53 protein-coding genes and 1 tRNA gene (1 of these 54 only partly in view) are annotated in these 55431 nt (G+C 66.6%); 31 read left to right on the top strand and 23 right to left on the bottom strand.

Translation table 11 applies throughout. The annotated features are described in order from the left end of the window. Window positions 1-421: the 3' portion of an HNH endonuclease gene (locus M2282_RS25105; RefSeq protein WP_013539832.1), read on the top strand. 140 nt of this gene lie to the left of the window's left edge; the window shows 421 of its 561 coding nt (coding positions 141-561); its start codon lies off the left edge, out of view; it ends in the stop codon at window positions 419-421. A gap of 5 nt (window positions 422-426) precedes the next feature. On the opposite strand, the gene M2282_RS25100 is transcribed toward M2282_RS25105, so the two are convergent. From M2282_RS25100 to M2282_RS25085, 4 genes are all read right to left on the bottom strand, one after another. Continuing rightward, window positions 427-1215, bottom strand: coding sequence for an enoyl-CoA hydratase (locus M2282_RS25100; RefSeq protein WP_280811484.1), 789 nt, complete (start codon window positions 1213-1215; stop codon window positions 427-429). Window positions 1216-1226: 11 nt separating this feature from the next. Next, entirely contained in the window at window positions 1227-2588 is a 1362-nt protein-coding gene (locus M2282_RS25095) for an alpha/beta fold hydrolase (RefSeq protein ID WP_280811483.1), read from the bottom strand. An 82-nt stretch (window positions 2589-2670) separates the two neighbouring features. Next, entirely contained in the window at window positions 2671-3786 is a 1116-nt protein-coding gene (locus tag M2282_RS25090) for an acyl-CoA dehydrogenase family protein (RefSeq protein ID WP_280811482.1), read from the bottom strand. Window positions 3787-3798: 12 nt separating this feature from the next. Further along, entirely contained in the window at window positions 3799-4980 is a 1182-nt protein-coding gene (locus M2282_RS25085; protein ID WP_280811481.1) for an acyl-CoA dehydrogenase family protein, read from the bottom strand. A gap of 130 nt (window positions 4981-5110) precedes the next feature. Here M2282_RS25085 and purN point away from each other — a divergent pair, with 130 nt between their 5' ends. Further along, the gene (gene purN / locus M2282_RS25080) at window positions 5111-5707 is read left to right on the top strand and encodes a phosphoribosylglycinamide formyltransferase (protein ID WP_280811480.1); all 597 of its coding nucleotides are present in this window, start codon (window positions 5111-5113) and stop codon (window positions 5705-5707) included. Then, the gene (locus M2282_RS25075; protein ID WP_280811479.1) at window positions 5674-6075 is read left to right on the top strand and encodes an I78 family peptidase inhibitor; all 402 of its coding nucleotides are present in this window, start codon (window positions 5674-5676) and stop codon (window positions 6073-6075) included. Before purN ends, M2282_RS25075 begins: the two co-directional genes overlap by 34 nt. A gap of 20 nt (window positions 6076-6095) precedes the next feature. On the opposite strand, the gene M2282_RS25070 is transcribed toward M2282_RS25075, so the two are convergent. Then, window positions 6096-6329: a DUF1653 domain-containing protein gene (locus tag M2282_RS25070; protein ID WP_280811478.1), complete on the bottom strand. Its 234-nt coding sequence runs from the start codon at window positions 6327-6329 to the stop codon at window positions 6096-6098. A 51-nt stretch (window positions 6330-6380) separates the two neighbouring features. On the opposite strand from M2282_RS25070, the gene M2282_RS25065 reads away from it, so the two are divergent. The 3 genes from M2282_RS25065 (at window position 6381) to M2282_RS25055 (ending at window position 10881) form a co-directional block, all read left to right on the top strand. Then, entirely contained in the window at window positions 6381-8234 is a 1854-nt protein-coding gene (locus M2282_RS25065) for a M48 family metalloprotease (protein WP_280811477.1), read from the top strand. A 28-nt stretch (window positions 8235-8262) separates the two neighbouring features. Beyond that, window positions 8263-9534, top strand: coding sequence for an RsmB/NOP family class I SAM-dependent RNA methyltransferase (locus M2282_RS25060; protein WP_280811476.1), 1272 nt, complete (start codon window positions 8263-8265; stop codon window positions 9532-9534). Between the two features lie 132 nt (window positions 9535-9666). Then, window positions 9667-10881: a DesA family fatty acid desaturase gene (locus M2282_RS25055; RefSeq protein ID WP_280811475.1), complete on the top strand. Its 1215-nt coding sequence runs from the start codon at window positions 9667-9669 to the stop codon at window positions 10879-10881. A gap of 145 nt (window positions 10882-11026) precedes the next feature. Here the strand turns inward: M2282_RS25055 and rpmG are convergent, their stop codons facing one another. The 3 genes from rpmG to trxB form a co-directional block, all read right to left on the bottom strand. Next, a complete protein-coding gene (gene rpmG, locus M2282_RS25050; RefSeq protein WP_007830291.1) occupies window positions 11027-11200 on the bottom strand; it encodes a 50S ribosomal protein L33 in 174 nt (57 codons plus the stop codon). Between the two features lie 11 nt (window positions 11201-11211). Then, complete coding sequence (gene rpmB / locus M2282_RS25045) at window positions 11212-11445, bottom strand: 50S ribosomal protein L28 (RefSeq protein ID WP_007830293.1); 234 nt, start codon at window positions 11443-11445, stop codon at window positions 11212-11214. Window positions 11446-11625: 180 nt separating this feature from the next. Continuing rightward, window positions 11626-12585, bottom strand: coding sequence for a thioredoxin-disulfide reductase (gene trxB, locus M2282_RS25040; protein ID WP_280811498.1), 960 nt, complete (start codon window positions 12583-12585; stop codon window positions 11626-11628). Between the two features lie 181 nt (window positions 12586-12766). On the opposite strand from trxB, the gene M2282_RS25035 reads away from it, so the two are divergent. The 8 genes from M2282_RS25035 to M2282_RS25000 all read left to right on the top strand — a co-directional run bounded on the left by M2282_RS25035 (window position 12767) and on the right by M2282_RS25000 (window position 22043). Continuing rightward, the gene (locus tag M2282_RS25035; protein ID WP_280811473.1) at window positions 12767-13441 is read left to right on the top strand and encodes a Crp/Fnr family transcriptional regulator; all 675 of its coding nucleotides are present in this window, start codon (window positions 12767-12769) and stop codon (window positions 13439-13441) included. A gap of 94 nt (window positions 13442-13535) precedes the next feature. Then, on the top strand, window positions 13536-15956 hold the full coding sequence (locus M2282_RS25030) for a DNA translocase FtsK (RefSeq protein ID WP_280811472.1): 2421 nt from the start codon (window positions 13536-13538) through the stop codon (window positions 15954-15956). A 181-nt stretch (window positions 15957-16137) separates the two neighbouring features. Then, window positions 16138-16770, top strand: a complete 633-nt coding sequence (gene lolA, locus M2282_RS25025; protein ID WP_280811471.1) for an outer membrane lipoprotein chaperone LolA — start codon at window positions 16138-16140, stop codon at window positions 16768-16770. A 12-nt stretch (window positions 16771-16782) separates the two neighbouring features. Further along, on the top strand, window positions 16783-18075 hold the full coding sequence (locus M2282_RS25020; protein WP_280811470.1) for a replication-associated recombination protein A: 1293 nt from the start codon (window positions 16783-16785) through the stop codon (window positions 18073-18075). A 241-nt stretch (window positions 18076-18316) separates the two neighbouring features. Then, complete coding sequence (locus tag M2282_RS25015) at window positions 18317-19246, top strand: branched-chain amino acid ABC transporter permease (RefSeq protein ID WP_206177644.1); 930 nt, start codon at window positions 18317-18319, stop codon at window positions 19244-19246. Window positions 19247-19256: 10 nt separating this feature from the next. Then, a complete protein-coding gene (locus M2282_RS25010; RefSeq protein WP_280811469.1) occupies window positions 19257-20465 on the top strand; it encodes a branched-chain amino acid ABC transporter permease in 1209 nt (402 codons plus the stop codon). Window positions 20466-20482: 17 nt separating this feature from the next. After that, on the top strand, window positions 20483-21262 hold the full coding sequence (locus M2282_RS25005) for an ABC transporter ATP-binding protein (protein ID WP_280811468.1): 780 nt from the start codon (window positions 20483-20485) through the stop codon (window positions 21260-21262). A gap of 16 nt (window positions 21263-21278) precedes the next feature. Continuing rightward, window positions 21279-22043: an ABC transporter ATP-binding protein gene (locus M2282_RS25000; RefSeq protein ID WP_280811497.1), complete on the top strand. Its 765-nt coding sequence runs from the start codon at window positions 21279-21281 to the stop codon at window positions 22041-22043. Between the two features lie 118 nt (window positions 22044-22161). On the opposite strand, the gene M2282_RS24995 is transcribed toward M2282_RS25000, so the two are convergent. Then, window positions 22162-23136, bottom strand: coding sequence for a Bug family tripartite tricarboxylate transporter substrate binding protein (locus M2282_RS24995; protein ID WP_280811467.1), 975 nt, complete (start codon window positions 23134-23136; stop codon window positions 22162-22164). 24 nt (window positions 23137-23160) lie between these two features. Next, window positions 23161-24225: a CDP-6-deoxy-delta-3,4-glucoseen reductase gene (locus M2282_RS24990; RefSeq protein WP_280811465.1), complete on the bottom strand. Its 1065-nt coding sequence runs from the start codon at window positions 24223-24225 to the stop codon at window positions 23161-23163. 56 nt (window positions 24226-24281) lie between these two features. Between M2282_RS24990 and M2282_RS24985 the strand changes: the two genes are divergently transcribed. After that, window positions 24282-25214: an SDR family oxidoreductase gene (locus tag M2282_RS24985; RefSeq protein ID WP_280811463.1), complete on the top strand. Its 933-nt coding sequence runs from the start codon at window positions 24282-24284 to the stop codon at window positions 25212-25214. A 51-nt stretch (window positions 25215-25265) separates the two neighbouring features. On the opposite strand, the gene M2282_RS24980 is transcribed toward M2282_RS24985, so the two are convergent. Further along, window positions 25266-25913: an SGNH/GDSL hydrolase family protein gene (locus M2282_RS24980; RefSeq protein ID WP_280811462.1), complete on the bottom strand. Its 648-nt coding sequence runs from the start codon at window positions 25911-25913 to the stop codon at window positions 25266-25268. A 67-nt stretch (window positions 25914-25980) separates the two neighbouring features. Next, a tRNA-Leu gene (locus M2282_RS24975) sits at window positions 25981-26065 on the bottom strand. Window positions 26066-26107: 42 nt separating this feature from the next. Between M2282_RS24975 and cysM the strand changes: the two genes are divergently transcribed. The 3 genes from cysM to M2282_RS24960 all read left to right on the top strand — a co-directional run bounded on the left by cysM (window position 26108) and on the right by M2282_RS24960 (window position 27868). Further along, window positions 26108-27010, top strand: coding sequence for a cysteine synthase CysM (gene cysM, locus M2282_RS24970; protein ID WP_280811461.1), 903 nt, complete (start codon window positions 26108-26110; stop codon window positions 27008-27010). Window positions 27011-27072: 62 nt separating this feature from the next. Then, a complete protein-coding gene (locus M2282_RS24965) occupies window positions 27073-27651 on the top strand; it encodes an NUDIX domain-containing protein (protein ID WP_280811460.1) in 579 nt (192 codons plus the stop codon). Continuing rightward, a complete protein-coding gene (locus tag M2282_RS24960) occupies window positions 27641-27868 on the top strand; it encodes a sulfurtransferase TusA family protein (RefSeq protein ID WP_280811459.1) in 228 nt (75 codons plus the stop codon). Before M2282_RS24965 ends, M2282_RS24960 begins: the two co-directional genes overlap by 11 nt. 67 nt (window positions 27869-27935) lie before the next feature. Here the strand turns inward: M2282_RS24960 and galU are convergent, their stop codons facing one another. After that, window positions 27936-28826 carry a UTP--glucose-1-phosphate uridylyltransferase GalU gene (gene galU / locus M2282_RS24955; RefSeq protein WP_280811458.1) on the bottom strand — a complete coding sequence of 297 codons (891 nt, stop codon included), beginning with the start codon at window positions 28824-28826 and terminating at the stop codon, window positions 27936-27938. A 102-nt stretch (window positions 28827-28928) separates the two neighbouring features. Beyond that, window positions 28929-31808, bottom strand: coding sequence for a valine--tRNA ligase (locus tag M2282_RS24950; protein ID WP_280811457.1), 2880 nt, complete (start codon window positions 31806-31808; stop codon window positions 28929-28931). A gap of 107 nt (window positions 31809-31915) precedes the next feature. On the opposite strand from M2282_RS24950, the gene yaaA reads away from it, so the two are divergent. From yaaA to M2282_RS24920, 6 genes are all read left to right on the top strand, one after another. Next, window positions 31916-32698 (top strand): peroxide stress protein YaaA, encoded by a 783-nt coding sequence (gene yaaA, locus M2282_RS24945; protein ID WP_280811456.1) that lies wholly within the window; start codon window positions 31916-31918, stop codon window positions 32696-32698. After that, window positions 32698-33540 (top strand): 2OG-Fe(II) oxygenase, encoded by an 843-nt coding sequence (locus M2282_RS24940; protein ID WP_280811455.1) that lies wholly within the window; start codon window positions 32698-32700, stop codon window positions 33538-33540. Before yaaA ends, M2282_RS24940 begins: the two co-directional genes overlap by 1 nt. A 13-nt stretch (window positions 33541-33553) precedes the next feature. After that, complete coding sequence (locus M2282_RS24935; protein WP_280811454.1) at window positions 33554-34456, top strand: alpha/beta fold hydrolase; 903 nt, start codon at window positions 33554-33556, stop codon at window positions 34454-34456. Further along, window positions 34453-35328: an NADPH-dependent 7-cyano-7-deazaguanine reductase QueF gene (gene queF / locus M2282_RS24930; protein WP_280811453.1), complete on the top strand. Its 876-nt coding sequence runs from the start codon at window positions 34453-34455 to the stop codon at window positions 35326-35328. The genes M2282_RS24935 and queF overlap by 4 nt, the downstream gene beginning before the upstream one ends. A gap of 112 nt (window positions 35329-35440) precedes the next feature. Beyond that, window positions 35441-36346 carry an SDR family oxidoreductase gene (locus M2282_RS24925; protein ID WP_280811452.1) on the top strand — a complete coding sequence of 302 codons (906 nt, stop codon included), beginning with the start codon at window positions 35441-35443 and terminating at the stop codon, window positions 36344-36346. 87 nt (window positions 36347-36433) lie between these two features. Next, window positions 36434-37324, top strand: coding sequence for a LysR substrate-binding domain-containing protein (locus M2282_RS24920; protein WP_280811451.1), 891 nt, complete (start codon window positions 36434-36436; stop codon window positions 37322-37324). 241 nt (window positions 37325-37565) lie between these two features. On the opposite strand, the gene M2282_RS24915 is transcribed toward M2282_RS24920, so the two are convergent. Genes M2282_RS24915 through M2282_RS24905 form a run of 3 tightly spaced genes read right to left on the bottom strand, consistent with a single transcriptional unit; the run spans window position 37566 to window position 40894 of the window. Further along, window positions 37566-38927, bottom strand: coding sequence for an MmgE/PrpD family protein (locus M2282_RS24915; protein ID WP_280811450.1), 1362 nt, complete (start codon window positions 38925-38927; stop codon window positions 37566-37568). A 14-nt stretch (window positions 38928-38941) separates the two neighbouring features. Then, on the bottom strand, window positions 38942-40105 hold the full coding sequence (locus M2282_RS24910; protein WP_280811449.1) for an acyl-CoA dehydrogenase family protein: 1164 nt from the start codon (window positions 40103-40105) through the stop codon (window positions 38942-38944). Window positions 40106-40111: 6 nt separating this feature from the next. After that, entirely contained in the window at window positions 40112-40894 is a 783-nt protein-coding gene (locus tag M2282_RS24905; RefSeq protein ID WP_280811448.1) for a citryl-CoA lyase, read from the bottom strand. A 106-nt stretch (window positions 40895-41000) separates the two neighbouring features. Between M2282_RS24905 and M2282_RS24900 the strand changes: the two genes are divergently transcribed. From M2282_RS24900 to M2282_RS24880, 5 genes are all read left to right on the top strand, one after another. Next, window positions 41001-43319, top strand: a complete 2319-nt coding sequence (locus M2282_RS24900; RefSeq protein ID WP_280811447.1) for an acyl-CoA dehydrogenase — start codon at window positions 41001-41003, stop codon at window positions 43317-43319. A 44-nt stretch (window positions 43320-43363) separates the two neighbouring features. Next, entirely contained in the window at window positions 43364-44356 is a 993-nt protein-coding gene (locus tag M2282_RS24895) for a Bug family tripartite tricarboxylate transporter substrate binding protein (protein WP_280811446.1), read from the top strand. Window positions 44357-44359: 3 nt separating this feature from the next. Beyond that, a complete protein-coding gene (locus tag M2282_RS24890) occupies window positions 44360-45856 on the top strand; it encodes a class I adenylate-forming enzyme family protein (protein WP_280811445.1) in 1497 nt (498 codons plus the stop codon). A gap of 126 nt (window positions 45857-45982) precedes the next feature. After that, the gene (locus M2282_RS24885; RefSeq protein WP_280811444.1) at window positions 45983-46162 is read left to right on the top strand and encodes a DUF3606 domain-containing protein; all 180 of its coding nucleotides are present in this window, start codon (window positions 45983-45985) and stop codon (window positions 46160-46162) included. A 157-nt stretch (window positions 46163-46319) separates the two neighbouring features. Continuing rightward, entirely contained in the window at window positions 46320-46997 is a 678-nt protein-coding gene (locus M2282_RS24880; RefSeq protein ID WP_280811443.1) for a hypothetical protein, read from the top strand. Here the strand turns inward: M2282_RS24880 and M2282_RS24875 are convergent. Further along, window positions 46943-48217, bottom strand: a complete 1275-nt coding sequence (locus tag M2282_RS24875) for a DNA topoisomerase IB (protein ID WP_280811442.1) — start codon at window positions 48215-48217, stop codon at window positions 46943-46945. The genes M2282_RS24880 and M2282_RS24875 overlap by 55 nt on opposite strands. 112 nt (window positions 48218-48329) lie before the next feature. Here M2282_RS24875 and M2282_RS24870 point away from each other — a divergent pair, with 112 nt between their 5' ends. Then, window positions 48330-49385: a purine-nucleoside phosphorylase gene (locus M2282_RS24870; protein ID WP_280811441.1), complete on the top strand. Its 1056-nt coding sequence runs from the start codon at window positions 48330-48332 to the stop codon at window positions 49383-49385. Between the two features lie 87 nt (window positions 49386-49472). Then, window positions 49473-50753 (top strand): aspartate carbamoyltransferase, encoded by a 1281-nt coding sequence (locus M2282_RS24865; RefSeq protein ID WP_280811440.1) that lies wholly within the window; start codon window positions 49473-49475, stop codon window positions 50751-50753. A 12-nt stretch (window positions 50754-50765) separates the two neighbouring features. Here the strand turns inward: M2282_RS24865 and M2282_RS24860 are convergent, their stop codons facing one another. The 5 genes from M2282_RS24860 to M2282_RS24840 all read right to left on the bottom strand — a co-directional run bounded on the left by M2282_RS24860 (window position 50766) and on the right by M2282_RS24840 (window position 55408). Further along, window positions 50766-51446, bottom strand: a complete 681-nt coding sequence (locus M2282_RS24860; RefSeq protein WP_280811439.1) for a TIGR02117 family protein — start codon at window positions 51444-51446, stop codon at window positions 50766-50768. 4 nt (window positions 51447-51450) lie between these two features. After that, window positions 51451-52638 (bottom strand): Y-family DNA polymerase, encoded by a 1188-nt coding sequence (locus M2282_RS24855; protein ID WP_280811496.1) that lies wholly within the window; start codon window positions 52636-52638, stop codon window positions 51451-51453. 106 nt (window positions 52639-52744) lie between these two features. Further along, window positions 52745-53359 (bottom strand): YiiX family permuted papain-like enzyme, encoded by a 615-nt coding sequence (locus tag M2282_RS24850; protein WP_280811438.1) that lies wholly within the window; start codon window positions 53357-53359, stop codon window positions 52745-52747. A 30-nt stretch (window positions 53360-53389) separates the two neighbouring features. Then, on the bottom strand, window positions 53390-54892 hold the full coding sequence (locus M2282_RS24845) for a TRAP transporter large permease subunit (protein WP_280811437.1): 1503 nt from the start codon (window positions 54890-54892) through the stop codon (window positions 53390-53392). Continuing rightward, a complete protein-coding gene (locus tag M2282_RS24840; protein WP_280811436.1) occupies window positions 54893-55408 on the bottom strand; it encodes a C4-dicarboxylate ABC transporter substrate-binding protein in 516 nt (171 codons plus the stop codon). Window positions 55409-55431 lie beyond the last annotated feature (23 nt).

The following is a 55431-nucleotide window of genomic DNA, read 5'->3' as shown; positions in this document are numbered from 1 at the left end:
CGTCACGGGCGAGCAGTCGCAGATTGCGATCAACAGCATCATCGGCACCAAGGGCGTGCCGCGCATCAATCCCTTCACCCAGCGTCCGGGGCTCACCAACAGCAAGCTGTTCTCGCGAGACCGCAATGTTTGCGCCTATTGCGGCGGGCATTTCCACGAAGACGAGCTCACGCGCGAGCACATCATTCCCTTCGCCCAGAAGGGCATCGACACCTGGATGAACGTGGTCACGGCCTGCAAGCCGTGCAACCACCGCAAGAGCAGCCGAACGCCCGAGCAGGCAAACATGCCGCTCTTGTATGCGCCCTACGTGCCCAGCCTCTGGGAAGATTTCATTCTGCGAAACCGCCGCATCCTGGCGGACCAGATGGAATTCCTGATGGCGCACCTGCCGCAGAGCTCGCGGCTGCACGACACCTAGCTTCTTCAGCGCTTCCAGTCCGGCAGCCGCTTTTCGATGAAGGCCTGAACGCCTTCGAGCGCGCTCTCGTCCATCATGTTGCAGGCCATGGTCTGGCTGGCGTCGGCCAGCGCGGCTTCGATGCCGGTTTCCAGCTGACGATAGAAGAGTGCCTTGCCGAGCGCCAGCGCCGTGCGGGGCTTGGCAACGATGCTGGCGACCAGCGCTTCGACCGTGGCGTCGAGTTCGGCCGGCGCCGCCACCCGGTTGACCAGCCCCTTCTCGCGCGCTTCCTGCGCGCTGATGAATTCGCCGGTCACCAGCATCTCGAAGGCTTCCTTGCGGCCGAGGTTGCGCGACAGCGTGACGCTCGGGGTGGCACAGAACAGCCCCACATTGACGCCGCTGACCGCAAAGCGCGCCTCGCTCGACGCCACGGCCAGGTCGCACACCGCGACCAGCTGGCAGCCTGCGGCGGTCGCGATGCCGTGCACGCGAGCGATCACCGGCACGGGCAGCCGCTGGATCGACAGCATCATCGCGCCGCAGCGCTCGAAGAGCTGCTGGTAGTAGCCGAGCGACGGTTCCGCGCGCATTTCCTTGAGGTCATGCCCCGCGCAGAAAGCCTTGCCCTCGGCCGCGATGACGACTGCGCGAACGGTCTCGTCGGCGGCGATGTCGCCGAGCGCCTCCTCCAGCGCACCGAGCATGCCCTCCGACAGGGCGTTGCAGGAAGCCGGGCGGGTCAGCGTCAGCGTGACCACGCCGCGCGCATCTCGCGCCGTCCGCACGAAAGGGGAGGCCGTGTCGTTCATGCCGGCGATCCTCAATAGGTCAGTTCGAGCACGGTCACATGCTCCTTCACCGCCGGCCATGTCAGTCCGGTGATGCGCTCGCCGTTGAACTCCCCGGTGACCGCGCGCTGCGGTTCGCTCGCGGCGATGCGCAACCTGGAGCTCGATACGCCCGAGCCCTTTGGTGGCACGCCAGCCGGCGGGCTTTGGCCGTCGAAGCGCATGGTGTCGCGCTCTGCATCGAAGTACCCGCGCGGACGTGTGAACACCACGACCACGTTGGCACTGCCATCGGCCGGGGTGAGCCGCTCTGGGCGCAGGTGCACGACGCTGCTGCTGCGCGGGAACGGGCTGCGGTAGATGTGCGTGGTGCCGTAGCCGCTCGCACTCAGCACGAACTCGTACGCCGTGTCGCCGCGTGCATTGAACGGACCCCATCGGCCATCGGCACCGATGTTCTTGCTGTGCACCGCATCGCCGCGCCGCACGCCCGTGGTTGGATCGACGGCGTAGATGCGCAGTTGTCCGCCGTTCAGCGAAAGGTTTTCCGCACCGATCGCGCGGCCGTCGAGCACCACGTTCGCTTCGGCCGCCACTGCCGTGCTGCGCGGCGCCGCGCCGGTCAGGAACTGCCATGTCGCGGCAAACGCGGCGGGCGAGAACGAGGTCTCGCGGTGATCGACGCGCGGCAGCACGACGTTCGTCGCGCCCTTGAGCGCCGGCCCGTCGGGGCCGATGTTCGTCGGCTTCCCGGGTGCGCCGATCCAGACGCCGTCGGGCTGCGCGTACTTGTCGTTGTTGTCCGAGCGCAGCGTGAGCCACTTCACGCCGGGCGTGACCTCGTCGCCGTTCGCACCCTTGGGCGTATTGAGTTGCTGCATGAAGCCCGAGAGGCCCGAGAACTCGTTGTTCTCGCGGAAGCCTTTCACCGCCCAGATGCCGTGCGCCGGATTGCCGCCCAGCACCACATGGCTCACCACGGCCGCGCCGCCGCCGTTCTGCACGTAGTTGCGGATGGTGTTGCCGCCGCGCGAGTTGCCGATCAGCACCACCTTGCTCGCGCCCGTGGCTTTGAGCACCTTGTCGACCTCGGCCTTCAGGAAGACGGCCGAGTCGGTCGTGGAACTGCGACCGGGCTGGGCCACGGCATCGTCGTCGCGGGCCACCGGGTTCGGCTGGTCGACCGCAAAGAGCCGGTCGCGCGGCCAGCCGTTCGACTCGAAGCGCCAGATCGTGGTCTGCCACAGCGCCGCCGAATCGCCGTTGCCGTGCATGAAGACGATCGGCGGTCGTTCGGTGTAGGAGGGCGTTGGGGCTGTAGCGCAGGCGGTCAGCATGGCGGTGGATGCGAGCCCTGAAATGGCCATGGCAAGGATGGTGCGGCGTGATTGCATGTTTCGTTCCTGGCTGGGTTCCAAGTGAAAACGCCCACCGGCGCGAGGCGGGCGGGCGTTGGATGCTATGAGAAAAAGACTGTCAGGCGAAGACGCCGGCGGTGTCCTGCATCCGGGCCGACACTTCGCCCAGGTGGTGCAAGGTGTCGCCGAAGGTCAGCTCCAGCTGCGTGAGCTTGCGGAAGTAATGGCTGCCGATGTATTCGTCAGTCACCCCGATGCCGCCATGCAGCTGCACCGAGTTCGCGGCCACGTAGCGCATCGACGTGCCCAGCTGGTACTTGGCGCGCGCCAGCGCCTGGCGTCGTTCCTCGGCCGGGGCGTTGAGCTTGAGCGTCGCGTAGTAGCTCATCGAGCGTGCGAGTTCCAGCTGCATCTTCATGTCGGCGACGCGGTGACGCAGCGCCTGAAAGGTAGAGATGGTCACGCCGAATTGCTTGCGCTGGTTCATGTAGTCGACGGTGAGGGCGACGGTCTTGTCCATCACGCCGACGGCTTCGGCGCAGGTGGCGGCAATGCCGACGTCGACCGCGTATTCCAGCGCGGCCAGGCCATCGGCCGTGACCAGCGTGGCATCGGCCTTGTCGAACACGACCTCGGCCGCGCGGCCGCCGTCCTGCGTGCCGTAGCCGCGGGCTTCCACGCCGCTGGCGCTGCGCTCGACCAGGAAGAGGGCGATCTTGCCGTCGACCTTGGCCGGAACGAGGTACGCATCGGCTTCGTCGCCCACGGGCACCACGCTCTTGGCGCCGGTCAGGGAATAGCCGTCGCCGGACTTCGCGGCATGGGCGTCGCACACGTCCAGGCGATACCGCGCCTTACGCTCCTGGTAGGCCAGTACCACGATGGCCTGGCCGCCCGCAATGCGCGGCAGCCAGTTGTCCTTGGTGCCTGCGTCGGCATAGCCACTGAGCACGGCGCCGGCGATCAGCGTCTGCGCGAAGGGCTCCAGCACGATGCCGCGGCCCAGTTCTTCCATCACGACCATGCCGGCCACCGGGCCCATGCCCAGGCCGCCGTCGTCTTCGGCGATGTAGAGGCCGCCCAGGCCGAGTTCGGCCAGTTCGTCCCACGCCTCGCGCGAGAAGCCGCCCTTGGCCTCGATGCCGCGGCGGCGCTCGAAGTCATAGCCCTTGTCGACCCACTTGCGAACGGCGTCGCGCAGCTGTTCCTGGTCGTCGGTGAAATTGAAATCCATGTTCTTGTCTCCTCAGCCCAGCACCGTCTGGGCGACGATGTTGCGCTGTACTTCGTTCGAACCGCCATAGATGGTGGTCTTGCGCATGTTGAAGAAGGTCGATGTCAGCGGCGCGAGCGCCGGGTTGCCGCCCGGGAAGTTGCCCTGCCAGCCGGCTTCCATGGCTTCGCGGATCAGCGGCAGCGAGTAGGGGCCGCCGGCCAGCATCATCAGTTCGCTGTAGCGCTGCTGGATCTCGCTGCCGCGGATCTTGAGCAGGCCCGCGACGTCCAGCGAGTTCTTGCCCGAGGTGGCGGCCGAGAGCACGCGCAGCACCATCATTTCGAGGGCGACGATGTCGACTTCGAGCTTGGCGATCTCGTCGCGGAAGCGCTGGTCGTCGTAGACGCCTTCGCTCCTGGCGATGCGCTTGAGGCGCTCGAGCTCGCGCTTGGCGCGGTTCACGTCGGCGATGTTGGTGCGTTCGTGCGAGAGCAGGTGCTTGGCGTAGGTCCAGCCCTTGTTCTCTTCGCCGATGAGGTTCTCGGCGGGCACTTCGACGTTGTCGAAGAACACTTCATTCACTTCATGGCCGCCATCGAGCAGCTTGATCGGGCGCACGGTGACGCCGGGCGATTTCATGTCGAGCAGCAGGAAGCTGATGCCGGTCTGCGGCTTGCCTTCGTTGCTGGTGCGCACGAGGTTGAACATCCAGTCGCCATATTGGCCGAGCGTGGTCCAGGTCTTCTGACCGTTGACGATGTACTTGTCGCCCTTGCGCTCGGCCTTGGTCTTGACGGAAGCCAGGTCGGAGCCCGAGCCCGGTTCACTGTAGCCCTGGCTCCACCAGACTTCGCCGCTGGCGATGCCGGGGAGAAAGCGCTTTTGCTGCTCTGCGTTGCCGAAGGCCATGATCACCGGGGCGACCATCACGGGGCCGAAGGGAATGATGCGGGGCGCGCCGGCGAGGGCGGTTTCTTCCTCGAAGAGGTGGCGCTGGATGGCTGTCCAGCCCGGGCCGCCGAATTCGGTGGGCCATCCGTAGCCCAGCCAGCCCTTCTTGCCCAGGATCTTGGCCCAGCTCTGCAGGTCGTCGCGCGTGAGTTCGAGCGCGTTGTGCACCTTGTGCGAAATCTCCTGGGGGAGGTTTTCCTTGACCCATGCGCGAATCTCTTCGCGGAACTTCTGTTCTTCGGGTGTGAAGCTCAAATCCATGCGTGCCTCGCTGTGTTGATCGGTTCACCGCAGACGCGGTGTGTCTCCGGAACGCCGAGTTTTAGCACGGTCGTGCTGCGATCCGGTGTCCGCGCGGCGACAAGCCGTCCACGGATAATCCCGCCCTCCCATGAAGAACATCGTGATCCTGATTTCCGGCGGCGGCTCCAACATGGCCGCCATCGTGCGTGCCGCCGAGCGCGACCGCTGGGCCGAGCGCTTTGGCGCGCGCATCGCGGCTGTCGTGAGCAACAAGGCGGAAGCCGGCGGGCTTGAACTTGCCAGGTCGCACGGCATTGCCACCGAAGTCGTTCCGCACAGGGAGTTTCCGACGCGCGAGGCCTTCGACGAGGCGCTGGCGAAAGTCGTCGACGCCTATTCGCCGGCGCTGGTGGTGCTGGCGGGGTTCATGCGCATCCTGACGCCGGGCTTCGTGGAGCGCTATGCGGGCCGGCTGGTGAACATCCATCCCTCGCTGCTGCCGGCTTTTCCGGGGCTTCATACCCACCAGCGTGCCATCGATGCAGGTTGCAAGGTGGCCGGCGTGACCGTGCACCAGGTGACCACCGAACTCGACCACGGGCCGATCCTCGCGCAGGCGGTGGTGCCCGTGCTGCCCGACGACACCGCCGCCACGCTGGCGGGCAGGGTGCTGGCGCAGGAACATCAGTTGTATCCACGCGCCATTGCCGGATGGCTGTCAGATACATCAAGTCACATTCGTTAATTTTGTTTATATTGGCGGGTTTTCGGGAGTACGAAGTGAGGAAGAAAACCCTATCCCTGCTGCTGACCGTCGCTGGAGCCGCCCTCGTGGCGGGCTGTGCGGCGTCGGCACCGGCATCTGCGCCTGCCCAGGCTCCAGCGAGCACCGCGCGGTCGGAGCCTGTCTACCAATGCAATGCGGACGGCGCCAGGTTTGCCGTCGGGCAGCCGCTGACGCCGCAGCTCGAAGCCGCGGCCCGGGTCCGGTCCGGTGCGGGGACCGTCCGTCTGCGCAAGCCGGGCGAGGCCGTCACGATGGAACTCAACGGCGCGCGGCTCAACCTTCATGTCGATGCACGCAACCGTGTGACCGATGTCGGCTGCGGTTGACCCGTGCCCCGCCGGCCCGGCTAGATCGGCGTGAACCTGCGCCGCATCGCGCCGTCGATCTCGATCGTTTCGCCGAACATCGCGGCGGGGCGGACCCAGAGGCCTTGGGCCCCGTAAAGCGCGCGGTACAGCGTCATGGGCTCCAGGGTTTCGCTGTGGCGCACGGTGCCCAGGACTTCGTATTCGCCGCCCTTGTAGTGGCGGTAGCGGCCTGGAGGCGTTTCGATCAGGGGTGGCAGGTCGTCATCGTTCAACGGGAGCTTCTTTCTTCAAAAACGGTCGGTGCTTGATTTGACGGGAGTCGAATGGATCGCGCGGATTTTGTTCACCTGGTTCGACTGAGCGAGCATGCCAGTGCCGAGAACAGCGCGCGCTACCGGCGCGGCGTCGCGGCGTTTGCCGCGCTAGGCTACCTCTGGGTGCTCGGCTGCCTCGGACTCTCGGTGGGCATCATCGCCTGGGTGGTTTCATCGCTGGGGCGCGAACGCTTCAGCGTGTCGCGCGGCTGGCTGCTGGTCTTTGCGCTGGGGCTGCTCTGGGCCACGGTGCGCGCACTCTGGGTGCGCTTCGACGAGCCGGAGGGCAAGGAGCTGTCCCGCACCGACGCGCCGGCGCTCTTCGAGGCACTGGACCGCATCCGCGGAAAGATCAAGGGTCCGCCGGTCCACCGCGTCTACCTCGACGACGACTTCAACGCCAGCATCCGCCAGGTGCCGCGCTTCGGCCTGTTCGGCGGCGCGGTCAATTCCCTCAACATCGGCCTGCCGCTCCTGATGATGCTGGACCGGCAGCGGCTGCTGTCGGTGCTGGCGCACGAGTACGGCCATCTGCGCGGCAATCACGGCAAGTTGAGCGCCTGGATCTACCGCACGCGGCTGTCCTGGCTGAAGCTGGACGCGAGCCTGCAGCGCGACGAAGGCGTGATGGCGCTGTTCTCGCAGGCCTTCTTTCGCTGGTACTTCCCGCGCTTCGCGGCCAGGACCTTCGCGCTGGCCCGGCAGGACGAATACGAGGCCGACCGCATTTCGGGCCGGCTGCTCGGCACGACGGTGGCTGCGGCCGCGCTGACCGAGATCGCGATCAAGGGCGACTGGTATGCCAACGAGTTCTGGCCCTCGCACTGGGCGCGCGCCGAACTGGAGCCGCAACCCCCCGGGCCGTTCGCAGCCCTGCGCAAGCTCGCCCAATTGCCGCCGAGCGACGATTTCGCCCGCCAGGCGCTGCGCGAGGCGATGCGCCGGGTGAGCGACCTTGACGACACCCATCCGGTGCTGCGCGACCGGCTGGAGGCGCTGGGCCAGAAGGCGGCTGTGCCGCCCTGGTCGGAGCGGCCGGCGCTCGACCTGCTGGCCGACAGCGCGGCGTGGATCGGCCATTTCGACAACCAGTGGCGCCGCGCCCACGCCGGCGACTGGAAGCAGCACCATGCGCACCGCTCGCGCATCCGCGAGCGCATCGCGGTACTCGCCGCGCGTGGCGAGCGCAACACGCCCGACGAGATGGTGGAGTGGGCCGATTCGGAGCGCCGGCTCGATCCGGCCGCGCCGGTGCGTCTGCGCTACGAAAGCGCGCTCTGCATCGCGCCGGAGCATCCTGGTGCGCTGCGGGGCTTGGTCCAGATGCTGCCCGAGAACGACCGCGCCGCCCGGCTCGCGGTGCTCGAGCGGCTGCATCAGTCCGGGGCCGCCAGCCGCTGGTGGGCCGCCAGGAGTGCCGTTTCTTCGCTGGAAGACGCCTATGCCGGGGCGCACGACGAGGAGGCGCTGAAGCTGTGGCGCGGCCGCCTCAAGGAGGCGGAGGAGGCCGAGGCGCGCGCTTGGGAGGAAATCACCGGGACGCCGGTCTTCAGCCAGATCGGGCAGCATGACCTGAACGACCATGAACTGGGCGAGTTGAGGGCGGATTTTGTTCGCTGCCTCCCCATGTCGCGGGCCTGGCTGGTGCGCAAGAACCTGCGCGAATTCCCGTGGCGGCGAGCCTACATCGTGTTCGTCGAACTGCCGGCGCTCGACGACGACGACCGCTGGCAGCTGTGCCGCCAGCTTGAGCAGACGCTGACCCTGCCGGGCGCGACGCTGGTGCTGTGGGCCGGCCATTCGCCGACGCTGGCGGATATAGAGCAGCATGCTTTCGGGGCGGTCTGGACGCGCGAGGCCTAGCCCGGCGGGCGCCTGAGACAATCGGGGGATGCACCCCAAAGCCCTGTTGGAGGCCACCGCCGATCTGGTGGGCCTTGTCCTGAAATTCGATCACCCGGCCGACCAGGTCGTTTCCCGCTTCTTTCGCGACCACCGCGAGTTCGGCCCGCGCGAGCGCGCCACGCTGGCCGAGACCGTCTACACCGTCCTGCGCAAGAAGCTTTTGTTCGACCATCTCTCGCCTTCGGGCAGCGGGTCGAAGGAGCGCCGCATGGCGATCCTCGGCTTCCACGGTCCCCGCGACTTCCTGAAGAGCGCGCTCAACGACACCGAGAAGCGCTGGCTCGACAACTGCGATGCCGTGAAGCCGGACGACCTGCTGGAGCGCCATCGCCACAATCTGCCGGAATGGCTGGTCGCGCCGCTCAAGGCGCAACTCGGCGACGGATTCTGGCCGCTGGTCGAAAGCCTGCAGCAGCCCGCGCCGCTCGATCTGCGTGTCAATGCGCTGACCGACAAGCGGGCGGAGGTGAAGGCGGAGCTTGCGAAAGCTGCTATCAAATCTGAAGTGACGCCGTTCTCGCCCTGGGGCTTGCGCATCGAAGGCAAGCCGGCGTTGACCAAGCTGGACGCGTTCGCCCGCGGCGCCGTCGAGGTGCAGGACGAGGGCTCCCAACTGCTCGCGCTGCTGCTGGACGCCAAGCGCGGCGAGATGGTGGTCGATTTCTGTGCCGGCGCGGGTGGCAAGACCCTGGCCATCGGCGCCACGATGCGGAATACCGGTCGTCTTTACGCCTTCGACACCTCGGCACACCGGCTCGACGCGCTCAAGCCACGGCTGGCGCGCAGCAAGCTGTCGAACGTTCATCCGGCCGCGATTGCGCATGAGCGGGACGACCGTATCAAGCGGCTCGCGGGCAAGATCGACCGGGTGCTGGTCGACGCGCCCTGCTCGGGGCTCGGAACGCTGCGGCGCAATCCGGACCTGAAGTGGCGGCAGTCGCCCAAATCGGTGGAGGAGTTGACGGTCAAGCAGGCCGCGATCCTGCAAAGTGCGGCCAGGCTCGTGAAATCGGGCGGCCGGCTGGTTTACGCCACCTGCAGCGTGCTGCCGGAAGAAAACGAGGCCATTGCCGAGGCTTTCGGTGCCGCCAACCCCGATTTCGAGCCCCAGGACGCTGCGGAACTGCTGCAAGGTCTCAAAGTGGAGGGGTTCGAGGCGCTTTGCGCCGGTGGGACAGACGGCAAGCGCTATTTACGCCTGTGGCCGCACCGTCATTCGACAGATGGTTTCTTTGCGGCGGTGTGGAACCGCAAATAGAGGCCGGACTCCAAAGTAGGGTTAATCAGCGCTTTTCTTGAAGGGTAAACGGCCTCGTTTTGACCCTGTCGCCTTAAAATCGCCGGTTAGCTTAAGGCTGCACCTTCGTGTGGCTATGGAGTACCTGACTCAATGTTGCTTCCTGACTCGGTCGTTTTCAACGCGGCCATCCAATGGCTCGGACACGGCTTGTGGGACATCGCATGGTGGCAAGTCGTGCTGTACACGCTTGTCACCACACACATCACGATTGCTGCGGTCACGATTTTCCTGCACCGCACGCAAACGCACCGGGCCATGGATCTGGGTCCGATCCCTTCGCATTTCTTCCGCTTGTGGCTGTGGCTAGGCACCGGCATGGTGACCAAGGAATGGGTTGCCATTCACCGCAAGCACCACGCCAAGTGCGAAACCCAGGAAGACCCGCACAGTCCGCAGGTCAAGGGCATCGACGAAGTGTTCTGGCGCGGCGCGGAGCTCTACCGCAAGGAGTCGAAGAACAAGGACACGATCGATCGCTACGGCCACGGCACGCCCGATGACTGGATCGAACGCAACCTGTATTCGCGCTACAGCTGGCAAGGCGTGGGGCTGATGCTGGTGATCAACCTGGCGCTGTTCGGCACGCTGGGCATGGCCGTGTGGGCTGTCCAGATGCTCTGGATTCCGATCACCGCCGCTGGCATCATCAACGGCATCGGCCACTACTGGGGTTACCGCAACTTCGAGGCACCCGATGCCAGCCGCAACATCATGCCCTGGGGCCTGATCATCGGCGGCGAAGAGCTGCACAACAACCACCATACCTACCCGACGTCGGCCAAGTTCTCGGTCAAGAAGTACGAATTCGACATCGGCTGGCTCTACATCCAGGCGATGCAGGCCATCGGCTGGGCCAAGGTCAAGAAGGTGCCGCCGAAGATGCAGATGGGCGACATCCAGCCTGTGGCCAACGAGAAGACGCTCGAAGCCGTCATTGCCAACCGCTACGAAGTCATGGCCGGCTATGCCCGTGAAATGCGTCGTGCAACCAGTGAAGAGCTGGCGCTGCTGAAGACCAGGGGCGCCGACATCTCGGTGCTCAAGGCTGCCAAGCGCTGGCTGCACCGTGACGACGACAAGGTGCCTGCATCGGCCCGCACGCATCTTGTGCAGGCGCGTGCCGCCCACCCGGTGCTGGACAAGATGGTGACGATGCGCGAAGAACTGCGCCAGCTCTGGCTGAACACTTCGCAGTCGCGCGAGCAACTGGCGGCCGATCTGGCGGCCTGGTGCCACCGTGCAGAAGCCAGTGGCATTGCCGGCTTGCGCGAGTTCTCGAAGCGTCTGCGTGCGGCTCGCGCCTGAGCGAATCAAGGCGAGTCCACCTCGCTTCCGGAAAACCGGCCAGATGGCCGGTTTTTTTATGCCTGATTTCTGAGCTCCAAGAACGCCGGGCAACAAAAAACCCGCTGGGTAAGCAGCGGGTTTTCGTTGGGAAACCAGGGCCGAATTACTTCAGCTTGATTTCCTTGTATTCGACGTGCTTGCGCGCCTTCGGGTCGAACTTCATGATCGACATCTTTTCAGGCATCGTCTTCTTGTTCTTGCTGGTCGTGTAGAAGTGGCCGGTACCCGCGGTGGATTCCAGCTTGATCTTTTCGCGTCCGCCTTTGCTCGTTGCCATGATTCAGCTCCTTAAGCTTGGCCGCGTGCGCGCAGGTCTGCGAGCACGGCGTCGATACCGTTCTTGTCGATCAGGCGCAGTGCAGCGCTCGAAACGCGCAGGCGAACCCAGCGGTTTTCAGTCTCGACCCAGAAACGGCGGTATTGCAGGTTCGGCAGGAACCGGCGCTTGGTTTTGTTGTTGGCGTGGGAAACGTTGTTTCCGACCATCGGGCCTTTGCCCGTTACGTCGCATACGCGTGCCATGTGGACACTCTTTCTTGAACAGCTGGCACCGGCGCAATCGTGATGATTGCAGGTGTTTTGCAGCTTGACCTCGCCAGAAACGGGTGGCGGTACCCCGGTTTGCCTGAATATCAGGCGCCCCCTGAGAGGGCCCTGTTTCGGCAAAGCCTCGGATTATAGCCCTTTTGGGCCGCAGCCGGCTTAGAGCGTGCCGTCCTGCTCCAGGAAGCGCTGGGCATCCAGCGCGGCCATGCAACCCGTACCGGCGCTGGTAATGGCTTGGCGGTACACGTTGTCCTGCACATCGCCGGCGGCGAAGACGCCGGGGATGCTGGTCATCGTTGCAAAGCCCTGCAGGCCGGAACGGGTCAGGATGTAGTTGTCCTTCATTTCCAGTTGGCCCTGGAAGATGTCGGTGTTCGGGTGGTGCCCGATGGCAATGAAGCAGCCCTTGAGGTCGATCTGCTCGGTCTCGCCGGTCTGCGTGTTCTTGATGCGGATGCCCGTCACGCCCGTGCCGTCGCCGAGCACCTCGTCGAGTTCGTTGTGCAGCTTCAGCACGATCTTGCCTTCGGCAACCTTCTCCTTGACCTTGTCGATCAGGATCGGCTCAGCGCGGAATTTGTCGCGGCGATGCACCAGCGTGACCTTGTTCGCGATGTTGGCCAGGTACAGCGCTTCTTCGACGGCCGTGTTGCCGCCGCCGATCACGCAGACCTCCTGCTCGCGATAGAAGAAGCCGTCGCAGGTTGCGCATGCGGAGACGCCGCGGCCCATGAACTTCTCTTCGGAATCAAGGCCCAGGTATTTGGCAGAAGCGCCCGTCGCAATGATCAGCGAATCGCAGGTGTAGGTGCCACTGTCGCCGGTCAGGGTGAAGGGGCGCTTGCTCAGGTCGACCTTGTTGATGTGGTCGAAAACGATCTGCGTCTTGAAGCGTTCGGCGTGTTCGAGAAAACGCTGCATCAGCTCCGGCCCCTGCACGCCATGCACGTCGGCTGGCCAGTTGTCGACTTCGGTGGTGGTCATCAATTGCCCGCCCTGGGCAATGCCAGTGATGAGCAAAGGCTGGAGGTTTGCACGGGCTGCGTAGACCGCTGCGGTATAGCCGGCAGGGCCGGAGCCGAGAATCAAAACCTTGGCGTGTTGGGTAGCGGACATGAGTAGAAAACCTAGGATATGCGCTGCTTCAGCGTGTACATTTTCAGGGTGGTAGCGATATATGCGGAGTATCACCGCCCGGTTCAACACCGGGTGCACGGTGTTTTCAATGCGCGCGATTGTAGTAATCCATTGGCTTGCCTTTTGGACAAACTCCGCGCGATGTATCAGGGATTGATAAATGTCGATGCTGTCCAACCTTGAATTGCTTCGGCGCGTTCCTTTGTTCGCGTCGTTGACAGCCACGCAGTCCGCAAGCATTGCGGATGCGATCATCAAAAAGCGCTTCAAGCGTGGTGAAGTCGTCGTGGAGCAGGGCAAGAAGTCCGATGCGCTCTACATCATCCTCACCGGGCGCGCCCGCGTGACCAGTGCCGACAGCCGGGGCCGCGAGGTCATCCTGGCGACGCTGCACCCCGGCGACTACCTCGGCGAAATGAGCCTGATCGACGACGAGCCGCATTCGGCCACGGTGCGCACCGAGATCCAGTGCGACGTCCTCATGCTGGGCCGCGATGCGTTTGCACGCTGCCTGCCCGAAAACTCCTCGATGGCCTACAACATCATGCGCGGCCTGGTGCAGCGCCTGCGTCACGCCGACCGCAAGATCGAGTCGCTGGCGCTGATGGATGTCTACGGCCGCGTGGCGCGCTCGCTGCTCGAGTTCGCCGTGGATGACGGCGCCGGCAACCTCAAGGTGCGCGACAAGATTTCCCGCCAGGACCTGGCAAAGATGGTCGGCGCCTCGCGCGAGATGGTGAGCCGCGTGATGAAGGACCTGGAAGAGCGCGGTTTCGTTCAGACCCTCGACGACGGGTCGATGATCGTCAAGGAACGGCTCCTGACGCTCACTTGAGCCTTCGGGCCGGGCGCCACAGGCGGCTCCGGCCTTTTGTTGTAGTGTTCGGGCGTCCGGCCCCCGATTTTCAGGGCCGGGTGCCGTGCTTTTCATGACCTATTCGCTCAATACGCTTCAATCTTCTTCTGCCGCCGATGGGCAACCCGTGCGTGTGCGCGCCATGCGCTTCGCCCACGAGATCACGCTGATCGCAGGATTTGCGGCACTGCTCTTCTGGCTGCTCGCCATGCTGAGCTTCACGCCTTCCGATGCCGCCTGGTCGACTTCGGGCACCGGAGGCGACGTCAAGAACTGGGGCGGCCGCATCGGCGCCTGGCTGGCCGATGGCAGCTACTACGCGGCCGGCTATTCTGTCTGGTGGTGCCTAGCGGCGGGTTTGCGCGCCTGGCTTTCTTCGCTGGCCGACTGGCTGCGTGGCGGCGAAGCCGCCCCGGCCGAGCAACCTCCTCGCGGACGCTTCAATCGCAGCCGCCTGGCGTTCTGGTTCGGCCTCGTCCTGCTGCTGTGCGCCAGCGCCATGCTCGAGTGGTCGCGCCTGTACCGGCTCGAATCGCATCTGCCGGGTTCGGGTGGCGGTGCGCTGGGTTATCTCGTGGGACCGGCCAGCGTCCGCTGGATGGGCTTCACCGGCTCGGCGCTGGTCGCCATCGCCGGCGGCGTGATCGGCTCGGCGCTGGTCTTCCGTTTCTCGTGGAGCCTGATTGCCGAGCGCATCGGTGCCCGGGCCTATTCGCTCTTCGAGTCGCGCCGCGAAAAGCGCGAAATGGCCGCCGACATCGCCATGGGCAAGCAAGCCGCCCGCGAGCGCGCCGAAGCCGACGAGCCCTCTTTCACGCGCGGCGACTTGGGCAGCAAGGGCGGCGAGCCGTCCATGACGACCGATTTCCCCGACGACGAAGAGATCCTCATCGAGCCGCGCCCCAAGCGCCGGCCGCCGTCGCCGCCGGTGCAGATCGAGCCCGCGATGAACGAGGTGCCCAAGAGCGATCGCGTCGTCAAGGAGCGCCAGAAGCCGCTCTTCAAGGAGTTGCCCGACAGCAAGCTGCCGCAGGTCGACCTGCTCGATGCGGCGCTGGTGCGCCAGGAAACCGTCTCCGCCGACACGCTCGAGATGACCTCGCGCATGATCGAGAAGAAGCTCAAGGACTTCGGCGTCGAAGTGCGCGTGGTGCTTGCTTCGCCGGGCCCGGTGATCACGCGCTACGAAATCGAGCCCGCCACCGGCGTCAAGGGCTCGCAGATCCTGGGCCTGGCCAAGGACCTCGCGCGTTCGCTCTCGCTGGTGTCGATCCGCGTGGTCGAGACCATCCCGGGCAAGAACTACATGGCGCTCGAACTGCCGAACGCCAAGCGCCAGTCGATCAAGCTCAGCGAAATCCTCGGCTCGCAGATCTACAACGAAGGCAAGTCCATGCTCACCATGGGCCTGGGCAAGGACATCATCGGCAACCCCGTGGTGGCCGACCTCGCGAAGATGCCGCACGTGCTGGTGGCCGGTACCACCGGGTCGGGCAAGTCGGTGGGTATTAACGCGATGATCCTGTCGCTGCTCTACAAGGCCGAGGCACGCGATGTGCGGCTCTTGATGATCGACCCGAAGATGCTCGAAATGTCTGTCTACGAAGGCATTCCGCATCTGCTGGCGCCCGTGGTCACCGACATGCGCCAGGCCGCGCACGGCCTGAACTGGTGCGTGGCCGAGATGGAGCGCCGCTACAAGCTCATGAGCAAGCTCGGCGTGCGCAATCTGGCCGGATATAACACCAAGATCGACGAAGCCAAGGCGCGCGAGGAGTTCATCTACAACCCCTTCAGCCTCACGCCCGACGATCCGGAGCCGCTCAAGCGCGAGCCGCACATCGTGGTTGTGATCGACGAGCTGGCCGACCTGATGATGGTGGTGGGCAAGAAGATCGAAGAGCTCATTGCCCGCCTCGCGCAGAAGGCGCGCGCCGCCGGCATCCACCTGATCCTCGCCACGCAGCGGCCCAGCGTGGACGTGATCACCGGCCTCATCAAGGCCAACATTCCCACGCGCATCGCGTTCTCGGTGGGCTCCAAGATCGACAGCCGCACCATCCTCGACCAGATGGGCGCCGAGGCGCTGCTGGGCATGGGCGACATGCTCTACATGGCCAGCGGCAGCGGCCTGCCGATCCGCGTGCACGGCGCCTTCGTGAGCGATGAGGAAGTGCACCGCGTGGTGGCCTACCTCAAGAGCCAGGGCGAGCCCGACTACATCGAGGGCGTGCTCGAAGGCGGCACGGTCGATGGGGACGGAGACGGCGACCTGCTGGGCGGCGGCGATGCCGAGAAGGACCCGATGTACGACCAGGCGGTCGAGGTCGTTCTCAAGAACCGCAAGGCCAGCATCTCGCTGGTGCAGCGCCATTTGAAGATCGGCTACAACCGCGCCGCGCGCCTTGTCGAAGACATGGAAAAGGCTGGCCTGGTCAGCGCAATGAGCGGCAGCGGCCAGCGCGAAATCCTGGTGCCGGCGCGCACCGAATAATTGATTGGCACGGCAGCGGCTCGCAATTCCGGTTACGTGCTGAAAGGCAATTTGCAGAAGCGCTCGCGAGCATTGCAAATCTTCATGAAGACCTACACCTGCCGCAATTCGCGGCAGTTAGGGTCGATGCTCTGTGCAATAGCTTTTCCGAGCTTTTCCGAGCTTTTTCGAGGAATCCAAATTGAAAATCCGCCATTGGTTACTGATTGGTCTTCTCTGCTCCGCCAATGCTTGGGCTGGAGGCCTTGAAAGCCTCGAGACCTTTGTGAAAACGGTCAAATCCGGCCGCGCCGAATTCACCCAGACTGTGACCGCGCCTTCGCGCGAAGGCCAGCCCGGCCGCGTCAAGACCTCGACCGGCACCTTCGAATTCCAGCGTCCCGGCAAATTCAAGTTCGACTACCGCAAGCCTTTTGCCCAGAGCATCGTGGCCGACGGCAAGACGCTGTGGCTCTACGACGCCGACCTGAACCAGGTCACGCAGCGGGCCCAGGCGCAGGCATTGGGCTCGACGCCGGCGGCGCTGATTGCCGCAGCGCCCGATCTGCGCGCGCTGCAGGCTGATTTCACGCTCGAAGCCGCGCCCGAACGCGACGGCCTCGAGTGGATCAAGGCCACCCCGAAGAACAAGGATGGCCAACTGCAAAGCGTGCTGGTCGGCTTCCAGGGCGACGCCCTCGCAGCCCTCGAAATCCTCGACAGCTTCGGCCAGCGCTCGGTGCTCAAGTTCAGCAAGGTCGAAGTGAATCCGTCTCTGTCGGCCAGCACGTTCGATTTCAAGGCGCCCCCCGGCGCCGACGTCGTCAAGCAGTAACCACCCCAAGGTTTGGCCACCAGTTCCCACCAACCCCTTGCCGAGCGCCTTCGCCCGAAGACGCTCGGCGAAGTGATCGGCCAGCAGCACCTGCTCGGCCCGGGCATGTCGCTGCGCATCGCCTTCGAATCGGGGCAGCCGCATTCCTGCATCCTCTGGGGGCCACCGGGCACCGGCAAGACCACCATCGCGCGGCTGATGGCCGATGCCTTCGATGCACAGTTCCTGAGCATCAGCGCGGTGTTGGGCGGCGTGAAGGACATCCGCGAGGCCGTCGAGCGTGCCACGGCCGCACGCGACGGCCTGGAGCAGCGGCGCACCATCGTCTTCGTCGACGAGGTGCACCGCTTCAACAAGAGCCAGCAGGACGCCTTCCTGCCGCACGTGGAGTCGGGGCTTTTCACCTTCATCGGCGCGACCACCGAAAACCCCTCGTTCGAGGTCAACTCGGCCTTGCTGTCGCGGGCTGCGGTGTACGTGCTGCAGCCGCTCACGGAGAGCGATCTCAAGCAGATCGTCGCCAAGGCGCAGTCGATCCAGGCGGTCCCGGCCATCGACGGCGCGGCCATCGACCGTCTTGTGGCCTATGCCGACGGCGACGCGCGCCGCCTGCTCAACACGCTCGAGACGCTGGCCGTCGCGGCCCACGCCGAGAAGCTCGAAAGCATCGGCGACGAATGGCTGCTGCGCGTGCTCGGCGAGCGCATGCGGCGCTACGACAAGGGCGGCGAGCAGTTCTACGACACCATCAGCGCGCTGCACAAATCGGTACGCGGCAGCGATCCCGATGCGGCGCTCTACTGGTTCGTGCGCATGCTCGACGGCGGTGCCGACCCGCGCTACATGGCGCGCCGCCTTGTGCGCATGGCGAGCGAGGACATCGGCCTGGCCGATCCGCGCGCGCTGCGCCTGGCGCTCGATGCGGCGGAGGTCTACGAGCGCCTGGGCACGCCCGAGGGCGAACTCGCGCTGGCCGAATGCGTCGTGTACCTCGCGATCGCGCCCAAGTCGAACGCGGTCTACAAGGCCTACAACGCGGTGCGCGCCCTCATCAAGAAGGACAGCACGCGACCGGTGCCCATGCACCTGCGCAATGCGCCCACCAAGCTCATGAAGGAGCTCGACTACGGCAAAGGCTACCGCTATGCGCACGACGAGGCGGGCGGCTTCGCCGCGGGCGAGAACTACCTTCCCGAAGGCCTGGAAGGCCAGGTCTTCTACGAGCCGGTGGAGCGCGGTCTGGAGATCCGCATCGCGGAAAAGCTGCGCGAACTGCGCCGGCTGAACGCTGAAAAGGGCGGCTGATACTCGCCTGCACGCCATGCGCACGCCGCGCATGAACTTACGCCCATACAGCATGGCGTGAGCGGGTAAACCCCGGTCGCTGCGCACCGAATCAGCGCTGGCGCGTGCTTACAATCCCGCCCACAAATCTGCCAGCGACACATGTTGGCTGGTTTTTTGCTTGTCAAGCCAAGGGCGCCAAACCGGTGCCACGGTGGGTGAATGGCACCCCGCAACGGTGCAACACATAGGAAATCGCGTTATGGAAATATTGCTGCAGCAGATCATCAACGGTCTGGTTCTCGGCAGCATGTATGCCTTGATAGCCTTGGGCTACACCATGGTGTACGGCATCATCAACCTCATCAACTTTGCGCACGGAGAAGTGCTGATGGTGGGGGCTCTCACAAGCTGGACCATCATCGGCCTCATGAAGGACGGCATGCCCAACACGCCGGGCTGGCTGATCCTTCTCATTGCATTGATCATTGCCTGCATCGTCGCGGCGACGCTCAATTTCGTGATCGAGAAAGTGGCCTACCGGCCGCTGCGCAACAGCCCCAAGCTCGCGCCGCTCATCACGGCCATCGGCATGTCGATCCTGCTGCAGACGCTGGCCATGATCATCTGGAAGCCGACCAACAAGGCCTACCCCAACCTGCTGCCGACCGACCCCATCCACGTGGGCGGCGCCGTGATCTCGCCCACGCAGGTCATGATCCTCTCCGTCACCGCGTTCTCGCTCGTGGTGCTGATGTGGCTGGTCAACTACACCAAGCTCGGGCGCGCCATGCGCGCCACCGCGGAGAACCCGCGCGTCGCCGCGCTCATGGGCATCCGACCCGACATGGTCATCTCGGCCACCTTCATCATCGGCGCCGTGCTCGCGGCCATCGCCGGTGTGATGTATGCCTCCAACTACGGCATCGCGCAACACGCGATGGGCTTCCTGCCCGGCCTGAAGGCCTTCACCGCAGCGGTCTTCGGCGGCATCGGCAACCTCGCCGGTGCAGTGGTCGGCGGCATCCTTCTGGGTCTCATCGAGGCCATCGGCTCCGGCTACATCGGCACCCTCACGGGTGGCGTGCTGGGCAGCAACTACAGCGACATCTTCGCGTTCATCGTGCTGATCGTCATGCTCACCCTGCGACCGTCGGGCCTGCTCGGCGAACGCGTGGCAGACCGTGCCTAAGGAGCGAGACATGAAGAACAGCAAAAACCTCGCTCTCTACGTCATCGGCGCCATCGCGGTGCTTGCGCTGCCCCTGCTGCTGCAGATGCAGGGCAACGCCTGGGTGCGCATCGCCGACATCGCCTTGCTCTACGTGCTGCTGGCCCTGGGCCTCAACATCGTGGTGGGCTACGCGGGCCTGCTCGACCTGGGCTACGTCGCCTTCTTCGCGGTGGGCGCCTACCTCTTCGCGCTCATGGGCTCGTCGCACCTGACCGAGACCTTCCCGTGGTTCAAGGCCATGTTCCCGAACGGGCTGCATACCTCGCTGCTCATCGTGATTCCGCTTGCGCTCGTGGTGGCCGGCGTGCTCGGCGTGATGCTGGGCGCGCCCACGCTCAAGCTGCGCGGCGACTACCTTGCGATCGTCACGCTCGGCTTCGGCGAAATCATCCGCGTGTTCCTGAACAACCTGGACCAGCCGGTGAACATCACCAACGGTCCCAAGGGCATCACCGCGATCGACTCGATCAAGTTCTGGGGCCTGGACCTCGGCAAGGCCTGGAAGTTCGACGGCTTCACCATCTCCTCGGTGTCGCTGTACTACTACCTGTTCCTGGCCTTGGTGATCGCCACCATCATCATTTCGCACCGCCTGCAGGTCTCGCGCATCGGCCGCGCCTGGATGGCCATCCGTGAAGACGAAATCGCCGCCAAGGCGATGGGCATCAACACCCGCAACATGAAGCTGCTGGCCTTCGGCATGGGCGCGAGCTTCGGCGGCGTCTCCGGCGCGATGTTCGCGGCCTTCCAGGGCTTCGTGTCGCCCGAGTCCTTCAGCCTGATGGAGTCGGTGATGATCGTGGCCATGGTGGTGCTGGGCGGCATCGGGCACCTGCCCGGCGTCATCCTCGGCGCGGTGCTGCTGGCGGCATTGCCCGAAGTGCTGCGCTACGTGGCCGGCCCGCTGCAGTCGCTGACCGACGGGCGCCTGGATGCGTCCATCCTGCGCCAGCTCTTCATTGCGCTCGCGATGATCATCATCATGCTGGTGCGGCCGCGCGGCCTCTGGCCCTCGCCCGAGCATGGCAAGACGCTGACGAAGAAGGGCGGCGTTCCCGTCGACCCGACCCATGCCGCCGTCGCGCCTGGCTCGCTGCAGACCCACGCACCGGGCATCGATTCGCCCGCCGATGAGTTGCCTGGCGGTGCCGAGCGTCCCATGTCGATCAATCCGTGAGCCAAGGAGAACAAGACATGACGACCACCACAGACACCATCCTCGACGTTCGCGGCATCTCCAAGCGCTTCGGCGGGCTGCAGGCCCTCTCCGATGTCGGCATCACCATCAAGCGCGGACAGGTCTACGGCCTGATCGGCCCGAACGGCGCCGGCAAGACCACCTTCTTCAACGTGATCACCGGGCTCTACACGCCCGACAGCGGCACCTTCGAGCTGGCCGGCAAGCCCTACCAGCCAACGGCGGTGCACGAAGTGGCCAAGGCCGGTATCGCGCGCACCTTCCAGAACATCCGCCTCTTCGCCGAAATGACGGCGCTGGAGAACGTGATGGTCGGGCGCCACATCCGCACCCATTCGGGTGTGTTCGGCGCAATGCTGCGCACCAGCAGCTTCAAGGCCGAGGAAAAAGCCATTGCCGACCGCGCGCACGAGCTGCTCGACTACGTGGGCATCGGCAAGTTCGCCGACTACAAGGCGCGTACGCTGAGCTACGGCGACCAGCGCCGCCTCGAAATCGCGCGCGCGCTGGCCACCGACCCGCAACTCATTGCCCTCGACGAGCCGGCCGCCGGCATGAACTCGACCGAAAAGGTGCTGCTGCGCGAACTGATCGACCGCATCCGCAAGGACGACCGCACGATCCTGATTATCGAGCACGACGTCAAGCTCATCATGGGCCTGTGCGATCGCGTGACCGTGCTCGACTACGGCAAGCAGATTGCCGAGGGCACGCCGGCCGACGTGCAGAAGAACGAAAAAGTGATCGAGGCTTACCTCGGAACGGGGGGCCATTGAAATGAGCACAGCAACGATGACGAGCGAAGAAGAAACCCGCGCCACCGCGGTGCAGGCAAAGGCGGCCGGCAAGACGCTGCTCAAGGTCAGCGGCCTGAAGGTCGGCTACGGCGGCATCCAGGCCGTCAAGGGCGTGGATTTCGAGGTGCGCGAGGGCGAGCTGGTCTCGCTGATCGGCTCCAACGGCGCCGGCAAGACCACCACCATGAAGGCGATCACCGGCACGCTGCCTGCGGGCGCGGGCAACATCGAATTCCTCGGCCGCAGCATCAAGGGCCGCGGCGCCTGGGACCTGGTGGGCGAAGGCCTCGTGATGGTGCCCGAAGGCCGCGGCGTCTTCACGCGCATGACGATCACCGAGAACCTGCAGATCGGCGCCTACATCCGCAACGACAAGGCTGGCATCGCGAGCGACATGGAGCGCGTGTTCGTCACCTTCCCGCGCCTGCGCGAGCGCAAGGACCAGCTGGCCGGCACGATGTCGGGCGGCGAGCAGCAGATGCTCGCCATGGGCCGCGCGCTGATGGCGCGCCCCAAGGTGCTGCTGCTCGATGAACCCACCATGGGCCTGTCGCCGATCATGTGCGACAAGATCTTCGAGGTGGTGCAGACCGTGGCCGCGCAGGGCGTCACGATCCTGCTGGTGGAGCAGAACGCCAACCGCGCACTGCAACTGGCCGACCGTGGCTACGTGATGGAGTCCGGGCTCATCACGATGGACGGCGACGCCAAGGAGCTGCTGCGCGACCCGCGAGTTCGCGCGGCGTATCTGGGCGAATAAGCGGCGGCCCCTGGCGGCCGCGTTGACAGCGTTGCGCTCGGGCCGATCAATCCGTTCACGCTGAGCTTGTCGAAGCGCCGCGCGAGGCTTCGACAGGCTCAGCCCGAACGGTTTCGTATCAGTCGACCTTTGCGCCGGTGGCCTTGACCACCTTCTCGTATTTTGCGAGTTCGGTCTTCATGAAAGCGCCGAACTGTTCCGACGAATTGCCCACCGGCTCGGCCAGCAGCGATGCAAAACGGGTCTTCGTTTCCGGCGCGTTCAGCGCGGCGACGAAGGCCTGGTTCAGCTTCACGACCACGTCGTGCGGCGTGCCCGCCGGCGCGACCAGGCCCCACCACGTATCGATCGAGAAGCCCTTGAGCGTGGTTGCCACTGTCGGCACCTCGGGCAGCGAGGCGCTGCGCTCCAGCGTCGTCACCGCAATTGCCTTCAGCTTGCCCGAGCGGATGTTCGGCGCCGCGGTCGCGAGGTTGTCGAAGTTGAAATCGACCTGCCCCGAGATCAGCGCCAGCTGCGCCGGGTTGCCGCCGTTGTACGGAATGTGCAGTGCGAAGATGCCCGCTTCCTTTTTGAACAGCTCGCCCGCCAGGTGCCCGGCGCTGCCGTTGCCGCCGCTGCCGTAGTTGAGCTTGGCGGGGTTGGCCTTGGCATAGCGGATCAGGTCGGCCACCGAGTTGATATTCAGGCGCTTGGCCGTCTCGGCGTTCATCACCAGCACGTTGGGCACGCGGACCATCTGCGTGATCGGCGCGAAATCGGTCGCGGCGTTGAACGGGATCTTGCTATAGAGCCAGGGGTTGACCGCATTGGTGGCGGTGGCGGCGATGCCGATGGTGAGGCCGTCCGGCGGCGCCTTGGCCACGATGTCGGCGCCGATGTTGCCACCCGCACCCGGCTTGTTGTCGATGATGACCGGGCCCAGCACGTCCTTGACGCGCTCGGCCAGCATGCGCGCGGTGACGTCGATCGGGCCGCCAGCGGCGTAGGGCACGACGAGGCGGATGGGACGCTGCTGCTGGGCCGTGGCGTGTCCCGCGGCGAGGGTTGCGGCGCCTGCGAGCAGGGTGAGGAGGAAGCGTCTCGTTTTCATTCTTCTTTGTCTCTGAGGAAAAAATCAGGGCAGCGCCTTGTCGGCCTCTGTGGTGAAGGCGTCGGCAAAGAATTCGTCTTCGGGCAGGCCTGCCAGCGCCACATAGTCGCGCTTGGCCGAGTCGACCACGATGGGCGCGCCGCAGGCATAGACCTGGTGGCCCGAGAGGTCGGCGAAGTCTTCCAGCACCGCCTGGTGGACGAAGCCGGTGCGGCCGGTCCAGTTGTCGTCGGGCGTGGCATTGGAGATCACGGGCACGTAGCGCAGGTTCGGCATCTGGGCCAACTGGCCGCGCACCCATTCGTCCATGTACAGGTCTTCCGGGCGGCGGCCGCCCCAGTAGAGCGTGGCGGGCCGCTCGATGCCCTTGAACTTCATGTGCTCCAGCAGCGCCTTGATCGGCGCGAAGCCCGTGCCCGAGGCCAGCAGGATCATCGGCTTGTCGGAGTCCTCGCGCAGGAAGAAGCTGCCGAAGGGGCCTTCGATGCGCAGGATTTCCTTTTCCTTCATGACGCCGAACACGTGGTCGGTGAACTTGCCTCCCGGCAGGTGCCTCAGGTGCAACTCGATGCCCGTGCCCGGCTGGGCCAGCGTGTGCGGCGCATTGGCCATCGAATAGCTGCGCCGTGCGCCGTCGCGCAGGATGAACTCCACGTACTGGCCCGCATGGAACTGCAGCGGCTCGCCCGCCGGAAGCTGCAGGCGCAGCATCATCACGTCGTGCGATTGCCGCGTGAGGGCCAGCACGCGCACCGGCATCTTGCGGATCGGCAGCGCCCCGGCCTCGGTGACCTGGCGGGATTCGAGCACCACGTCGCTGGTGGCGTGGGCGCAGCAGGTCAGCACGTAGCCTGCGAGCTGCTCCTCGGCGCTCAGGGCCTTGCTCTGATGGGGACCGAGGGTGACCTCGCCCGAGAGCTTCTTGCACTTGCAGGAGCCGCAGGCGCCGTCCTTGCAGCCATAGGGCAGGCCGATGCCTTGACGGATGCCGGCTGCGAGGATGGTTTCGTCGCCGTGAACCACGAAATGGCGCCCGCTGGGTTCGACGGTGATGGAAAAGCCGGCTTCGTGCGGCGGTGCAGCAGTCATCTGTATTCTTCGGCTTGTTTTTCAGCCTGGGTCTGAAACGGAAAGGGAACAGGATTTTGCCTTCAATCAATAGCCCCTCCGGCGCGCTGCCGGCGCGGTTCCGGCGCGAGCGCCTCCTGATCGTCGGTTGCGGCGACGTCGGCCAGCGGGTGGCGCGCGACCTGCGCGGCCGCATGCAGCTGGTGGCGCTCACGTCCTCGGCCGAGCGGGTCGCCGCGCTGCGCAAGGCCGGTATCCGCCCGCTGGTGGGCAACCTGGACGATCCGGCCACGCTGCGCCGGCTGGCGGGCATCGCGACGCGGGTGCTGCATCTGGCGCCGCCCGCGCGAGATGGCGGCACCGCCTGGTGGCGCGACCAGCGCACCACGGCGCTGGCACGCGCACTGAGGTTGCGCTCGGTGCCCTCAACCCTCGTCTATGGCTCGACCAGCGGCGTGTACGGTGATTGCGGCGGCGCCCGCGTGAGCGAAACACGCGCCGTGCAGCCCGACACGCCACGCTCCCATCGCCGAGTGGACGCCGAGCGCGCCGTGCGCTGGCTGGGCCGCAGCGCCGGCGTGCGCGCGAGCATCCTGCGCATTCCCGGTATCTACGCGCCGGATCGCGAGAACGGCACACCGCGAGGCCGCCTGCAGCGCGGCACGCCGGTGCTGCGGCGGGAGGACGACGTTTACACCAGCCACATCCATGCAGACGACCTGGCGCGGGCCTGCATTGCATCGCTGTTCCGCGGCCGGCCGCAGCGCATCGTCCATGCCTCGGACGACACCGAGCTGCGCATGGGCGACTACGTCGATCTGGCGGCCGATCTCTACGGCATGCCGCGCCCGCCGCGCGTGGCGCGCGAAGAGGCGCAGCGCCAGTTGCCGCTGCAACTGCTGAGCTTCATGGGCGAATCGCGCCGGCTCGACAACACGCGGCTCAAGCGCGAGCTGCGCGTGCGGCTTGCACATCCGACGGTGCACACCGGCCTGCGCGCCGACGCCTGAGGGCGCCATGCGCTTCGTCGTCACCGCGACCGAGGTGACCGGTTCGCTGGTCTAACCCTGCCTGGCAGGCTCCGCACATTCGGGCGCGACTTCGTCGAGCGCCAGCGCCAGCCGCTCGACGAGTCGCGTGCTGTACGGCTGCAGGGGATGGATGTCGTCCGCCATGTCGGCAGGATCGAAGCGCACGGCGCCCCAGTCGGCGAACAATGCGCCTTCCTCGCTGGCCACGCGCCGCGCGATGGTGTCGTATTCGTCGCGCAGCGGCATGCGGCCGGCCCTGACCTGCGAGAGGCCGGTGATGATCGGCGTCTTGCCCGCGGCCTTGGCGTAGTCGACCATCGCGCGCAGCGCGGGTTGGTAGGGATAGCGGTTGCCGGCGTCGTTGATGCCGTACTGCAGCACCACCACGCGTGCCGGCATCGGTTGCAGCACGAAACTCGGCAGGCGCCTGTGGGCGCTGTCGCCCGGCATGCTGTAGTCGGCAATCGTCCAGGCGGGGCGGATGCGCTTGAGCGCGACCGCCGGCGGCTCCTTGATGCGGTTCGTCGTCGACGCGCCGAAGCCGCCGTAGAGGATCGAATCGCCCCAGAGGGCGACGGTGCAATCGGGTGCGGCGACGGCGGAGCTGGCGCCGATGGCCAGGGCCAGCCAGAGAAGAGGGGAGAGGGTGCGCACTGTGCGGCGCGAGCGATTTCGCATGGCGATCAGTGTGCCTCCCGAGGAGGTACGGGGAAGCCCTTTTGCCATATCGACAGCACGGTATCGATGGTGCCCGGGGCCGGAATCGAACCGGCACACCTTTCGGTGGGGGATTTTGAGTCCCCTGCGTCTACCAATTTCACCACCCGGGCAGGGTTCTGAACGAAGCCCAAAATTATGGCACAGTGGCTGCCATGAATTATCCGACGATCGAAGACGCCATTGGCAAGACCCCCCTGGTCGCTCTGCAACGCATCGATGCAGCCGAAAATGCCAAGCGCGGAAACGTGATCCTCGGCAAGCTCGAAGGCAACAACCCCGCGGGATCTGTCAAAGACCGGCCGGCCCTCTCGATGATCAAGCGCGCCGAGGAACGCGGCGAAATCAAGCCCGGTGACACCCTGATCGAAGCCACCTCGGGCAACACCGGCATCGCGCTCGCGATGGCTGCGGCCATCAAGGGCTACCGCATGGTGCTGATCATGCCGGAGGACCTCTCCGTCGAACGCGCCCAGACCATGAAGGCCTTCGGCGCCGAACTGGTGCTCACCCCCAAGAGCGGCGGCATGGAATACGCCCGTGACCTCGCCGAGCAGATGGTTGGCCAAGGCAAGGGCCGGGTGCTAGACCAGTTCGCCAACCCCGACAACCCGCGCATCCACTACGAGACCACCGGTCCCGAGATCTGGGCCGACACCAAGGGCAAGATCACGCACTTCGTGAGTGCCATGGGCACCACCGGCACCATCACTGGCGTCTCTCGTTTCCTGAAGGAAAAGAACCCTGCGGTGCGCATCATCGGCGCCCAGCCGGCCGAGGGCTCGCGCATTCCCGGCATCCGCAAGTGGCCCACCGAGTACCTGCCGAAGATCTACGACCCGAGCCGCGTCGACGAAGAAATCAACGTGAGCCAGGACGACGCCGAGGAAATGTGCCGACGCCTCGCGCGCGAAGAGGGCATCTTCGGCGGCATCTCCGCGGCCGGCGCGTTGTGGGCGGCGCTCGAAGTCGCCAAGAAGGTCGAGAACGCCACCATCGTGTTCGTGGTGTGCGACCGCGGCGATCGCTATTTGTCGACCGGCGTCTTTCCCGCATAAATCAATAGACCCCGCTGCAGCCCCGATCAACGGGCGCTGCACGCCATAAAAAGAGCAGCCCCATGCCCCACCCCAAGTTTTGCCAGGTCTGCGCCACGCCGCTGGAATGGATCGCGTTGATGGAAGACGGCGGTCCCAAGGAGCGCCTGCGTTGCCCGAACTGCGGCCACACGCACTGGAACAATCCCACGCCCGTGCTCGCGGCCATCGTCGAGTACCGCGGCCAGGTGCTGCTGGCGCGCAATGCGGCCTGGCCCGGCAAGATGTTCGCGCTGATCACCGGGTTCATGGAAGCCGGCGAGACGCCCGAGGAAGGCATCGCACGCGAGGTGAAGGAAGAAACCAACCTCGATGTGAGCGCCACGAAGCTCGTGGGTGCCTACGACTTCCAGCGCATGAACCAGATCATCATCGCCTACCATGTGGTGGCCGACGGCGAGGTGAAGCTCTCGCCCGAGCTGGTGGACTACCGCCTCTACGACCTGCCGGACCTTCGCTGCTGGCCCGCGGGCACGGGCTACGCACTGGCCGACTGGTTGCGCACGCGGGGCCACGAACCCGTGTTCTTCACCGCCGCCGAGAACGAAGAACGCCGCCGCGGCCTGAACCTGCCGCCCGAGGAGCCCCAGCGTGGAAGTTGATCGCGAAATCGACACCCGCGGGCTGAACTGCCCGCTGCCCATCCTCAAGGCGAAGAAGTCGCTCAACGACATGGCGAGCGGGCAACTGCTCAAGGTGGTGTCGACCGACCCCGGATCGGTGCGCGACTTCCAGGCCTTCGCGCGCCAGACCGGCAACGAACTCATGGAGCAGCAGACCGTCGACACCGATTTCATCCATGTGTTGAAGCGGCGCTAACGACTACTCGAGCGCAAAAGCAAAGGGGCCCAGCGGCCCCTTTTGCTTTGGTGCTTCCCGGCGCGTCTCAGAGCTTCAGGCTCTTGAGGTATTCGCGGAATTCGTCGCCCACTTCGGGGTGCGCCAGCGCCAGTTCCACCGTGGCCTGCAGGAAGCCTTCCTTGCTGCCGCAGTCGTAGCGGATGCCCTTGTAGGCGTATGCGTAGACCGATTCCTTCTTCATCAGCGCCGCGATGCCGTCGGTCAGCTGGATCTCGCCGCCCGCGCCCTTGGGCTGGTTGCGGATCTCGTCGAACACGCCCGGCGTGAGGATGTAGCGGCCCGCCACGCCCAGGCGCGAGGGCGCATCTTCAGGCTTGGGCTTCTCGACCATGCGGTTGACTTTCACCAGGCCTTCCTCGATCTGTTCGCCAGCCACGATGCCGTAGCGCTTGACGTGCGCGAGCGGCACTTCCTGCACCGCCAGCAGCGAGCCGCCCAGGCGCGCGAAAGCCGACGTCATCTGCGCGAGCACCGGCTCGCCGCCCTCGGGGCCGACCATCAAGTCGTCGGCGAGCAGCACGGCGAAAGGCTCGTTGCCGACCAGGTGCTCGGCGCACAGCACGGCGTGGCCCAGGCCCAGCATGCGCGGCTGGCGCACGTACGAGCAGGTCATGTCGTCGGGCATCACAGAACGCGCAATCTTCAGCAGCGCATCCTTGCCGCTGGCTTCGAGCTGGCTTTCGAGTTCGTAGGCGGTGTCGTAGTGATCTTCGATCGCACGCTTGTTGCGGCCAGTCACAAAAATCATGTCGCGGATGCCCGCGGCATAGGCTTCCTCGACGGCGTACTGGATCAGCGGCTTGTCGACCACCGGCAGCATTTCCTTGGGCTGTGCCTTGGTGGCCGGCAGAAAGCGGGTGCCGAAGCCTGCAACAGGAAATACGGCCTTGCGGATGCGTGTCGAGGAAGTGGACATGGGCAGTTCAGCGTCTTTCTGAAAGGGGTAGGGAAATTCCGGATGCGGGGACGGCACGAAGCCGCTCCCGGAATCCTAAACGCCTTCGATGCCCTGCGTCTGTCAGCCTAGGCGTACAAGTTGGTCGCGAAGCCGCTCCAGAGTGGCCGAAAAGTCAGTCAGACGTTTACGTTCTTGCTCGATCACCGCCGGAGGCGCTTTCGCGACGAACGCTTCGTTACCGAGTTTGGCGTGCACCTTTGCGATCTCGCCTTCGATGCGCGCGATCTCCTTGCCGATGCGAAGCTTTTCGGCCGCCTTGTCGATCTCCATGTGCAGGCACAGGCGCGCCGCGCCCACCACTGCAACGGGTGCCGCCTCGGCCGCGGCTTGCCACGAAGCCTCGTCGTCGAAGACCTTCACTTCCTTGAGCTTGGCGAGCGCCTGCAGCACCGGTGCCGATTCGCGCAGGAACGCCGCGCCTTCGGCATCGTCGGCCACCGCGTAGAGCGGCAGGCGCGTGGCGGGCGACACGTTCATCTCGCCACGCAGCGTGCGGCATGCATCCACCAGCGCCTTCAGCCGCGCCACATGCGCCTCGGCCGCCTCGTCGATCTTCTCGGGCTGGCTCTTCGGATACGCGGCGATCATGATCGACTCGCCCTCGCGGCCCGCCACCTTCGACACCTTCTGCCACAGCTCTTCCGTGATGAACGGAATCACCGGATGCGCCAGGCGCAGCAGCGTCTCGAGCGTGCGGATCAGCGTGCGGCGCGTGGCGCGCTTCTGCGATTCGTCGCCGGTCTGGATCTGCACCTTGGCGATTTCCAGGTACCAGTCGCAGAACTCGTCCCACGCGAACTGGTAGATCGCGTTGGCCACGTTGTCGAGCCGATACTCCTCGAAGCCCTTGGCCACCTCGGCTTCCACGCGCTGCAGCTGCGAGACGATCCAGTAGTCCGCGCGGCTGAACTTCAGGTAGCCATGGGCCGGGCCGCCGACCTTGCACTCTTCCTTCGTGTGCTCCATGAGGCCGCAGTCCTGGCCTTCGCAGTTCATCAGCACGAAGCGCGTGGCGTTCCACAGCTTGTTGCAGAAGTTGCGATAGCCCTCGCAGCGCTTCGAGTCGAAGTTGATGCTGCGGCCGAGCGAGGCCAGCGACGCGAAGGTGAAGCGCAGCGCATCCGCGCCGAAGGCCGGAATGCCCTCCGGAAATTCCTTCTGCGTGTTCTTGCGCACCGCAGGCGCCGTCTCGGGCTTGCGAAGGCCTTGCGTGCGCTTGTCCAGCAGTTCGGGCAGCTGGATGCCATCGATCAGGTCGACCGGGTCGAGCACGTTGCCTTCGGACTTGCTCATCTTCTTGCCCTGCGAATCGCGCACCAGGCCGTGGATGTACACGTCCTTGAACGGCACCTTGCCGGTGAAGTGCTTGGTCATCATGATCATCCGGGCGACCCAGAAGAAGATGATGTCGTAGCCCGTCACGAGCACCTGCGAGGGCAGGTACAGGTCGAGGTCCTGTGTCTTTTCGGGCCAGCCGAGCGAAGAGAAGGGCACCAGCGCCGCCGAGTACCAGGTGTCGAGCACGTCCTCGTCGCGAGTGAGTGTCTTGCCGGGCGCCTTGGCCTGGGCATCCGCCTCGCTCTCGGCCACGTACACATTGCCTTCCTCGTCGTACCAGGCCGGAATCTGGTGGCCCCACCAGAGCTGCCGCGAGATCGTCCAGTCCTGGATGTTCTCCATCCAGTGGTTGTAGGTGTTGACCCAGTTCTCGGGCACGAAGCGAACCTCGCCCGACTTCACCACGTCGATGGCTTTCTGCGCGATCGATTGGCCGTCCGCGCCCGGGCGCGTCATGGCCACGTACCACTGGTCGGTGAGCATCGGCTCGACGATGGCGCCCGAGCGCGCGCAGCGCGGCACCATCAGCTTGTGCTTCTTCACCTCGACGAGCAGGCCCAGCGCGTCCAGGTCGGCCACGATGGCCTTGCGTGCCACGAAGCGGTCCATGCCGCGGTACTTCTCGGGTGCGTTGTCGTTGATGGTCGCGTCCAGCGTGAGGATGCCGATCACATCGAGCTTGTGGCGCTGGCCGACCGCATAGTCGTTGTAGTCGTGGGCTGGCGTGACCTTGACCACGCCGGTGCCGAATGCCTTGTCGACGTAGTCGTCCGCGATGATCGGGATCAGCCGGTCCACCAGCGGCAGCTTCACGCGCTGGCCGATCAGGTGCCTGTAGCGCTCGTCTTCCGGGTGGACCATCACGGCCGTGTCGCCGAGCATGGTTTCGGGCCGGGTGGTGGCCACGGTCAGCCTGCCGCTGCCGTCTTCCAGCGGGTAGGCGATGTGCCAGAGCGAGCCGTCTTCTTCCTCGCTCTCGACCTCGAGGTCGCTCACCGAGGTCTTGAGCACCGGGTCCCAGTTGCCCAGGCGCTTGCCGCGGTAGATGAGGCCCTCTTCGTAGAGCTTCACGAAGGTCTGCGTCACGACCGCCGAGAGGTCCTCGTCCATCGTGAAGTACTCGCGGCTCCAATCGACCGTGTCGCCCATGCGGCGCATCTGCTGGGTGATGGTGTTGCCCGACTTCTCTTTCCATTCCCACACACGCGCCACGAAGTTCTTGCGGCCCAGGTCATGGCGGCTGACCTTCTGCTCCTGCAGCTGGCGCTCCACCACGATCTGCGTGGCGATGCCGGCGTGGTCGGTGCCCGGCAGCCACAGCGTGTTGTCGCCCTTCATGCGGTGGTAGCGCGTGAGGCTGTCCATGATCGTCTGGTTGAACGCATGGCCCATGTGCAGCGTGCCGGTCACGTTCGGCGGCGGCAGCTGGATCGCGAACGACTCGGCGCCTTCCTTGGGCTGCTGCGTGCCGCGGTAGCCGGCCTTCGCGTAGCCGCGCTTTTCCCATTCGGGGCCCCAGTGCGCCTCGATGGCGGCGGGTTCGAACGATTTGGACAGGCTCTCCAGTCCAGGTTGGGCGGCAGGGGTGATGGGTTCGCTCATGGGAAGTGCAGAACGGCGCCTTCGGGGGCGGCCGTGGGGAACAGGTGGGACAGCCCACGATTTTACCGGGGCGACTCGGTGACACAGGCGCCACTCATAATTCCGGGATGCTCTTCCTGCTTTCCCCCGCAAAGTCACTCGACTACGACACCCCGGTTCCCCCCGAAGTCCCTGCCACCCAACCCCATTTCGAAGCCCCGCGCGGCCCCTCGACCGAGCTGATCAAGCTGCTGCGCGATAAATCGCCCCTCGAGATCTCCGAGCTCATGCACCTCTCGGACAAGCTCTCCGCCCTCAACGCGGCCCGCTACGAGGCCTGGTCCGCCAAGAGCACCGCGAAGAACGCCCGCCAAGCCGCCTTTGCATTCGACGGCGACGTCTACGGCGGGCTCGATGCCCGCAGCCTCACGCCCGCGCAGCTCGCCTGGGCGCAGGACCACGTCTGCATCCTCAGCGGCCTCTACGGCATCCTGCGGCCGCTCGACCGCCTGCAGCCCTACCGACTCGAAATGGGCACCCAACTGGCCAACCGCCACGGCAAGGACCTGTATGCCTTCTGGGGCTCGCGCATTGCCGAGCACCTGAACGAGCGCCTCGCGGCTGATCGCACGCCGGTGGTCGTCAACGTGGCCTCGCAGGAATACTTCAAGTCGGTCGACCAGAAGGTGCTCAAGGCGCGCGTGGTCGAATGCGTGTTCCAGGAGTGGAAGGGCGACAAGTACAAGATCGTGAGCTTCTTCGCCAAGCGCGCCCGCGGCCTGCTCGCGCGCTGGGCCGTGCTACACAAGGCGGCCACGCCCAAGGCGCTGGAAAAATTCGACCTTGAAGGCTATGGTTTCGACCCAGAGGTCTCAACCGCCGAAAGGCTGGTGTTCAGGAGAAAAGTCTGATGTCCCAACCGATCAGTCCGGAGTTGCGCGAATGGCTGGTTGCCCAGCTGGCGGCCGGTCATTCGGTGCCTGCGCTGCGTGCGTCGATGCGCGCGGCCGGCTGGCAAGATTCGGCCACCGACGTGGCGCTGGCCCAGCTGGAGGCCGGCTTCCCCAATGTCGAGGTGGCGCTGGCGCCGGCGCGCACCGAGATGCCGGGTCCCGATCTCGAGGGCGCGCCGCTCTACATCGACGCCGGTGACCGTCGCATCCAGGTGCTGCAGACGATGCGGCATCCGCGCGTCATCGTCTTCGGCAACCTGCTGTCGGGTGAGGAATGCGAGGGGCTGATCGCCGCGGCGCGCGTGCGGCTCGCGCGCTCGCTCACCGTGGAAACGCGCACCGGCGGCGAGGTGCTCAACGTCGATCGCACCAGCGACGGCATGTTCTTCGAGCGCGGAGAGAACGAAATCGTCGCGCGGCTGGAACAACGCCTGGCCACGCTGCTGCGCTGGCCGCTCGAATACGGCGAAGGCCTGCAGATCCTGCGCTACGCGCCCGGCGCGCAGTACCGCCCCCACTACGACTACTTCGACCCCCACGAGTCCGGCACGCCCACCATCCTCAAGCGCGGCGGCCAGCGCGTGGCCACGCTGGTGATGTACCTGCAGGAGCCCGAGCAGGGCGGCGCCACCACCTTCCCCGATGTGGGGCTCGAAGTCGCGCCCGTGCGCGGCACTGGCGTCTTCTTCAGCTACGACCGCCCCGACCCGGTCACCCGGACGCTGCATGGCGGCGCGCCGGTGCTCGCGGGTGAGAAGTGGGTCGCCACCAAGTGGCTGCGCGAGCGCGAATTCAAGTAACGACGGGGAACCGATGAAAGTCACCGCCAACGGGCTGCAGATCGAAGTCGACGACACCGGAGGCGAAGGGCGCCCCGTCATCCTGCTCATCATGGGCCTCGGCATGCAGCTGGTCGCATGGCCCGCCGCCTTCGTGCAGCAGTTGGTCGACGCGGGCTTTCGCGTGGTGCGCCACGACAACCGCGACATCGGCCTCAGCCAGGGCTTCGACCATGCGGGCGTCGGCAACATCGTGTGGGAAACCATCCGCCACCGGCTCGGCCTGAAGGTGCGCTCGGCGTACACGCTGCAGGACATGACGCACGATTCGATCGGCGTGCTGGATGCGTTGGGCATCGCCAAGGCGCACATCGTCGGCGCCTCGATGGGCGGCATGATCGCGCAGCGCCTGGCCGCCACGGCGCCGGAGCGCACGGCCAGTCTCGTGAGCATCATGAGTTCGAGCGGCGCGCGCGGCCTGCCCGGCCCGCGCCGCGAAGTGGCGGCCATGCTCATGCGCCGGCCGCTCGGCAAGGGCGAGGCAGAGCTCGTCGCGCACAGCATCCGGTTGCTGCGGCTGATCCAGAGCCCGGCCTATCCGCAGACCGACGAAGAACTGGCCGAGCGCCTCGTCTTCAGCATGCGCCGTGCCTACCATCCGGCCGGGCTGATGCGGCAGATGCTCGCCATCGGCGCCGACGACGACCGCCCCCAGGTGCTCGCGCGCATCCGGCGCCCGACGCTGGTGCTGCACGGCGAAGCCGATGCGCTCGTGCCCATCGCCTGCGGCAAGGATTCGGCTGCGCGCATCCCCGGTTCGACCTTCATTTCCGTTCCCGGCATGGGCCACGACCTGCCGCCCGAGGTCTGCACCATCCTCGCCAACCACATCGCCCCGTTCGCCCATGCGGTGGACGCCAAGGACAAGACGCCATGAGCCTCGACAACCACCCCGACAACCCCAACACCCCCGAGCAATCGCAGTTGGGCCGCGCCTCGGCCTACGCCGACAGATACGACCCTTCGCTGCTCTTCCCCATCGCCCGCGCCACGCAGCGCGAGGCCATGGGCATCCGGAGCGATGCGCTGCCGTTCTTCGGCGCCGACCTCTGGACCGCCTTCGAGGTGAGCTGGCTCAACCCGCGCGGCAAGCCGCAGCTGGCCATTGCGCACTTCACCATCCCCTGCGAAACGCCCAACATCATCGAAAGCAAGTCGTTCAAGCTGTACCTCAACAGTTTCAACAACAGCACCTTCGCGAGCATCGACGCCGTGCGCGAGCACCTGCGCACCGACCTGGCCGAAGCTGCCTGGCGCGGCAGCGACCAGTCGGCCGGCATCGGCGTGAAGCTGCTCACGCCAGACCTGTTCGACCGCGAGCCGGTGCACGAGATCGACGGCCTCGACCTCGACCGGCTCGACATCGAGTGCACGCACTACCAGCCCGCGCCCGAGCTTCTGTCGAGCGACACCACGCAGGTGCATGTGAACGAAACCCTCACCAGCCGGCTTCTGAAAAGCAACTGCCTCGTCACCGGCCAGCCCGACTGGGGCAGCGTGCAGATCCGTTACAGCGGCCCGCCCATCGACCAGGCCGGGCTGCTCGCGTACATCGTGAGCTTTCGCAACCACAACGAGTTCCACGAGCCCTGCGCGGAGCGGATGTTCACGGACATCTGGAGCCGCTGCAAACCGACCAAGCTGGCGGTGTATGCGCGGTACACGCGGCGCGGCGGGCTCGATATCAATCCGTTCCGCACGAGTTGGCCGCAGGCGCTGCCGGCGAACATCCGTACCGCACGGCAGTAGGCACAGCGGGGGCGAAGCCCCTCTTCGGAAATCAGAAACTCGCTGCGTGCCCGCTGTGGCATTCTGAGTTGGCCCGCGAGCCTGCGGTCGAACCTCCGGAGCAGAGACAAACATGGTTGAAGGAAAAGCGGTCGTCGTCACCGGCGCGGGCGGTGGCATCGGGCGCGACATCGCGCTGGCCATGGCCAAGAACGGCGCAAGAGTGGTGGTCAATGACATCGGTGCCGCGCTCGATGGCGGCGGTGGCAGTGCCGGCCCTGCGCAACAGGTGGTAGACGAGATCCGCGCCGCGGGCGGCGAGGCCGTGCCCAACACCGACAGCGTGGCCGACGCCGCAAGCGCCGCGCGCATCGTCGAATGCGCCGTCGAAAGCTTCGGCCGCATCGATGCAGTGGTCAACAACGCCGGCATCCTGCGCGATCGCTTCTTCCACAAGATGTCGGTAGACGAATGGGACGCGGTGCTCAAGGTGCACCTCTACGGCGCCTACTACGTGAGCCGCGCGGCCGCGACGCACTTCAAGGAGCAGAACGCCGGCGCGATGGTGCACATGACCTCGACCTCGGGCCTCATTGGCAACTTCGGGCAGGCCAACTACGCGGCGGCCAAGCTGGGCATCGTGGCGCTGTCGAAGTCCATCGCGCTCGACATGCTGAAGTTCAACGTGCGCTCCAACTGCATCGCGCCCTTCGCGTGGAGCCGCATGATCGGCGCGATTCCCACCGACACCGACGAGCAGCGCGCCCGCGTCGACAAGATCAAGCAGATGACGCCGGCCAAGGTCGCGCCGCTCGCGGTGTACCTGGCGAGCGATGCGGCGAGCGCGGTCAACGGGCAGATCTTCTCGGTGCGCAACAACGAGATCTCGCTCATCAGCCAGCCGCGGCCGGTGCGCTCGGTGCATCGCTCCGAAGGCTGGACGCCGCAGAGCATTGCCGAGCACGCCATGCCTGCGATGCGCGCGAGCTTCTACCCGCTGGACCGCTCGGCGGACGTGTTCAGCTGGGACCCGGTTTGAGGGCATGAGGACAAACCCGCAAGCGGATGCGGGCGGCGCCGTTCGCCGGACAATGCACCTTCCTCCCGCTCCCTTCATGCCCGCCCGGTGAACCTGCATTTCGACCTGTTCGACCTGAAACTGTTCGTCTACGTGGCGGATGCGCGCAGCCTCACGCGCGGCGCGGAGAAGGCGTGCATCTCGCTGGCTGCCGCCTCCACGCGCATCAAGCAGATGGAAGAGGCCGTGGGCGGCAAGCTGCTGCACCGCAGTGCGCAGGGCGTGAGCCTCACGGCCGCGGGGCAGGCGGTGCTCTATCACGCCAAGCGCGTGATGCAGCAGATGGAGCACCTGCGCTGCGACATGCAGGACTTCGGCAAGGGCATCAAGGGCCATGTGCGGGTGTTCGCCAACACCACGTCGATCACCGAATACCTGCCGCAGAAGCTCGCGGGTTTTCTGACGCAGCACCCGGCCGTGCAGGTGGATCTGCGCGAGTACCTGAGCGAGGAAATCGTGCGCGCGGTGGCCGATGGCGAGGCCGACATCGGCATCCTCGCAGGCGACGTGCACACGGGCGATTTCGATGCGCGCGCGTTCGGCAGCAACCAGCTGGTGCTGGTGGTGCCGAAGGCGCATCACCTGGCGGGCGCGCCATCGGTGGCTTTTGCCGACACGCTCGATGAGCAGCATGTGGGGCTGCACCATGGCAGCGCCATCCATCGGTTCTTGCAACGCCGCGCGGAGCTGGCGGGGCGGGGTTTCAATCCGCGCATCCAAGTCAGCAGCTTCGAAGCGATCTGCCTGATGATCGAAGCGGGTGTGGGGGTCGGTGTGTTGCCGGCTTCTTCTGCGCAGCGGCTTTCAATGGCGATGCGGATCTCTACTGTTGCGCTCAGTGATGCGTGGGCGGAGCGGGCGCTCAAGCTCATTGCTCGCAGTCGGGATCAGTTGCCGGCTTCTGCGCGCGAGTTGTTCGATCATCTCGTCGCACCTTAGGCGCTGCTGTTCAGGGCCTTGTTCGGGGTGCCGCCCGGTCTGCGGTGCGGCGCAGCCGGCCCCACTGTGCCGGCCCTTCGGGCTTCCCTGCGGTGCTCGCGTTTCGCGGGGTCTTGCAGAACTCGCCTTCGGCTCAAACAGCTGCAAGCCCTGATCCGCGAAACGCTGCGCTCCTCGGCGGCGCAGAGGGGCCGGCTGCGCCGCACCGCAGACCGGGCTCGTTTGGGTTTTGAAGCTGTCGTCAGGGGAGCCAGCGGCCCACTTGGGGTGTGGTGGCGAGTTGCCAGATGCGTTGGCACATGGCGTTGGCTTCTTCTGTGGTGGCGCCTTCGCCGTAGTGCGCGAGGCGCTGCATCTTGTCTTCGATTTCCTCGCGGCTCAGGGTGTTCCCGGGGTCGCCCTTGGGCTCGTCGACGCGGCCCTGCAGCGTGCGGCCGTCGGCGGTCTCGACGCTGACCTTGCCGATCCAGCGGGCGGGGTAGGCGGTGTCGACTTCGGTGTCGAGTTGCATCGTCACCTTGTCGCGGAAGCCGGCGACCTCGGGGGCTAGAAAGTCGCGGTCGAATTCGCCCAGGCCTGCGCGGCCGTGCACTGCGATCAGGCCGAGCACCGTGCCCATCGAGAACTTGCCCTGGTGCACCGTCGCGGGCACAGCCACTCGGCCCAGCACGTCGATGGCGCCCTGGTGCACATGCGTGGTCACGCTGGCAATGTCGCTGTGCTTGAGCTTGTTCTTCGTCATCACATCCAGCAGCGCGTCCGCGGCGGGGTGGGTATGGCGGCAGGAAGCGTGGTACTTGAAGGAGGTTTCCGCCAGAGCCCAGCGAGTGCCGAGACCGTCAGTGAGCTTCGCCGGATCGGCGTCGCTCGACATGCCGACGCCCAGGCCCTGCGCGCCTTCGAGGATTTTTGCCGCACCGGTGAAGCCATCCTGTGCGAGGTAGGCCGACATCAAGCCACTCGCCGCGGCGTGCGCGCAATGCAGCTGCTTGGAATCGGCCGCATCGCGCAGGAACTCCCACACACCGGCCGATTGCGTTCCGGCCGAACCGAAGGCGTGCAGCATCTGTTGCGGCGTGAGGTCGAGCAGACGGCCGACTGCCGCAGCGGCCGCGATCGTGCCCGCCGTCGCGGTAGTGTGGAAAGTCTTGTAGTGCGAGCGCCCCAGGAACTCGCCGACACGGATGCCGACCTCGTAGCCGGCAACCACGGCGGTCAGCAGTTGCGCGCCGCTCGCGCCGATGCTCTGCGCCACAGCAAGTGCGGGCGCGATGACCACGGCCGCCGGATGAAACACCGAGCCGTTGTGCACATCGTCTTGTTCCACAAAGTGCGAGGCCGCGGCATTCACAAGCGTGGCGAACAGCGGCGAGCTGGTGCAGCGCGAAGTCAGTATTTCACTCGGCCCATCGGCGGGCCCCATCATCTGCGCGAAGCGCTCGATGCTGCGTATCGGTCGCGCGGTGCGGGCCGCGAGCACCGAGCCCAGCCAGTCGAGGATCAGGTCTTCGGTGCGGCGCAGCACGGGGGCGGGAATGGCCGCGAACTTCAGGTCGGCGGCGAAGGAGGCGAGCACCTTGCTGGGGTGGTTCGAATCGGTCATGAGGGCGGGTCCCTTCAGAACGAGCGTGGAAGGCCGAGCATGTGTTCGGCCACGTAGCTCAGGATGAGATTGGTCGAGATCGGCGCGACCTGGTAGAGCCGCGTCTCGCGGAACTTGCGTTCGATGTCGTATTCGCAGGCGAAGCCGAAGCCGCCGTGGAACTGAAGGCACGCATTGGCCGCCTCCCAGCTCGCCTTGGCCGCGAGGTACTTCGCCATGTTGGCCTGCGCGCCGCAGGGCTGGTGCGCATCGAACAGGCGGCAGGCTTCGTAGCGCATGAGGTTGGCTGCTTCGATCTCGATGAACGCCTCGGCAATCGGGAACTGCACGCCCTGGTTCTGGCCGATGGGCCGGCCGAAGACGACGCGCTCCTTCGTGTACGCCGTCACCTTGTCGATGAACCAGTAGCCATCGCCGATGCATTCGGCCGCGATCAGCGTGCGCTCGGCGTTGAGGCCGTCCAGGATGTACTTGAAGCCCTGGCCTTCCACGCCGATCAGGTTCTCGGCCGGGATCTCGAGGTTCTCGAAGAACAGTTCGTTAGTCTCGTGGTTGACCATGTTGAGGATCGGCCGCACCGTCATGCCCTTCCCGATGGCCTCGCGCAAATCGACGATGAAGATCGACATGCCCTCGGATTTCTTCTTCACATCCGCGAGCGGCGTGGTGCGCGCGAGCAGGATCATCAGGTCCGAGTGCTGGATGCGCGAGATCCACACCTTCTGGCCGTTGATGACGTAGCGGTCGCCCTTCTTCACCGCGGTGGTCTTGATCTTGGTGGTGTCGGTGCCCGTGCTGGGCTCGGTCACGCCCATCGACTGCAGACGCAGCTCGCCGGTGGCGATGCGCGGCAGGTACTCTCGCTTCTGCGCTTCGCTGCCATGGCGCAGCAGCGTGCCCATGTTGTACATCTGGCCGTGGCAGGCGCCGGAGTTGCCGCCGCAGCGGTTGATCTCTTCCATGATCACCGAGGCTTCGGTGAGGCCCAGGCCCGAGCCGCCGTACTCCTGCGGAATCAGCGCTGCCATCCAGCCGGCCTTGGTGAGCGCATCGACGAATTCGGCGGGGTAGCCGCGGGCCTCGTCGATCTTGCGGAAGTACTCGTTGGGGAACTGCGCGCACAGGTCGCGCACCGCGTCGCGGATGTCAGGGAACTGGGAGTCGTTGGCGTTGTTCATCGTCGTTCAATCCTGGCGGGGGCCGCCGGCTTCCTTCTCTACGCGTTGCCAGATCTCGATGGCCATCGGGTCGTCGATCTCCTCCAGGATGTGGCCCACCAGGCCGATGGCGCGCGCCATCACGCCGATGCCGCGGATGATCTTCCAGGGGAACCCGAACTCGGCGGCGATCGCGCCGATGGCGCCGGTGGCATTGATCGGCAGCGACTTGCCCGAGACGCGCTCGGCTTCGCCCTGCACCGCCTGCATCAGCGCGACATAGTGGGTGGAGAGGCCGTTTTCCGCCGCGATCTGGAACAGGCGCGGCGTGCGCGGATCGATGGGCTTGTGCAGCGGATGGCCCAGGCCGGGCACGATCTGCTTGCGCGCACGGTGGTCGGCCACGATGTCCTTCGCGATGTCGGCGAGGGGACGGTTCGGCTTCTCGCCGAAGGGAATGGCCTCGTACAGCATCTTCGCGGCGCCTTCGGTGCTGCCGACGAACACCGTGCCCAGACCGCACAGGCCCGCGGCCACTGCCGCCTGCAACGCTTCGGGTGCGCCTGCGTAGGTAAGGCGTGCAGCCAGCGCGCTCGGCGTCACGCCATGCTCGACCAGCGTCACGACGATGGCATTGAAGGTGATGGACTCCTGCGGCGTCGGAATGCGCCCCGTGAGCTCCAGGAAGGCCATGTCGCCGAGGTTCAGGTGGCCGAGAATTTCCGAGGGCAGGTCGCGCCCGCGCACGGTGATCCTGTCGGGGGTGCTGTGGCCCAGCTCGGTGTGCAGGGATTTCTTGATCTTGGTCATGTGCCTAGACTAGTCCTGTCTCGCGCGAGGTGGCTCCGTGATTGCGAAACCCTCCCTTCGGCAAATGCAAATGCCGCCCGCCGCGGTCTTCTGCCACGCTGCGGCCATGGACATCGAATCACTCTCGGCAATGCGCGAAGCGGCGCTCGACTACTTCGTGCGCAGCCGCGCCACGCAAAGGCGGCGTGCGTTGCTGGAGCAGCCCGATGCCCGCGAAGCGCAGGGCTGGAGCGCGCTCGCGGAGCTGGGCTGGACGGGCATGCTGGCACCCGAATCCGCGGGCGGCCTCGGGCTGGAACTCGATGGCGCTGCAGAAATCCTTCGCGCCGCTGGCGAGCATGCGGCGCCCGAGCCGCTGCTGGCCGTGGCCGGCCTCAGCGCGTTGCTGCTGGCGCGCCTGGATACGGCCGCCGCTCGTGTATTGCTCTCTGACCTGATCGCAGGCCGCAGCCTGCCCGCACTGGCGTGGCAGGAGAGCGCCGGTGATCTGAGTGCAGTGCCGCTTGCCTGCGGTTGCGAAAGGCGCGCCGGCAACGTGCTGCTGCAGGGCGAAAAACTCATGGTGCTGCCCGGTGCGGCCGCCAGCGGCTGGCTGGTGTCGGCGCGCGGCGATGACGATGCGGTGATCCTCTGGGTGCCGCGCGGCACCGAAGGCGTGAGCGAAACCGTGGTGCCCCTGGTCGATGGCGGGCAGGCGTCGAGCCTGCGCTTCGAACAGGTCGTGTTGCCGCCCGATGCGGTGCTGGCCGAAGGGCCCGCCGCGCAGGACGCGCTGCGCGGTGCGCTCGCGGCCGGCCAGATCCTGCAGGCGGCCGAACTGCTGGGCGCAGGGCAGGCGATGCTCGCCCAGACGCTGGCCTACCTGCGCACCCGCTCGCAGTTCGGAAAGCCCATCGGCAGCTTCCAGGCCCTGCAGCACCGCTGCGTCGACATGTTCATCCACCTGGAGCTGGCGCATGCGACGCTGAACGAAGTGATCGCGCTGGCCGCGCAAGAGATTTCCACGGAGAGGCTCGAAGCCGAGGCGAGCCGAGCCAACGCGCGCTGCACGGCGGCCGCGCTGCAGGCCTCGCGCACCTCCGTGCAATTGCACGGTGCCATCGGCTACACGCAGGAATGCGACCTGAGCCTGTTCTACAAGCGCGTGCTGTGCCTCTCGGCGTGGCTGGGCAACGTCACTGCGCATCAGCATCGACATGGCTTGCTCGCAGGCGAAAGCGAAGCAACGACAGGCACCACCGCATGGACCGGTGAATTCCCCCGCACCGCCGACTGGTCCGCCATGCCCGAGGCCGAGTTCCGCCGCATGGTGCGCGGCTTCCTGCAGCAGCGCTATCCGCAGGAACTGCGCTATCTCTCGCACCGCGCGCGATGGAGCGAGATGCGCGACTGGTATCTCACGCTGTCCGCGCAGGGCTGGATCGCCCCGGCCTGGCCCGAGGCGCATGGCGGCATGGGCCTGCCGGCCGACAAGCTCATCGCGTGGATCGAGGAACTGGAGCAATACGGCGTGGCGCGCGCGCCCGACCAGGGCATCGTGATGATCGGGCCGCTGCTCATCCAGCACGGCACGCCGGAGCAGCAGCAGCGCTTTCTGCCGCGCATCCTGAGTGGCGAGAACGTGTGGTGCCAGGGCTATTCGGAGCCCGTTGCCGGCTCCGACCTCGCGGGCCTGCGCACCGAGGCCATCGCGGGGCGCGATGCGGAGGGCGATCACTTCATCGTCAACGGCCAGAAGATCTGGACCACGCTCGCGCAGGACGCCAACCACATCTTCATGCTCGTGCGCACCGACAAGGACGCGCGGAAGCAAGAGGGCATCAGCTTCCTCCTGTGCGACCTGCGCACGCCGGGCGTCACGGTGCGGCCGATCCACACGCTGGCCGGCGAGCCCGAATTCTGCGAGGTGTTCTTCGACAACGTTCGCGTGCCGGCCGAGAACCTTGTGGGCAAGCTGCATGGCGGCTGGACGATCGCGAAGGCGCTGCTGGGTTTCGAGCGCATCTTCCTCGGCAGCCCCAAGCAGTCGCAGTACGCGCTGGGCCAGCTTGCGCGGCTCGCAGAGGCGCGGCGACTGTTCGCGGAGCCCGTGTTCGCGCAGCGCTTCGCGGCACTCCGGCTCGACGTGGCCGACCTGACCGCCGCCTACACCAGCTTCGCCAACATCGTGCGCGCGGGCAAGCCGCTGCCCGCATCGGTGTCGCTGCTGAAGATCTGGGCGAGCGAGACCTACCACCGCATCGGTGCGCTGCTGGTCGAGGCCGGCGAAGAGCAGGGCGCGGTCGCGGGGGACCAGGTGCTCGACGGGCAGACCTTCAATGTGCTGTCTCCGCTCATCGGCTCGACGGCCGCAATGATCTACGGCGGCACCAATGAGATACAGCGCAACATCCTCGCGCGGCAAGTTCTGGACTTGCCGGCCTGAATGGTGCGAGCGCCAAAAGAAATACACATCAGGAGACAACGCTCATGGAATCCCTAGAACTCACCCGGCGCCATGCCGTGGCCGCGCTGGCGGGCAGCGCATTGCTGTCCATGCTGCCCGCGCGCGTCTTCGCGCAACAGCAGCAGCCGCTGCCATCGCTCATCAAGCTCGTCGTCGGTTATTCCGCCGGCGGGCCGGTCGACGGCGCCGCGCGCCTGCTCGCGCCTGCGCTGGGCCAGGAGCTCGGCACGCAGGTGATCGTGGACAACCGCCCCGGCGCGAGCGGCTCGCTCGGCGGCGATGTCGTCGCCAAGGCAGCGCCCGACGGCGCCATGCTCTTCTTCGGCGCGAGCCCGACCATCACCATCAACCCGAACGTGCAGCGCAAGATGCCCTTCGACCCGATGAAGGATCTCACGCCCATCGCACCGCTGGTGGACTACACCAACGTCCTCGTGGTCAACAAGGACCTGCCGGTGCGCAACGTCGCCGAGCTACTGGCCTATGCGAAGGCGCAGCCGGGCAAGCTGTTCTACGGATCGGCGGGCATCGGCGCCTCCAACCACCTGTGCGGCGCGCTGCTGGAGAAAGTGACCGGCGTGCAGCTCACGCACGTGCCCTACAAGGGCAGCGCGCCCGCGCTTGCCGACGTGATGGCGGGCACGGTGCCGATGATGTTCGACATCATCGCGACCTCGCGGCCCTTCATCCAGTCGGGGCGCCTGCGCGCGCTGGCCGTCACCTCGCGGCAGCGCAACCGCATGCTGCCCGACGTGCCGACGATGATCGAATCGGGCGTGGCCGACTACGACGTGGGCGGCTGGTTCGGCCTCTACGGTCCGGCGCGCATGGACCCGGCGCTGGTCGCGCGCATCAATGCGGCGGCGTACAAGATGCTGGCGCGCGAGGACATCGCGAGCCGCCTGCGCGAGCAGGGCTACGACGTGTGGTCGGGCGGGGCCGAGCTGCTGGCGACCAAGGGGCAGTCCGACCGCAAGCTCTGGGCGACGGCGTCCAAGGGCATCGAGGCGGAATAGCCGATGCACCGCATTCACAGCCTGCTGGAAGAACGCGCGATCCGCACGCCGGACAGGGTCTTCCTTTTCGAACCCGACGGCACCACTACCTACGCGGCGCTGCAGGCGATGGCCGACACGGCCACGCAAGACCTGCTGGACGCCGGCGTGCGCCCGACCGACCGCGTGGTGCTCGTCGCCGAGAACTGCGCCCCCCACATCGCGCTGCTGATGGCATGCAGCCGCGTCGGTGCGTGGTCGTGCGGCGTGAATGCGCGCATGTCGCCGGGCGAGATCGCGGCCATCGTCGAGCGTGCGGATGCGCGGCTGTGTTGCTTCACGGCCGGCTCGTCGGCGGCCGCACGGGTGCATGCGGAGCGCGCGGCGGCAGCGCCTGGCCGGCTGCCGGGCGTGATGTACGCCGCTGCACGTGCCGAAGCGCGGCCGGAGCCCGACGCGGCGCTGGCCGACACGGCCGCGATCATCTTCACTTCCGGCACCTCGGGCACGCCGAAGGGCGTGATGGTGTCGCACCGGGGGCTGCTGCATTTCGGGCGCGTGTCGGCAGCGGTGCGTTCGCTCGGCGGGCGCGATCGCGTCTACGCCTTCCTGCCGATGACGCACATCTTCGGCATCGGCACGGTGCTGATGGCCGCGCTCACGGGCGGCGCATCGCTGGTGCTGCGCGGCAGTTTCTCGCCGGCCGATGTGCTGGACGCGCTCGCCAACGAACAGGTGTCGAACCTGCTGGGGCCGCCCACGATGTATGCGCGGCTGCTGGCGCACATCGAGGCCGAGCGCGTGGCGCCGCGCTTTCCGCAGCTGCGCTACGTCTACACCGGCTCCGCGCCGCTGGACCTCGGGCTCAAGCAGCGCGTCGAGCGCCTGTTCGGCCAGCCGCTGCACTATGGCTACGGCCTGTCGGAGTACGCGGGCTCGGTGTTCCTCACGCGGGTCGAAGCGCCGCGTGCGGACACGGCGGCCGGCCATGCGGTCGAGGGCGGCGAGGCGCGCATCGTGGGCAGCGATGGCCGCGACGTGCCGGCGGGTGAGACGGGCGAGATCTGGCTGCGCGGGCCCGGCCTCATGCTCGGCTACTTCCGCGATGCCGCCGCGACTGCGCAGGTGATGCGCCCCGGCGGCTGGTACGCCACCGGCGACCTCGGGCGCTTCGGCGACGACGGTGCGCTCTTCGTGGTGGGGCGGCTGAAGGAAATGATCATCCGTTCGGGCTTCAACGTGTACCCGGCCGAGATCGAGGCGGTGATCGGCCGCTTCGACGGCGTGCACCTGTGCGCCGTGGTCGGCGTGCCGGAGGCCGACGGCAACGAGCAGATCGTCGCCTTCGCCGAGATGAAGCCCGGCGCCTCGCTCGACGAGGCCGCGCTGCGCGCGCATCTGGCCGAGCACCTGTCGCCCTATAAGCGGCCGGCCCGCATCGAGGTGATCGACGCCATGCCCACCACCGTCAACGGCAAGCTCCTCAAGCGGGAACTGCAGGCGCGGGCCCGGCAGCCCTGAAGAAGTCCTCGAGGGAGCCCTCGGACTTATCCTGCAAGGAGGTGCGCTGCCGTCCTCCAGCCCCTCGCTAGCGGGCGCTGCATCGTGGTGGTTCGCAACAAACCACCACAGCACAGGAACCACACCATGGCCGATGATCTGAGCAAGCGCGGGCCGCAGGATGCAGCCCGCATCAACGTCAACGAGTCCCACGAGGTCCGCTACTGGACGCAGACGCTGGGCGTGACCGAGCAGCAATTGCGCTCGGCCGTCGCTGCCGCCGGCGTGGAGGTCAAGGACATCCGCACCTACCTCGGAAAACCCTGAGCCTCGGGGGGCGAGGCCGTAGGCAGGCTCCTACATCGGGGCGCGAAGGCGGGCACGATACTTCTTGCCTTGTTCTTCGCTACAGGATTTTCCCCGTGATCGTGTCTTCTGCCGCCCCCTGCCACAAGGGCTGCATCCCCACCTGGGTTGCAGCGCAATGAAGTCATCGCCCGGAGCGCGCAGCTGGATCGCCGCCGGCGTGCGCCATGAACTCCTCACGCGCGCCTTGCCCGCCTTGCGCCACGACATGGCGGCCCCCGTTTCGGTGGTGCGCATGGCGCTCCTTATGCTCAAGCGCCAGGTGGCAGCCAATCCCATCGACCCCGCTGCCTGCGAAGAGCGGGTGGCCCTCATCGACAACCAGGTGTCGGAGCTGGTGGAAGCCATCCGCTCGCTGCGCGACTGGGAACTGGCCACCGCCGACGACGGCATCACCCGCAGCGCACTCGTCGCGCAATGCGTGGGCCTGATGCGCGCGGCCTTCGACCTGCACGGCGTGATGCTCGATGTCGATGCCTCGCTCGATCCGCTGGAAGAAGAACCCCGCTGGCCCGCGGCGGCGGCACTGCGCTACCTGTTCCTGGGTGCGCTGGGCTATCTGAACGATGGCGGGGCCGAAGCCGGCACGATCCGCATCGAGCCGGATGGCGCCGATGCGCTGCGCCTGGTCGCCCTGCCGCGCGAAGCGGAAGGCGTGAACCCGGTGCTGGATGCGCACCGCGCGCCGCGTGCGCTGGCGATCGATGCCGTCGCGCTCCAGAACCTGGCCGAAGACATGGGCTACGCCGTGGCGCTGGAAGGCGACAGCGTGCGCTTCGCACTCGCGACCGGCTGAGATCCACGCCGCGTGCCGGCGCGCGGTGCGTTGGCCTGCCGGTTGGCCTGCCGCCCTGCGACGCGTCGTTCGCGCGCCTGCGCCTGCCGGTGCGTCCGCAGGAACGCGATCAGCCGCCGCTCGGCCGCGTACAAGCCGCGCGAGGGCTTGGCCGTGCCGCGGCCTGCGATCTTCTCGAACAGTGCGCTGGCCGCGTCTTCGTCGTCGTTCGCGAGTGCGCTGCCCAGCGCCAGCACCGCAGGGTGCACGTAAGCCTTCTTGCAGACAGCCGGCGTGTTGCCCAACTGCCTGGCCACGGCCGCGAGGATGTCCTTGGCGCTGTAGCGGCTCCCGTCGACAGCGGTACGGCCCGGCTCGCAGGCCAGCCGGGTGAGTTCCAGCGCCTGCACGGTGCCATGCCAGGTGCGGAAGTCCTTGGCGGTGAAGCGTTCGGCCTGCGCGTCGTCGGCTGATCCGGCGGCTTCGGCGATGTAGTCGTTGACGTCGGTGGACGAAACGCCGCGCAGCTCGCCCTCTTCGTCGGCGTACTGGAAGAGCGCCTGGCCCGGCAGCTGCTGGCACTGGCGCACCACCTTCGCCACGCGCGGGTCCTCGAGCTTCGCTTCGTGCATCACGCCGCTCTTGCCCTTGAAGTGCAGCCGCAGCGCGGTGCCCTGCACGGCCGCGTGCCGGTTGCGCAGGGTGGTGAGGCCGAAGGAGCCGTTGGTGCTCGCGTACGCCTCGTTGCCCACGCGCAGCAGCGTGGTGTCGAGCAGGCGCACCAGCGCGGCCAGCACCTGGCGGCGGCCGGGCACCTTTTGTCCCTTTTCCGGTTCCAGGTCGCGCGCCACCCGGGCGCGAATGCGCGGCAGCGCGCGCGCGAAGGCCTCCATCCGCTCGAACTTGGTTTCATCCTTCATCACACGCCAGTCGGAGTGATAGCGGTATTGCTTGCGCCCGCGCGCGTCGATGCCGGTGGCCTGCAGGTGGCCGTTGGGCAGCGGGCAGATCCACACCTGCGTGTAGGCCGGCGGAATGGCGAGCATGCGGATGCGGGAGAGCTCGTCCACGTCGCGCAGCCAGCGGCCCTTGGCGTCGCGGTAGCGGAAGCGCTCGCCGTGCTTCAGGCGCGAGATGCCGGGCATGTCGGGATTCACATAGACCAGGCCGTTGGCGATGGGCGTGGGTTTCGAGGGCACCTTGGCGGGTGGCTTGGCGATGGGCGAGGTGGAGGCCGGCATGGGGTTTGCGTCTGGAAGATGCATACGCTTGTGCCAGCGCCGAGAATCTTGCGGTGTAGGACGCCGCAAGCTGTTGGCGCCTTCTCTCTTCCACTTATCTCCGCACGAAATCATGTCTTCTCATCGGTCTTTACTGTCCCGTGCCGCCGCCCGCTGGTCGGCGTTGTGCGCCGCGGCGCTGCTCGCCACGGCCTGTGCGTCCACTTCGCCGCTACCGAATGCGTCGACTGCATCGGTAGCGCCCATCAAGGTCAAGGTGTTCGTCGCCGCCATGTTCGAGATCGGCCAGAACACCGGCGACCGCGCCGGCGAGTTCCAGCACTGGTACGAGCGTTACTGGAAGGGCGCCAAGCCCATGGCCGTGCCGGGTGCGCTGCAACCCGTGTATTGCAACGCCGACGGCGTGTGCGGCGCGGTGCTCGGCATGGGCAAGGTGAATTCGTCGTCGTCGATGCAGGCCATCCTGCTGAACCCGCAGTTCGATTTCTCGCAGGCCTACTACGTGATCTCGGGCGTGGCCGGCACGCCGCCCGCGCGCGGCACCATCGGCGAAGTGAGCTGGGCCACCTGGCTCGTGGACTACGACCTCGGCCACCGCTGGGCGCCCGAGGAGAACAAGGCCGGCGAGCCGACCTTCATGCCGCGCAAGGGCTATGAGGACTACCGCCGCTTCAAGCTCAACCCTGATCTCGTCGGCTGGGCCATGAAGCTCTCGGCCGACACGCCGCTGAAGGATTCGGAGTCGGCCCGCAAGTACCGCCTGCGCTACCCCGACGCCGCGGCGCGCCGCGCGCCCTTCGTCGGCACGGGCACCCACATGACCGGCGATACCTTCTTCCACGGTCCGGGCATGTCGAAGCAGGCGCAGTACATCGCGAAGCTCTACGGCGCGGACGACTACGTCATCACCGAGATGGAGGCCGCCGCCATCACCCTGGTAATCAAGCGCACCCATGGCACCGACCGCGTGATGAGCTTGCGCGGCGCGGTCAACTTCGACCAGGGCAACCCGAAGGAAAGCACGCTGCAGCACCTGGACCCGGCACCGGGCGAAACGGCGGGCGGCTTTGCAGAGACGGTGGAGAACATTGCGCTCGTGGGCACGCGCGTGGTCGATCACATCGTGGCGAACTGGCCGCAGTGGCAGGGCGGCGTGCCGAAGCCCTGACTGCGACCGACTGTCTTCGAGGCAAAAATATACGCAATGAGCAAATTCAAAAGGGAAATTTGAACGCATAGCGTATATTCTCGGCCCATGAGCCAACAACAAGACATCCTGCGCGACGCCATGCGCCGCCTCAATCTCACCCGCGACGCGTTCTCCGAGCGCTTGGGCATCCGCCGCCGGGCACTCGACACCTGGCTGCTGCCGGCCGACTCCGGCGAGTCGCGCGCCATGCCGGAAATGGTGGGCAAGTTCGTCGCCGAAATCCTCCAGCGCGAGGCGCAGGCCACCGCTGGCGCGGACGACCGCCCGCTCGGGCAGCGCATCGCGGCCGAAGGACGGCCGCACCTGCTGTCGGTCGCGCAGTTCGATCGCGACAGCCTCGAGGCCCTGTTCCAGGTCGCCGACGTCATGCAGCCCATCGCGCGGCGCCAGAAGGTCACACGCGTGCTCGAAGGCGCGGTGCTCGGCAGCCTCTTCTTCGAGGCCAGCACCCGCACCCGCGTGAGCTTCGGCGCGGCTTTCTGCCGGCTGGGCGGCACGGTGTGCGACACCACAGGGTTCACCTTCTCGTCGATGGCCAAGGGCGAGTCGATCTATGACACCAGCCGCGTGATGAGCGGCTACGTCGATGCGCTGGTGGTGCGCCACCCGGAGCAGGGCTCGGTGGCCGAGTTCGCGCGGGCCACCAACATCCCGGTCATCAATGCCGGCGACGGGCCGGGCGAGCATCCGAGCCAGGCCGTCCTCGACCTGTACACCATCCAGCGCGAGTTCTCGCGCATGGGCAAGCTGGTCGATGGCACGCATGTGGCGATGGTCGGCGACCTGAAGTACGGCCGCACGGTGCACTCGCTGATCCGGCTGCTGTCGCTCTACCGCGGGCTCAAGTTCACGCTGATCGCGCCGCCGTCGCTGGAGATGCCGGCCTACCTGCTGGACCTGGTGGCGCGCAATGGCCATGTGATCGAGCAGACCCAGTCGCTCGAAGAGGGCCTGCGCGGCGCGGACGTGGTCTATGCCACCCGCATCCAGAAGGAACGCTTCGCGGGCGAGGAGATCGAGGGCTACACGCCCGAGTTCCAGATCCGCAAGGCGCTGGTGGACGCGCTCTGCAAGCCCGACACCATCCTCATGCATCCGCTGCCGCGCGATGGGCGCCCTGATGCGAACGACCTGAGCATCGACCTCAACCACGACCCGCGGCTGGCGATCTTCCGGCAGACCGACAACGGCATCCCGGTGCGCATGGCGCTGTTCGCGGTGCTGATGGGCGTGGAGCACCAGGTGGCGCGCTCGATGCGCGATGCGGGCTGGCGCTCGCCCGCGCACATCGGCCCCGACGATGCGGATTTCGACGGGCTGGACTGACGCCGGCAAGCTTCAGGGCGTTGCGGGTTGCAGGTGCCACACCACGTTGAAGTCGAACGGCGTCCAGCGGCTCGCGGTGACGCCCGCATGCCGCAGGCCCCTGCCTGTCCAGGTGTTGCAGGTCTCGAAGAGGTTGTAGCCGCCTTCGGCTTCGTAGAAGGCGTCGTCGTTGCTGTAGTGCGCGCCGGCAATCGGCGTGGCGCGGCCTGAAGGCAGCGAGGCGCGCACATGGTCGGCGAGTTGCGCGTACTGCGCTTGCGAGAGCGGCAGTTTGTAGGCGCCACGCCGCAGTTGCGCGCGCTGCAGGTAGCTCACATGCATCAGCGCCCGGTTGCCGCCCGCGAGCGCGCCGAAGGCGCGCCGGGCGGTGAGGTCGGCCCAGGTGGGCGTGTGAAGGTAGAACTCGCGGTCGCCCCAGCCGATGGCGATGAACTCGGCATCGGGCGGCACCGCCTTGAAGTCGGCGAGTGGAAAGAGCTGTTGCCAATCGACGGTGGCCGAGCGGATCGGAAACACGAGGTCGGTGTGCACGCCGTTGCTCAGCACCCAGGCCTGCACGGCGGGCAAGTCGGCCGGCGGTTTCGCATTTGCCGGCCAGAACATCAGCGCACAGGCCACGGCCACATACAGAGCCGCCCCAAGCACCAGCCCCAGCAGCGTGAAGGCGATGCGCCGGAGCCAGCGTTCGATCATCGGGTCAGAACAGCGACGCGGTGGTCGCGGCCGGCTCCGTGGCCGAGCGGGCCGCGCCGGTGGGCGCCAGCGCCTCGGCGCTGCCCGCCTTTGCCAGCGCGCCCACGCGCACGCCCAGCAGGCGCAGCGGCCGCTCCAGCGGCACGCGCTTGAGGCACTGCCCGCCGACCTGCCGGATGGTCTTGCCGTCGTCGGTGAAGCGGTCGATGGTCTGGTCGCGCGTGGCGATCCTGAAGTCGTCGTAGCGCAGCTTGATGCCGATGGTCTTGCCCACGTAGCCCTTGCGCTGCAGGTCTTCGGCCAGCTTCTCGCACAGGTGCGTGAAGATCGCGCCCAGCTCGGCGCGGTCACGCACCGCGTGCAGGTCGCGGTCGAAGGTGGTCTCGCGGCTCATCGAGACGGGTTCGCTCTCGGTCACCACCGGCCGGTCGTCGCGGCCCCAGGACACCTCGTGCATCCAGGCGCCGGTGGCCTTGCCGAAGTTCTGCATCAGCCAGTCGCGATCGCGCGCCGCGAGCTGGCCCACCGTCTCGATGCCGAAGCGCTTCAACTTCTCGTCGGCCTTGGGGCCGATGCCGTTCACCTTGCGGCACGGCAGCGGCCAGATGCGGCTTTCCAGGTCGCCTTCGTAGACGACGGAAATGCCGTTGGGCTTGTTGAACTCGCTCGCCATCTTGGCGATGAGCTTGTTGGGCGCCACGCCGATCGAGCAGGTGAGGCCGGTGGCATCGAGGATGGATTTCTGGATCAGCCGCGCGAGCGAGCGCCCGCCGTCGCGCTGGCCGCCGGGCACGTCGGTGAAGTCGATGTACACCTCGTCGACGCCGCGGTCTTCCATGAGCGGTGCGATGTCCAGGATCACCTGCTTGAAGGCGCGCGAGAAGCGCCGGTATTCGTCGAAATCGACCGGCAGGATCAGCGCCTGCGGGCACAACTTGGCGGCCTTCATGAGGCCCATGGCCGAGCCGATGCCGAACTGGCGCGCGGGGTAGGTGGCGGTGGTGATCACGCCGCGGCCCGCGTAGTCCTTCAGCCGCGGGAAGGCCTCGACCGGAATGTCGGCCAGCGTGCCGCCCTCGGGCAGGTTGCGGATGGCTTCGTCGACGCTGCGGCGCCCGCCGCCGATCACCACGGGCAGGCCCTTGAGCTGCGGATAGCGCAGCAGCTCGACCGACGCATAGAAGGCGTCCATGTCGAGGTGGGCGATGCGGCGGATGGGGCCTATAGAAGGGGGCGGGGAACTCACGGAAACGATTGTCTCGCGGCCGGAAGGGTTGCGCCCGCCGAGGGGCACCGGTTCAGCGGTTTTCGACGGTCACAAGCAAGGGCGAATCGAACATCGCCACCGGCGAGATCACCGGTTCGTCCATCGGCACCTTGTCGCCGTAGCGCTCGCGCATCTTGGCGCGCACGGCCGGGTCGGCGAGGTTGAACGCGCGGATCTTCTGCAGCTCGCCGATGCGCACGCCCAGCGCGCGTTGATAGAGCTTCCACACGAGTTCCGAACAGTAGATGCGCCCGTCCGACCATTCGAAGGTCAGGTCGTAGGGGCGGCCAGCGAAGTCGGCGGTGCGGGCATGCAGGCGGGCCACGGCGGCGGGTGTCAGCAGCGTGTCGGCATCGCGCAGGCGCTTGGCCACGTAGTGCCCGCCGTTGCCGCGCGCAGTCCATTGCGCGAGCGGCGTGTAGCGCACGGTAGCGACCGCTTCGAACACGTAGGGCTTGCCGTCCCGCAGCAGCACGATGCCCATGTGGCTGTAGCGGGAGCCGGTGGCGCGCTGCACGGCCACGCTCTGGGCCGAGCGGGAGGTGTGGAAGATGATGTCGCCGTCTTTCAGCGTGGCCGCTGCGTGGCTGGCGTTGAAGGAGAGAGCGCAAAGCAGCAGCGCGATTGCGGTGGGGAGCTTCGTCATATGCCGCGCATTGTGCGACACGGCCTGCGGCTATTTTTCTTCGGGCGCGGGCGTGGTGTCGCTCGTATCGGGCGGGGCCATTTCGCGCATCAACCGGTCCAGCGCTTCTTCGCTCATCGGCTTGTCGGGCGCGAGCGTGGTGGGCGAGGTGCGCAGCCAGCGCGTGGTGGCCGGGAGCGCCATCACCAGCGCGGTCACGGCCACGAGCATGGCCAGGTAGGGGGCCAGTGCGCGTGCAACAGCCGCCACCGGCGGACGCGGCGCGACCTGCCCGCGCGCGAGCACCAGCGCATAGCCGAAGGGCGGCAGCAGGAAGCCCGCCTGCAGCACCAGCAGCGTCAGCGTGGCGATCCAGGCCGCATCGTCGAGCTGCGCGAGCACGGGCGGCATCACGATGGGCACGATCAAAAAGATCAGCTCGAAGGCGTCGAGCACGAAGGCGAAGGCCAGCAGCACCGCGAGCACTGCCATCAGGCCGAGCATCGGATGGCCCTGCAGCGACAGCATCAGCCGCGCGACCAGCCCGTCGGTGCCGAAGCCGCGCAGCAGCAGCGAGAAAGTGGTGGCCGCCACCAGCAGCGCATACAGCGCGCCGGTGAGCGCCATCGCGTCGTCGAGCACCTGCCACAGCACCGGGCGCGTGAGCTGGCGCGACGCGAGCCCCCAGCCGAGCAGCATCACGCAGGCGGAGGCCGCGCCTTCGACCGCGCGCACCTTGCCGAGCGTGACCAGCACCAGCAGCGTGGCTATCACCAGCGGCACGGTCAGCAGCGTCCACAACTCGCGGCGGCTCATGGCCTCCCGCTCCACATGCGGTGATGGCTGCGGCTTGCGCCGCGTCCCAAGCCATGCGATCACGAGCCAGCCGACCGTGAGCGCTGCCGCAGGTACCAGTGCGGCCTGCAGGATGTCCTGCGTGTTGACGATGCGATTGGCTGCACCGGCAGACGTGGTGCCGGCGGACAGGGCCAGCTCGCGCGCCATGTTCACGCCCTCGGTGTGGGCCCGCAGCATTGCATCGCCGAGCAAAAGCAACACGAGCGAGGGCGGCACGATCACGCCCAGCGTGCTGGTCACGGCCACGAGCGCGGTGCGTTGCGCGGCGGGCAGTTGCTCGTGTGCCCAGCCCTTGCCCGCAGTGCGTGCCAGCGTGAGCAGGCTGGCGCCGACCGAGCCGTTCATCGGCGCGAGCATCAGGCCGAGCACCATGCTGGCCAGCTCCGGCGCGGCGCGCGGCACGATGTGCATCAGCGCCTTTCGCAGGCCGTTGTACAGGTGCTCGGCCAGCGCCAGCCGGTTGAGCAGCGCGCCCACCAGCGCATAGAGCGCCAGTGCCTGCAGGAGGTCGTGCTCCAGCAGGCCGACGATGCGCCACGGGAGGTTCTGCAGCAGGGCCGTGTCGAAAGCGCCGAGCGCCAGGCCGATGAGGGCGCCGATCGTGCACACGCCCAGCAGCACGGCATAGGTGGACCAGCCGGTGGTCATCATCAGCGCCAGGGCCAGCGCGAGCAGGGCGAGTCCGAGCCAGCCCATCTACGTGGCCCGGCACTCGCGCCACAGGTCGAGCGCGCTCTGCACCGCCAGCAGCACGGCGAGCAAAAGCAGCGCGACCTTGATCATGAAATAGCCCGCGTTGAAGGTGTCGGGAAACAGCTCCAGCGCCAGCACCGAGCGCCCCACCGGCACCGCGGCCGTCACGATCAGGAACAGCGCCCACGGCAGCACGCACAGCCCCGCGCCCATGCGACGCAGCCGCGCGAAACGGCCCGTGCTGCCGTCGGCCAGGTCGGGCCGTGCCACGAGGTGCGCGCCCCGGCGCCCCGCATGCCGCAGCGCCACAGCAACGTAGAGCGAGAACAGCCATTGCGCGAGGTCGTTGGCCTGTGTCGGCCCGTGGCCCGAAGCCACCAGGTCGCGCAGCGGCCATTGCACGAAGAGCAGCAGCGCGATGGCAATGGCCAGCGGCATCGCGGCGCGGTCGATCAGGTCGAGCACGCGCAGCGTGGGCGGCGGGTGGGGCGCTTCAGTGGGTTCTGCCGGTGGCGTCATGCCTCGCCGACCGTAGCCCCTGA

The sequence above is a fragment of the Variovorax boronicumulans genome, assembly GCF_029892485.1.
Taxonomy (GTDB): Bacteria; Pseudomonadota; Gammaproteobacteria; order Burkholderiales; family Burkholderiaceae_C; genus Variovorax; species Variovorax boronicumulans_B.
Note: the sequence above shows the minus strand (reverse complement) of the source record. Positions and strands in the feature narration are given on the sequence as shown.

Bases quoted from the DNA above. Each gene is read 5' to 3' on its own strand.
- M2282_RS25100 (WP_280811484.1), bottom strand. From the start codon at position 1,215: ATGAACGACACGGCCTCCCCTTTCGTGCGGACGGCGCGAGATGCGCGC.
- M2282_RS25095 (WP_280811483.1), bottom strand. From the start codon at position 2,588: ATGCAATCACGCCGCACCATCCTTGCCATGGCCATTTCAGGGCTCGCA.
- M2282_RS25090 (WP_280811482.1), bottom strand. From the start codon at position 3,786: ATGGATTTCAATTTCACCGACGACCAGGAACAGCTGCGCGACGCCGTT.
- M2282_RS25085 (WP_280811481.1), bottom strand. From the start codon at position 4,980: ATGGATTTGAGCTTCACACCCGAAGAACAGAAGTTCCGCGAAGAGATT.
- purN (WP_280811480.1), top strand. From the start codon at position 5,111: ATGAAGAACATCGTGATCCTGATTTCCGGCGGCGGCTCCAACATGGCC.
- M2282_RS25075 (WP_280811479.1), top strand. From the start codon at position 5,674: ATGGCTGTCAGATACATCAAGTCACATTCGTTAATTTTGTTTATATTG.
- M2282_RS25065 (WP_280811477.1), top strand. From the start codon at position 6,381: ATGGATCGCGCGGATTTTGTTCACCTGGTTCGACTGAGCGAGCATGCC.
- M2282_RS25060 (WP_280811476.1), top strand. From the start codon at position 8,263: ATGCACCCCAAAGCCCTGTTGGAGGCCACCGCCGATCTGGTGGGCCTT.
- M2282_RS25055 (WP_280811475.1), top strand. From the start codon at position 9,667: ATGTTGCTTCCTGACTCGGTCGTTTTCAACGCGGCCATCCAATGGCTC.
- rpmG (WP_007830291.1), bottom strand. From the start codon at position 11,200: ATGGCAACGAGCAAAGGCGGACGCGAAAAGATCAAGCTGGAATCCACC.
- rpmB (WP_007830293.1), bottom strand. From the start codon at position 11,445: ATGGCACGCGTATGCGACGTAACGGGCAAAGGCCCGATGGTCGGAAAC.
- trxB (WP_280811498.1), bottom strand. From the start codon at position 12,585: ATGTCCGCTACCCAACACGCCAAGGTTTTGATTCTCGGCTCCGGCCCT.
- M2282_RS25035 (WP_280811473.1), top strand. From the start codon at position 12,767: ATGTCGATGCTGTCCAACCTTGAATTGCTTCGGCGCGTTCCTTTGTTC.
- M2282_RS25030 (WP_280811472.1), top strand. From the start codon at position 13,536: ATGACCTATTCGCTCAATACGCTTCAATCTTCTTCTGCCGCCGATGGG.
- M2282_RS25015 (WP_206177644.1), top strand. From the start codon at position 18,317: ATGGAAATATTGCTGCAGCAGATCATCAACGGTCTGGTTCTCGGCAGC.
- M2282_RS25010 (WP_280811469.1), top strand. From the start codon at position 19,257: ATGAAGAACAGCAAAAACCTCGCTCTCTACGTCATCGGCGCCATCGCG.
- M2282_RS25005 (WP_280811468.1), top strand. From the start codon at position 20,483: ATGACGACCACCACAGACACCATCCTCGACGTTCGCGGCATCTCCAAG.
- M2282_RS25000 (WP_280811497.1), top strand. From the start codon at position 21,279: ATGACGAGCGAAGAAGAAACCCGCGCCACCGCGGTGCAGGCAAAGGCG.
- M2282_RS24995 (WP_280811467.1), bottom strand. From the start codon at position 23,136: ATGAAAACGAGACGCTTCCTCCTCACCCTGCTCGCAGGCGCCGCAACC.
- M2282_RS24990 (WP_280811465.1), bottom strand. From the start codon at position 24,225: ATGACTGCTGCACCGCCGCACGAAGCCGGCTTTTCCATCACCGTCGAA.
- M2282_RS24980 (WP_280811462.1), bottom strand. From the start codon at position 25,913: ATGCGAAATCGCTCGCGCCGCACAGTGCGCACCCTCTCCCCTCTTCTC.
- cysM (WP_280811461.1), top strand. From the start codon at position 26,108: ATGAATTATCCGACGATCGAAGACGCCATTGGCAAGACCCCCCTGGTC.
- M2282_RS24965 (WP_280811460.1), top strand. From the start codon at position 27,073: ATGCCCCACCCCAAGTTTTGCCAGGTCTGCGCCACGCCGCTGGAATGG.
- galU (WP_280811458.1), bottom strand. From the start codon at position 28,826: ATGTCCACTTCCTCGACACGCATCCGCAAGGCCGTATTTCCTGTTGCA.
- M2282_RS24950 (WP_280811457.1), bottom strand. From the start codon at position 31,808: ATGAGCGAACCCATCACCCCTGCCGCCCAACCTGGACTGGAGAGCCTG.
- yaaA (WP_280811456.1), top strand. From the start codon at position 31,916: ATGCTCTTCCTGCTTTCCCCCGCAAAGTCACTCGACTACGACACCCCG.
- M2282_RS24940 (WP_280811455.1), top strand. From the start codon at position 32,698: ATGTCCCAACCGATCAGTCCGGAGTTGCGCGAATGGCTGGTTGCCCAG.
- M2282_RS24935 (WP_280811454.1), top strand. From the start codon at position 33,554: ATGAAAGTCACCGCCAACGGGCTGCAGATCGAAGTCGACGACACCGGA.
- queF (WP_280811453.1), top strand. From the start codon at position 34,453: ATGAGCCTCGACAACCACCCCGACAACCCCAACACCCCCGAGCAATCG.
- M2282_RS24925 (WP_280811452.1), top strand. From the start codon at position 35,441: ATGGTTGAAGGAAAAGCGGTCGTCGTCACCGGCGCGGGCGGTGGCATC.
- M2282_RS24915 (WP_280811450.1), bottom strand. From the start codon at position 38,927: ATGACCGATTCGAACCACCCCAGCAAGGTGCTCGCCTCCTTCGCCGCC.
- M2282_RS24910 (WP_280811449.1), bottom strand. From the start codon at position 40,105: ATGAACAACGCCAACGACTCCCAGTTCCCTGACATCCGCGACGCGGTG.
- M2282_RS24905 (WP_280811448.1), bottom strand. From the start codon at position 40,894: ATGACCAAGATCAAGAAATCCCTGCACACCGAGCTGGGCCACAGCACC.
- M2282_RS24900 (WP_280811447.1), top strand. From the start codon at position 41,001: ATGGACATCGAATCACTCTCGGCAATGCGCGAAGCGGCGCTCGACTAC.
- M2282_RS24895 (WP_280811446.1), top strand. From the start codon at position 43,364: ATGGAATCCCTAGAACTCACCCGGCGCCATGCCGTGGCCGCGCTGGCG.
- M2282_RS24890 (WP_280811445.1), top strand. From the start codon at position 44,360: ATGCACCGCATTCACAGCCTGCTGGAAGAACGCGCGATCCGCACGCCG.
- M2282_RS24885 (WP_280811444.1), top strand. From the start codon at position 45,983: ATGGCCGATGATCTGAGCAAGCGCGGGCCGCAGGATGCAGCCCGCATC.
- M2282_RS24880 (WP_280811443.1), top strand. From the start codon at position 46,320: ATGAAGTCATCGCCCGGAGCGCGCAGCTGGATCGCCGCCGGCGTGCGC.
- M2282_RS24875 (WP_280811442.1), bottom strand. From the start codon at position 48,217: ATGCCGGCCTCCACCTCGCCCATCGCCAAGCCACCCGCCAAGGTGCCC.
- M2282_RS24870 (WP_280811441.1), top strand. From the start codon at position 48,330: ATGTCTTCTCATCGGTCTTTACTGTCCCGTGCCGCCGCCCGCTGGTCG.
- M2282_RS24865 (WP_280811440.1), top strand. From the start codon at position 49,473: ATGAGCCAACAACAAGACATCCTGCGCGACGCCATGCGCCGCCTCAAT.
- M2282_RS24860 (WP_280811439.1), bottom strand. From the start codon at position 51,446: ATGATCGAACGCTGGCTCCGGCGCATCGCCTTCACGCTGCTGGGGCTG.
- M2282_RS24855 (WP_280811496.1), bottom strand. From the start codon at position 52,638: ATGGACGCCTTCTATGCGTCGGTCGAGCTGCTGCGCTATCCGCAGCTC.
- M2282_RS24850 (WP_280811438.1), bottom strand. From the start codon at position 53,359: ATGACGAAGCTCCCCACCGCAATCGCGCTGCTGCTTTGCGCTCTCTCC.
- M2282_RS24845 (WP_280811437.1), bottom strand. From the start codon at position 54,892: ATGGGCTGGCTCGGACTCGCCCTGCTCGCGCTGGCCCTGGCGCTGATG.
- M2282_RS24840 (WP_280811436.1), bottom strand. From the start codon at position 55,408: ATGACGCCACCGGCAGAACCCACTGAAGCGCCCCACCCGCCGCCCACG.